The organism is Simplicispira hankyongi (genome assembly GCF_003570885.1).
Lineage (GTDB): Bacteria > Pseudomonadota > Gammaproteobacteria > Burkholderiales > Burkholderiaceae_C > Simplicispira > Simplicispira hankyongi.
This window is the reverse complement of sequence record NZ_QXJC01000010.1, coordinates 1-56,800: the sequence shown is the minus strand read 5'-3', so window position 1 is coordinate 56,800 and position 56,800 is coordinate 1. Positions and strand designations below refer to the sequence as shown.

Genomic DNA, 56,800 nt, shown 5'->3' with positions numbered 1-56,800 from the left:
GCAGGACATCGGCCCCGCTGCGCTCATCGAACAGCTGGTCCACAGCATCGAAGCCGAGTTTCTGCATTGGAGCGAGTTCGACAAATCCGCCCGCAGCGCCTGCCACAGCGCACGCGGGGTGATCGAGCTGATGCCGGTGGCCGGCGCCACGCACTACAGCTTCAAGTACGTCAATGGCCACCCCGGCAATCCGGCACGCGGCCTGCCAACGGTAATGGCCTTTGGCGTGCTGGCCGAGGTGGACACAGGCTACCCGCTGCTGCTGTCCGAATTGACACTGACCACGGCCCTGCGCACCGCCGCCACCTCCGCCATGGCGGCGCGCGCCCTCGCCCGGCCGAACTGCCGCCGCATGGCGCTTATCGGCAATGGCGCGCAGAGCGACTTCCAGGCGATCGCCTTTCACACCCTGCTCGGCATTGGCGAGGTGAGTGCTTTCGACGTCGATGCGGCCGCCACGGACAAGCTCTTGCGCAACCTCGCGGACCTCCCCGGCCTGCGCGTGCGGCGCGCGGCGTCTGTACGCGATGCCGTGCGCGGCGCCGACATCGTCACCACCGTCACGGCCGACAAGGCCCGCGCCACCATCCTCACGCCCGACATGGTCGAGCCCGGCATGCACCTCAACGCCGTGGGCGGCGACTGCCCCGGCAAGACCGAGCTGCACCCCGACGTGCTGCGTGCGGCCAACATCTTTGTCGAGTACGAGCCGCAGACGCGCATCGAGGGCGACATCCAGCAGCTCGCGCCCGACCATCCGGTGACCGAACTCTGGCGCGTGCTGTCCGGACAGGCGCCCGGCCGCACGTCCGCGCAGGAAGTGACCGTCTTTGATTCCGTCGGCTTTGCGCTGGAAGACTATGCCGCCCTGCGCACCCTGCACCGCCTGGCGCAGGAGCGCGGCATCGGGCGCGACGTGGAGCTGGTCCCAAGCGACGGCGACCCAAAAGACTTGTTCGGGCGCACGCGCGGCGCCGGGGCCAGTACGCGTCTGCGCCGCGTGGCCTGACCGATATGCCGCCGCCCTCCCTGCAGGCACCAGCCGCCGTGGTCATGGTGCGTCCGCGCCATTTCACGCCCAATCCCGAAACGGCCGCCGATAACGCCTTCCAGGCGCACGCGGCCGGCCAGCCACCCGATGAAACCGCGCGCCGCGCTTATGCCGAGGTGAGCGACGCCGCCGCGCGGCTGCAAGACGCCGGCGTGCGGGTGCACCTCTTCGAGGACGATGGCCGGCGCCACACGCCCGACAGCGTCTTCCCGAACAACTGGTTCTCCACCCACGCGGGCGGCCATGTGGCGCTCTACCCCATGTTTGCCCCCAGCCGCCGGCGCGAGCGGCGCAGCGACATCATCGAGCATCTCAAGGCTGAGTACCGCGTGCAGGACGTGATCGACTATTCCGGCCTGGAGCAGGACGGCATGTTTCTGGAAGGCACGGGCGCCATGGTGCTGGACCATGTGGCCCGCATCGCCTACACCGCCCAGTCCAACCGCGCCAATGCGGTGGCGCTGGAGCGTTTTTGCACGCACTTCAACTTCGAGCCCATGGCTTTTGCCACGGCCGACGCCCAGGGCCAGCCGTGCTACCACACCAATGTGATGCTGTGCGTGGGCACGGACTTCGCACTCGGCGGCTTCTACCTGATCGCCGACCCGCAGCGCCGCGCGGCAGTGCGCGAGCGCCTGCGCGAGGGCGGGCGCGAGCTCATCGAACTCGATGCCCGCCAGATCGGCGAATTCGCCGGCAATGCGCTGGAGCTCACCGGCCGGAGCGGCCAGCGCTTGCTGGCCCTGTCCGAGCGCGCCTGCGCCAGCCTGACGCGCGGGCAGAAGGCGGTGATCAAGCGCAGCGCCACCTTGCTGCCGCTGCGCGTGCCCACCCTGGAGCTGGCTGGCGGCTCGGTGCGCTGCATGCTGGCGGGCATCCACCTGGCGCGGCGCCGCGTGGCATTCAGCGAGCCTGCCCGTGCGCCGGCCGCATCTCCGGGCGACAGCGATTGCATCGCGCAGGCAGACAATATTTCTGAGAATAATTCGGCTGCAGCGCTTATTGAGCAATAATTTTTAGCTATTTTTTCAATAGCATTGAAGGTGCTGCATCCAGCGCCGCTGCGTGGGCGTCCCGCAGCACCATGGTGCGCGCCACCTGGGCCAGCCAGACCACGGCAAAACCACAGGCCAGCGCGATCAGCCATTCGCCCAGCCGCGCCTGGTCGTCCAACAGGTAGGCGTTGCAAATGCGCACCGTCGAATCCGCGTAGAGCTGTCCCGCCACGGCCATCATCGGCAGGACGTTGCCGAGAAAAAAACCCTGCACCAGCAGCCCGGCGGGCTGCCACGACAGGCGCAGCGCTGCGCCGGCGAGCAGCAGCAGCACGAACTTGGCGGCCTCGACCGGTGGCGCCACCAACGCCAGGTCGAGCGCGCGCGGCACCATCAGCAGACTCAGGATGCCCCCCGCGGCCAGCAAGCCGCTGATGCCGTACGCGTTCCAGCGCGCCATGGCAGTACGTGCTTGTGGCCCGGCGGCACCGGCCAGCAGCGCGCCCGCCAGCAGCAGCAAGGGCGCCTGCAGCAGCATGTGGCGCAGCATGCTCGCCTCCAGCAGCGCACGCGCCGGGGGCAGTGCCAGCAAGGCGGCCAGCAGCCCCGCCGCCACCATCGGCCAGCCGCCCAAGCGCGGCTGCGGGCGATGGCCGTTCACGCGCCCCCCTTGGCCGCCAGATGGCGTGCGTAGTTGAGCGCCAGTTCTTGCTCGGCCAGATCGAATACGCGCACCAGCCGACCGTGCGCATCGAGTACCAGCAGGGCCGCGTTGTGCTCGTAGCCGCCACGGCCATCAGGCACCACCACCACCTGCAGGCGGCGCAGCAAGGCGGCGGATTCGTGCGCATCGGGCACCCGGGCGAACTGCCACAGCGCCGGGTCAGCGCCCAGGCCGCGCGCGTAGGCCGCCAGGCGATCGGGCGTGTCGTGCGCCCCATCGAAACTGATGGACAGCAGGCGCACGCCATCGCCCGCGCCACTCCCGCCACCCCCGCCCAGCTGCAGCCTGCGCTGCATTTGCTGGAAGACACCGCCCAGACTCAGGCAAAGCGTTTCGCAGCGGGTGTAAATGAAATCGACCACGGTCACGCGGCCCGGTGCATGCAGCCATGCGGCCAGCGGCTGCACCGGGAGACCCGGCCCTTCGATACGCACCTCCGGCACGGGCACCGGCTGCAGCGCCACCTCCAGGCGGCGCGCGCCCTCGGCCGTCCAGACCTGGAAATCGTCGGTCAGCCAACTCGCACCCGCGTAGCCGGCGCAGGCCAGCAGCGCGGCAGCGAGCGCGGTGCGCAGCATCAGGACCCGGCTGCCAGCGCCTTGAGCGCCGCGCCCCCCTCGAACGGCTTGGTGCGGGTACTGGTCTTGCGTTCGTGCTCGAACACCTCGGGCTTGATCGGCTCGGCCTTGTTCGACCAGGCGCCCCGAACGTAGCTGATCACGCCCGCCAGATCGGCATCGCCGAGATGTTGGAACGAGGGCATGGAGCCCTTGTAGGTGGCACCAGCCACCTCGATCTCGCCATCAATGCCGTGCAGCAGGATATTGGCCAGCACGCGCGGTTCGCCCTTGACCCATTCCGAGCCGTCGAGCGGCGGAAACACGCCCGGCAAGCCTTTGCCCGTGGCCTGGTGGCAGGCCGCGCAGTTCGCGGCAAACAGCGCCTTGCCGTCCACGGCCGCGCCCGGCGCTGCCGGCGCCGGCCCCGAGAGGTCGGCAACCGTGCGGTGATCCCCCAGGTTCGTGTCGCCGACCGGATCGGCCGTCAGCAGGTAGACGACGCCGAACAGCACCATCGCGATCACCACGGCGACCACCGTCAGCGGAATCGGGCGCATGCGCTCTTCGGGTTCGGCGTTTTCGCGCTCCTGGGCGAGATGCGTGTCAGATTTTTGAGGTATCGGTTCCATGGCGATGCTCCCAGGTTCAGGACGCCGCGGCGCTTGCCGCCGCAGCGGGTGCCGGTGCCGGCGTGGCGGCAGTTGCCGGTGCCGCGGCACCGCGCGGCTGCGGGGGCAGCACGGGGTAGGTATGGTTCAGCCCCTGGAGGTAGCGCACCAGGTCCAGCGCCTCTGGGCGTGCCACCACGACGCGGCCTTCAGGCACCGTGCCAGGCGGCAGCTTGAGCACCACATCCCCCTCTTCCGCCTTGGGCTTGACGTCGAACAAAAACGGGTACGACGGCATGATGGAGCCTGGCACGTAGGCGCGCGGCTGGTAGATGTGGCCCAGATGCCAGTCCTGGCTGGGCTGGCGCGCGCCAATGTTGAACAGGTCAGGTCCCGTGCGCATGCTGCCCAGCAGGTGCGGCTTGTCGTACACATAGTCGGCGGGCACCGAGGCACGGCCCCAGCCACGCTCAGTGTCGGGGCCGAAGCTGCGGTCACGCGGTTGCTGCGAATGGCAGTACACACAGCCGTTGGAGATGTACACCTCGCGCCCACGCAGCTCGGCACTGGTGTACGGCTTGAGGCCCTCGGGTGCCTGGACGTCGCGCACCTGGATGTAGGGCAGCACGACCAGCGCCGTAGTGGCCACGGCCAGCGCCACCATGGCGCCCGCTGCGAGCTTGACTTCATTCTCCATAAAGGACCTCTTGAGCTTTACCGGGCCAGAACAGGGCGGCGCCGGCACGCTGCGGACCAAAGCGCAGCGCCATGGCAAGGAAGTGGCCGACGAAGATGACATGGCTCGCCACCATCAGCGAACCGCCCACGCTGCGCCACTGCAGATAGGGAATCGTGACCGCCACCGAATCCATGAAGGGTTTCGAAGCATCCAGCATGTCCATGCCCTGCAGCCAGCCACCGATGGACAGGCCGACGAAATAAATGCTGATACCCACCGCCGCCAGCCAGAACTGCAGGGTGATAAGGCGCGGATACGGCCACTCCCAGTTGAGCACGCGCGGCATCATGAAATAGATGGCGCCGAACAGCACCATGGTGACGAAGGCGTAGGCCCCCAGGTGGGCATGCGCCACCGTGAAGTGCGTGAAGTGCGTCACCTGGTTGATGCTGCGCAGCGCCTCGAACGAGCCCTGCAGCGACGACAGCATGTACATGAAGCCGCCAAACATCATGAAGCGCAGCGTGGGCGAATAGCGCGCCAGGTGCATGCGCCCCCACATGGTGCCGGCCATGTTGATGGTGAAGGCCAGCACCGGGATGATCATCATCATGCTCTGCACGATGGACAGCGTGGTCAGCCAGCCGGGCACCGGCCCACCGATCAGGTGGTGGCCGCCCACCTGGCCATAGAAGAACGCCAGTGTCCAGAACCCGAGGATGGACAGGTTGTACGAGCGCACCGGCCGCCCGATGATCTTGGGCAGGAAGTAGTAGATGGCCCCGACGCTCACCGGCGTGAACCACAACCCCAGCACGTTGTGGCCATACCACCAGTTGGTGGTGGCCTGCTGCACGCCGGTGTGCACACCCGGCAGCTTGGCGACGATGAAGAGCAGCGAAATCCAGAGCAGCGCCGCCACGTGGTACCAGACGGTGACGTAGAGCGACTCGACCTTGCGGTTCACCAGCGTGTAGAGGACCGGACCGATGATGCAGATGAAGCCGGCGACGATGAACAGGCCAATCTGCCAGGGAATCTCCAGGTACTCCATGCCGTCTGTCCAGCCCGAGCCGATGGCGCCAATGGCGCTGGCGATGCCGGTGTTGATCAGCGCGCCGCCCAGCAGCACCCAGACCCCGCCCATCAGCGGCGTGCGCAGCAGACGCGGCAGCAGCCAGATGATGGTGCCCAGCGCAGCATTGCTGATCCAGCCGTAGAGCACCGCCGTGAGGTGGATGGTGCGCATGCGCCCGAAGGTCATCCAGGCCTCGTTCACCAGCAGGTCCGGCATGTGCAGCTTGAGCGAGGAGGTCAGCCCTGCCACCGAACCCAGCAGCAGCCACATGCAGGCAAAGGCAATGAACATGAAGACGGGAAATGCGCTTGAGCGGTCGGCCGCGACGCGGTGCTCCAGCTCGTCCGGGTCGGGTGGGTGGCCCGCCTCGCCGGCCTCGGCGGCCGCCTGGCGCAGCGGCTGCTGAGCGTCTCCGGCCAGTGCCGGGTCGTCCGCACGGCCGATTTCACCCGGCGCGAAAATGACCGAGGCAGCGCGCGGGTTCTCTACCAGCAGCCCTCTGCGCATGGACCAAATAAAGGCAAACAAGCCGATCAGCGAAAGCAGAAAGGCGCCTAACAGGCTCATGAGCGCACTGTCCATGGGGGAGTCCTTGTGGAATGGCGCCAGCACCGACGGCGGCTGGCTAGTTGTTTGATTTGCCGCAATGCAAAAATTTACCGCCTGGTTAGGCGGATTCGGGCGGAATTCTAAGATTCATGGCGAATGATTTTTTTGCCGGGCGCAATTCCCATATGAACTGCACGCGTATTCTTGAAAGAATATCGACAAAATCAGGCTCCAGCGCTTATAGATAAAGCGCTTCTAGCTATTTTTCTGATAGCTATTTGCCTGTGCGAATCACGTCGATGTCTGCATCACAGCCATCGCCAGCGGCGATGTACCGCCGCGCCACCCGCTGGACCATGGCCAACAACCAGGGGCGGTGCCAGCCCGTCAATTCGGCTGGGTGGCTGATCAGCCCACAGAGATAGCGCTGCTCAGCGCCGTCCCAGCGCAGCGCCGCACAGGCCCCGGTGCGCCGGCGCGAGACCAGCGTGCCCAGTGGGCAGGGCGCCCTCAGGCAGCACAAGCCACAGCCATTGCAGGGCGCACCGAGCGCCGGCTTGGGCGGTGCGCCCGGCTGCAGCCACAGAACGGTTTGGGGAGAGGCTTTCATGCGTTCGCGCGTTCACGCAAAAGTGCGATGGTAGGACCTGCAACAATGGCCCTTTCGCCCACCGGGTCCGCGCCATGCCTACTGCTCCGCCCTCTCCCGACGACCTGGCCGCTCTGCTGGCCGACCACCGTGTGTGGGGCACGCTCACCGCTGGCGAGCAGGCAGTGCTCGCCACGCAGTGGGAGCAGCAGACAAGCACCGAGGGCGCCATGCTGCTGCCCCAGGGCGGCTTGCATACCCGGCTGGGCATGGTGCTCGCGGGCGCCATCGACCTGCACGATCCCGACCTGGACCACGGCGTACGCCTGCAGCGCGGCGAGCTGTTCGGTTTTGGCGCCACGCCCGCACGCCACCTGGCCACCTGGCAGGCGACGGCCGCGACCGATGGCGCCGTGGCCTGGCTGGCGCCGCAGGTGCTGTTGCAGTTGTGCCAGGCACATGGCGCGCTGGAGTATTACTTCCCCTCGCTGCCCACCGCGGCCGACCTTGCACAGCAGCAGAGTGCGCCCGGCGAGGACGGCGCGCGCCTCAACCGGCTGGCCATGCCGGTCCGTGCCCTGGTGCAACGTGCGCCGGTGTGCCTGCCCATGGACACACCGATCCGCACCGTGGCCGAGCACATGCACGCGCAGCGCGTCTCGTGCGTGCTGCTGATCGAGGACGGCGGTGGCAACAGCGCTGCGCTGCTGGGCCTGGTGACCGACCGCGACCTGCGCAACCGTGTGCTGGCCACCGGTAGGGACAGCGCGCGACCGGTGCGCGAGATCGCCACGCTCGACCCCCATACGCTGCAGGCGCAAAGCCCGGCGTTCGAAGCGCTGCTGACGATGGCGCGCGCCAATATCCACCACCTGCCGGTGCTGGAGGGGGCGCGCATCGTCGGCATGGTCACGGCAACCGACCTGGCCGAGCAGCAAAGCACCTCGGCCGTCGTCCTGGCCGGCGAGATTTACAAGCAGACCTCGGTGGCGGGCCTGGCCAAAGCGACCACGCGCCTCAAGGCCTTGCAGCGCCACCTGGTCGATGCGGGCACCAGCGCCTACAGCACGGGCCACATCGTCACCGCCATCACCGACGCCATCACCGTGCGCCTGATCCAGCTTGCCAAGGAACGCATGGGCCCGGCGCCGGTGGACTATGTGTGGGTGGCGGCAGGCTCGCAGGCGCGCAGCGAGCAAACGGCGCTGTCGGACCAGGACAACTGCCTGGTGCTTGGCGACGACTACGACGAAGTGCTGCACGGCGCCTGGTTCCGCGAGTTTTCGCGCTTCGTCTGCGACGGCCTGGCCGAGTGTGGCTACATCCACTGCCCCGGCGAGATGATGGCCATGACCGACCAATGGCGCCAGCCGCGCGCACGTTGGGCCGAGTACTTTCGCCAATGGGTGGACACACCCGAGCCGATGGCGCTGATGCTGACCTGCGTGTTTTTTGACCTGCGCGCCATCCACGGCCGCGCCGAGCTGCTCGACAGCCTGCGCCACGAGCTGCTGGCGAACACGCGCGGCAACAGCCTGTTCCTGGCGCACATGGTGGGCAACGCGCTCAAGCACCGCCCGCCGCTGGGCTTGTTTGGCACCATTGCGCGCATCCGCGGCGGCGAGCACCCGGGCACCATTGACCTCAAGCACACCGGCATCGTGCCCATCGTCGACCTGGCGCGCCTGTACGCCCTGGCCGGTGGAATGCCGCAAGTGAACACGCACGACCGGCTGGAAGTGGCCGCCCCCTCCGGTGAAGTCAGCGCGCAAAGCGCCCGCGACCTGCGCGAGGCGCTGGAATTCATCTCCAAGCTGCGCATCGCACACCAGGCGCGGCAACTGGCCCAGGGCCAGGCGCCCGACAACTTCCTGGCGCTGGAGGAACTCTCGAACTTCGAGCGCAGCCACCTCAAGCAGGCCTTCCAGGTGGTGCAAACGGTGCAGGACGTGCTGGCCCAACGCTACCAGGCGGGGCGGTTTTAGAACGTGTTTACGATCTCGCAGGAGCCGCGCAGCGAAACCCGTGCCCCGACCTCCATCCCGGAATGCCGGGCGCGGCGCACGCGGGGACCTCGACACAGCACACATTCAGGCCATTTTTGGCCTCCAGCGCTTGATACATAAGCGCTACCAGCTATAAACCTAGTAGCAATCTCAATACTTCAACCGCGCGTAATACGTCTTCTGCGCCGCTTCGCGCGCCTGGCGCAAGGTGTGGATGCCCTGCTCGGCCAGCAGCGGGATCAGGCGCAGCCAGATCTCTGCCGTCACCAACGCGTCGCCCAGCGCCGTGTGCCGGCCCAGCACCGCGACGTTGAAGCGCTCCGCGATGGCTTCGAGGCGGTGCGACTCCTGGTGGGGGTGCACCACGGCCGAGAGCAACAAGGTGTCGAGCACCGGCTGGCGGAAGACGGTGCCCGTGGCCTCCTCCTGCAACTGCAGGAACTTCATATCGAAGGCAGCGTTGTGCGCCACCAGCACGGTGTCGTGCGCGAAGGCGTGGAACACCGGCAGCACCTCACCAATGCCCGGCTGGCCCTCCACCATGTGCTGGCTGATGCCGTGGATCGGAATCGATTCGGCCGAAATACTGCGGCCCGGGTTCACCAATTGGTCGAAGGTCTCCTGGCGCAGCAGCTTGCCGTTGACGATGCGCGCCGCGCCGATCTGGATGATGGCGTCGCCCCCCGAGGGGTTCAGGCCCGTGGTTTCGGTGTCGAACACGGTGTAGGCCAGTTCGGCGAGCGGCCGGTCTTCGAGTTCGCGGCCCTCTTCCATGCTCTGGAACAGGTCGAAATCGTAGAACTCCGGGCGACTGGGCAGGTCGGCCGCCGCCAGACTGCCTGGCGCTGGCTGGCTGCTGGCGAGCGGCAGCAGAAAGCGAAACAGCGCCTGGTGGCGCACCCGCTCGCGCTCGAACCACATCTCGCCGCCATGGCGCTCGACCACGTCGCGCACCGAGAGCGGCGTGCGCTCGGTGCCAAAGCGCATGGCGTCCATCTCCCAGCTCATCACGGTTTCGTTGCTCATGGCCTGGCCGCCCCAGACCAGGTCAAGCTGGGCGTGCGCGCCCGCGCGCGCCAGGCGCAGTTGCAGAAAGCGCACCTCGAACTCGTCCACCAGGCGCGTGCCCAGGTAGGTGAGCGCCTGCAGCAGCGTGTAGCTGTCCACCTTGAGCCAGAGCACCGGGTCGATCGCGTCCAGTGTCACCGGGCAGCCGCAGCGCGCGCCGAGCTGGCGCTGCGCGGCGGCGGCAAAGTCGGCGCCCAGCATGTCTTCGAGCGGCCAGCGGGTCTTGAGGCGCTGGGCGCTGCGCTGCGCAAGGTCGGTGACCCGCTTGCCCATGGACGCCACCTCTTCGCGCACCACGCCCAGAAAGCGCTCGCGCATGGCAGGTTCGATGTCGGGGTAGCCCAGCATGTCCACCGCCGCCTGAATGTTGGCCAGCGACGCACGGCTGCCTTCTGTCAGGCCATGCAGCAACTGGTCGCGCGCGGATTCCTCTGCCACGCTCTCGGTCACGTTGTCGAGCATGAGCACAAAGCCGGTGACCTCGGTGCTTCGGCCCAACACGCCCTGGCTGGCGCGCACCGCCGCCACCTGCACGCGCAGCAACTGCCCGCCCGCCACCGCGGTGACGAACTGCGCTGTCGGCCGGGCATCGCCCTTGGCCACGGCCTGCTGGATGCGCTCGAAAGCATGGGCCAGCACCTGGCGCTCCAGCGCCGCGTAAATCGAGCGGCCAATGCCGAGCAACTCGGCACCACCGGCCAGTTGCGGCCCCTGCGAGAGCGCGCGAAAGGCCTGGCGTGCGCGCTGGTTGTAGAGCAGGATGCGCCCGGCGTGGTTGCACACCACCACGCTCTGGTGGAGTTCGGCCATCAGTGCGGCCAGGCGGTCTTTCTCCTGCTGCACGCGCTCGCTGGCCTGCGTGACCTGCGCGTCCATGTCGGCACGCAGGCGGTCGCGCTGCGCGGCCAGCTCGTTCACCGCCACCGCCAGCGCCTGCATCTCGCGCGTGCCGCGCGGTTTGAGCTGCTGCGGCCGGCGCGCCGCCAGCACGACGCGGGCTTCCTCCAGCAAACGGTGCGGCGCGCCGACATAGCGCTGGTGCAGCACGCGCAACACTGCCGCCACGGCAATCAGCCCCAGCACCCAGCCGACAAACACCAGCGCGATCCGGCCCGCCAGCACCTCGCCCACGGCCTCGCGCTCGGACGCGCCGAGCGTGGACCAGACGATGGCCGACATCAGCACCAGCCACAGCGCCATCACCAGGCCGGCCAGCGCAATGGCGGCGATCAGCCGCGGGTCGCTGCGTTTCACGGTGCGATCTCCGTCAAGCGTTCCGCAGGCCGACGGGTTGGCACACCTTGGCTCATGGCCGTTCCTTGGCGAGCAGCTCGGCCACGCGCGCCACCAGTTCGCGCGTGGCAAAGGGCTTGGTCATGTAGTCGTCCGCGCCCAGGGCCATGCCTTTGACCAGGTCGGTGTCGCGCCCCTTGGCGCTCAGCATGAGGATGCGCGTATGCGCCAATGCCGCATCACTCCGCACGCTGGCACATACCTCGAAGCCCGATTTGATGGGCATCATCACATCGAGAAGCACCAGGTCCGGCGCCTCGCGGGCGATGGCGTCCAGGGCCTGCTGACCGTCGCGCGCGATGCTCACGGCGTAGCCCTCGCGCTGCAGCAGGTATTCAAGCGACACCACGATGTTGGGTTCGTCGTCGGCAATCAGAATCTTCTTTTGGGTCATGGGGCAGTGTCTCCAGAAAACGCGGGGTGCCAGGGCAGCCAGAAGCAGAAGCAGGCGCCGGACGGCGCACCAGGGGCAGGCGGCTCCAGCCACAGGCGGCCGCCAAAGTGCGCCACGATGTGCTGGCTGATCGGCAGACCCAGACCGGTGCCCTGCCCGCCCGGCGTGGGCCCACCCGCTTGATGAAACCGGTCAAAGATGAGGCGTTCGTGGCCCGCCGGCACACCAGGGCCATTGTCTTGCACGCACACGGTCAGACCTTGCCCATCGCCGCGCGCGCGCAGTTGCACGCGCCCACCCTGCGGTGGCACGAACTTGGCGGCGTTGGAAATGAGGTTCAGCAGCACCTGAAGCAAGCGGTCCGGGTCGGCGCGCAGGGGCGGCAAGGCGTCAGGAAGGTCGAGCTGCATCTCTGCGCCCCGATCACTCAGCAGCGCCGCCGTGGTGGCCACGGCTTTTTCGAGCAGGGCGCGCACGTCGATGTCGGCCAAGCGCCAGTCAATGTGCCCGGACTCGATCTTGGCCATGTCGAGCACCTGGTTGACCAGCCGGGTGAGGCGCTCGGTCTCCTGCACGATGATGTCGACAAAGCGCTGGCGCTGCTGCGGCGGCACCTCGGCATCGCCCTGCAGAATCTCTGCCAGCGCGCGTATCGACGTCAGCGGCGTGCGCAGCTCGTGTGTCACCGAGGACATGAAATCGTCCTTCAAGCGGTCCAGGCTCTTGAGCTGTTCGTTCGCACTGCGCAGCTCACTGGTGGCCTTCTCCAGCGAGCGCGACTTGGTTTCCAGCGCACGCGAGTAGCTGCGCAGTTGCGACGCCTCTTCCAGCATGGCCAGCACGTCGCCTTGCGAGAGCGTCTCCTCGTCAGAGACCGAAGCCACCAGCACCCGTGCCGAGGCGCTGCCCACGGCCCCTGCCAGCTGCGCTTCGACAAACTGCACCAGGCGTGCGTCCGGGACCAGGGCCTGGTCCGCGGGCAAGCCGGCCTGCTTGGCATAGCCACGCCACAGCTCACGGGTTTTTTCCGCGCCGAGAAAACGCTCGCAAAGGCGCTTGAGTTCGGCGGCGTCGGCGCGCCCGCGCCAAAACACCGGTGTTTGCGCCGTGCCGCGCCGGAAGACGTCGACAAACAGCAGCGCCTGGCTGGCTTCGCGGCCGGACGGCGCGCGCCAGAGCGACACCACCACATAGGCCGCGCAGTTGGTCAGCAAGCTCCAGAACAGCGAGTGCGTCAGGCTGTCGAGGCCCTGCAGGCCCCACAGCGATTCGGGCCGCAGCCAGGCGATGCCCCACGGCCCGGCCGTGAGGAAACCCGCGTCCAGCCAGCCCGACTTGGCAATCGACGGCAGCATGAGTGTGTAGACCCACACGCCAAAACCCACGATCAACCCGGCCAGGGCGCCCGCGCGCGTGCCGCCGCGCCAGTACATGCCGCCCAGCAGTACCGGGGCAAACTGGGCCACGGCAGCAAAGCTGATGAGGCCAATGCTTGCCAGCGCATACGCGTCCCCCGCCAGTTGGAAGTACACGTAGCCCAGCAGCAGCACGCCCACGATGGCGGCGCGTCGGATCATGAGCAGCGGGCGCGTGAAATCGCTCGGCTGGTGGGCGGCGTCCAGCAGGCGAAGCCGCAGCAGCAGCGGCAGCGCCAGCTCGTTGCTGACCATGGTGGAGACGGCCACGGTTTCGACGATGACCATGCCGGTGGCGGCCGACAGCCCGCCGACGAAGACAAACAGCGCCAGCGCGTTCTGCCCTGCGGCCATGGGCAGCGAGAGCACAAAGTGCTCGGGGTTGTGCACGCCACTGCTGAAATACAGCAAACCGCCCAGGGCAATGGGCAGCACGAAGAGGTTGATCAGCAAGAGGTAGAGCGGAAACAGCCAGCTCGCGCGGCGCACATGGTCTTCGTGCACGTTCTCCACCACCATGACCTGGAATTGCCGTGGCAGCACCAGCGCGGCGCACAGGGCCAGCACCATCAGCCCCATCCAGCGCGCCCAGGAATACGCCCCGCCCTGCTCGGCATGCAACAGCGCCGCCAGATCAGGCCGCGCCCGCGCCTGGGCAAAGATGTCGCCCAGGCCACCAAACAGACCATAGACGACAAACACCCCCACGCACAGAAAGCCCGCCAGCTTGATCAGCGACTCAAAGGCAATGGCCGCCACCATGCCCTCGTGGCGCTCGGTGGTATCGAGGTGGCGCGCACCAAACACGATAGCGAAGCCTGCCAGAGAGAGGGCGACATAAAAGGCACTGTCCTGGCTCCAGTGCAGGTGCGCCGGCGCCACCGCGCTGCCGGACGTGAGCAGCGCATAGCCCGAGGACACGGCTTTGAGCTGCAGCGCAATGTAGGGAACGATGCCCACCACGGCCACCAACGTCACGAGCGTTGCCAGCAACTGGCTTTTGCCGTAGCGGCTGGCAATGAAATCGGCAATCGAGGTGATCCGGTGCGTTTTGGCAATGCGAATCATCTTGCGCAGCATCGTCCAGCCCAGCACCATGGCCAGCGTAGGCCCCAGGTAGATGGGCAGGAACCACATGCCACCCGTTGCGGCGCGCTCGACACTGCCGAAATACGTCCAGGCGGTGCAATACACCGCCATCGACAGCGCGTACACAGAGGGCCGGGCAATGACCGAGCGGCGCACGGCGGCCCGGCGGTCGGCCCAGTAGGCGACGCCGACGAGCAGCAGCAGGTAGGCCAGCGAGGTGCCAATGACAAGCGGCGCTGGCAGCATGGCGGTCAATCCCGCACCTGCGGCTGCGGCAGCTCGGGCTCGGACGCCGCAGGCGTTTCAAGGCCTGGGCGCGACTCCATCCACCAGGCGACGGTGGCGATCATGGCGCCCCAGATCACGAACAGCGCCAGCGGAAACAGCGGTATGCCCAACACGCTCAGGTCGCTGTCCCACAAACCCAGCAGCGGAAAGTTCAGCAGCAGCCAACCTGCGGCAAACAAGGCACCAAGGCGCTGGGAACGCAGCGTGTGGCTCACGGCAATCTCCGTTCAAGGGCGGCAGCGCACGGCAGGCGCACGGCGCCCACCATTGTGGCCCGGCCACTTACCGGTGACTTACTTCCCCGCGCGGCGCTGCGGCTTTGGGCCGCGCTGCATGTGCGCATGGCGCGAGATGGCGAAATCGAGAAAAAACTTGCACCAGATGGTGCTGCCCGCCATGGCCGTCCACGTGTTGTAGTCGAGTTGCCCCAGAGCCACGCCCGCGATCACCACCACCGCCACGCTGCCTGCAACCAGATTGATGGCCATGGCATAGGGGGCATACCTTTCAGCATTGGGGGGTGACTCACCCCCCTTGAGCGCCACCTCCGAAAAATCCCGGCGAAAGGCAATCCGCCAGGCGCGCCGAAACCAGAAGAAGGCAATCGGGAACAAGGCGATATAGAGAATCCAGGTCAAGGCGACACTGACATCAAAAACCATGCGGGACTCCCAGAGTGGACGGGTGCACCGTAAGCGCCTGTTCAAAGCGCTGCCGTCCTGAATATCCATAAAAAAGGCCCTGCCAGCACCGCTGGCGGGGCCTTGGATTGTGGCTGCCGCCGCGCCACCTCGGCGGCAGGGCAGTCACAGGGTGGCCACCGCTTTTAGTGTGCCCCGCCGACCAGTTTGGAGCCGCGCGGAATGCGCACCGCTTCGACCATGGCCTGGATATGCGCTGGCGGAGGCGCCGTCACCTTGTCCACCAGGAAAGCCACCAGGAAGTTCACCGCAGCGCCAACGGCACCGATGGCTTCCGGCGTGATGCCGAAGAAGCTGTTGGCGCCGCCGATCAGGTCCGGGTACTCGGTGCCCTTGATGAAGAAGATACCCTTGTGGGCAAACACATAGAACAGGGTGAAGAACAAGCCCGCCAACATGCCGGCCATGGCTCCTTCCTTGTTCATCTTCTTACTGAAAATTCCCATCATGATCGCAGGGAACAGCGAACTGGCCGCGATACCAAAAGCCAGCGCCACCGTCCCGGCCGCGAAACCTGGCGGGTTCAGACCGAGGTAGCCGGCAACAACGATGGCCACCGCCATCGAAATCTTGCCCGCCAGCAACTCTTTCTTCTCGCTGATGTCTGGATTGAAGACGCTCTTCACCAGGTCGTGCGACACCGCCGAAGAGATTGCCATCAGCAAACCGGCCGCCGTCGACAGCGCCGCAGCCAGACCGCCCGCAGCCACCAAGCCGATCACCCAGTTGGGCAGCAGTGCGATTTCGGGGTTGGCCAGCACGATGATGTCGGGGTTGACCATCAGCTCGTTGCCCTTCCAGCCGGCAGCAGCCGCTTTGTCGAGCACGCCCTTGTCTTTGGTCTTGTCGTTGTAGTACTGGATGCGGCCATCGCCGTTCTTGTCCGTCCACTTGAGCAAGCCGGTCTTTTCCCAGCGGTTCATCCAGTCAGGCTGCGAGTCGGCCTTGATGCTGGCTTCAGGAGCGAACAAATCGCCGCCCGCTTTCACGGCGGTGTTCACCGTGGCGTGCAGGTTCAGCTTGGCCATGGCACCCACCGCCGGCGCCGTGGTGTACAGAATGGCGATGAAGACCAGCGCCCAGCCGGCCGACAGGCGTGCGTCCTTCACCGAAGGCACGGTGAAGAACCGCATGATGACGTGCGGCAGGCCAGCCGTGCCAATCATGAGCGACAGCGTGTACATGAACATATTCAGCGTGCTGCCCGGCACCGAGGTGGTGTACTTGCCAAAGCCCAGGTCGGTCACCACGCTGTCGAGCTTGGCCAGCAGCGTCATATCCGTGCCGCGGTAATCGCCCCCCAGGCCAATCTGCGGCAGGACGTTCCCGGTAAGCGCCAGCGAGATAAAGATCGCCGGCACCGTGAACGCCAGAATCAGTACGATGTACTGTGCCACCTGGGTGTAGGTAATGCCCTTCATGCCGCCAAACACCGCGTAGGCGAACACGATGGCCATGCCCACGTAGATGCCGGTGTCGCTGGAAACGCCAAGGAAACGTGCGAACGCGATGCCGACGCCCGTCATCTGTCCAATGATGTAGGTGAGCGAGGCGATCAGCAGGCAGACCACGGCAATGGTGCTGGCGCCCTTGGAATAAAAGCGGTCACCAATAAACTGCGGCACCGTGAACTTGCCGAACTTGCGCAGGTAGGGCGCCAGCAGCATGGCCAGCAGCACGTAGCCGCCCGTCCAGCCCATGAGAAACAGCGCGCCGCCGTAGCCCATGTTGGAGATCAGGCCGGCCATGGAAATGAACGACGCGGCGCTCATCCAGTCGGCGGCCGTGGCCATGCCGTTGGTAATGGGGTGAACGCTGCCGCCCGCGGCGTAGAACTCGCTCGTCGAGCCGGCACGCGCCCAGACGGCGATGCCGATGTAAAGCGCGAAGCTCAGACCGACGAAGACGTAGATGGTGGTTTGGAGATCCATGATGGCTCGGCCCTCACTCTTCTTGCACGTTGAAGCGGCGGTCAATGTCACCCATCTTCTTGGCGTAATAAAAAATCAGCGCGATGAAGATGTAGATGGAGCCCTGCTGGGCAAACCAGAACCCGAGCGGATAGCCCCCCAGATGGATGCTGTTCAGCATGTCTGCGAACAAAATGCCGGCACCGAACGACACAAGAAACCAGAGAATCAATATCTTGAACAACAGGCTTAGCGTGGCCTTCCAGTAGGCCTGACTGCTTCTGTCTTCCTTCATGTAGTCCCCCTCTTTGTAAGTTCAGAAACACAGCGGGTAGCCCGCTGCCCAAGCGCACTCGGCAGGTCCGGTCAGACCGGCGCGCAATGCACTCTTGTGGTGCATCCTTACAGAAAACTGATGAATGGCGCCCATCGGCTGAATCGGCGGCCAAGTCAAGGGAAAACACCAATCTCCGGGCGCCTCGCGCAGCCTTGCAGACATCCTGGAGCCACCCGGATGAAGGAACAGCCTAGAACGCGCTCATGATTTAAGGCGGCGCTGAATACGTCTGCGCGATGCCGCGCGCCCTGGATCGGGATGGGCCGTGCGCGAGGGGCTTGTTCAGCGTTGCCCTGTTCAAAGTCTCAGCGCGCCAGCACCGGCGCCAGCGCCACCCCGGTCGGCGTTCCGGCGCGCACCACGTCCTCCGGCGTGCCGGCCGCCACGATGTGGCCGCCGCCGCTGCCACCCTCGGGGCCCAGGTCCAGCACCCAGTCGGCTTCGGCAATCACGTCCAGGTCGTGCTCGATGACGACCACGCTGTGGCCCGCGCCCACCAGGCGGTGCAGCACGCGAATCAGGCGGTCCACATCGGCCATGTGCAGGCCGACGGTGGGCTCGTCCAGCACGTAGAGCGTGTGCGGCGCCTTCTGGCCCCGCCGACCTACCTCGTCGCGCACCTTGGTCAACTCGGTGACGAGCTTGATGCGCTGCGCCTCGCCGCCGCTGAGCGTGGGGCTGGGCTGGCCCAGCGTCAGGTAGCCCAGGCCCACGTCCTTGAGCAATTGCAGCGGGTGGCTGATGGCGGGCATGGCAGCGAAGAAATCGACCGCTTCGTCCACCTCCATCCGCAGCACCTCACCCACGCTCTTGCCGCGCCAGGTGACGGCCAGCGTCTCGGGGTTGAAGCGCGCGCCGTGGCAGGCTTCGCAGGGGACTTTCACGTCGGGCAGAAAGCTCATCTCGATGGTGCGCACGCCCTGCCCTTCGCACACCGCGCAGCGGCCCGCACCGGTGTTGAAACTGAAGCGCCCGGCGGCGTAGCCGCGCGCTTTGGCTTCGAGTGTTTCGGCGTACAGCTTGCGCACCGTGTCCCAGAAGCCGATGTAGGTGGCGGGACAGGAACGCGGGGTTTTGCCAATCGGCGTCTGGTCCACTTCCAGCACGCGGTCGATGGTCTCGAAGCCCGAGAGCCCCGTGCAGCCCACCAGCGCTGGCGCCTTGCCCGCGTCCATGGCATCGCGCCCGGCCTTGGTCGAGCGCTGCTGCACCCAGGCCTGCACGTTGGTCAGCAGCACGTCGCGCGCGAGCGTTGATTTGCCCGAGCCGCTGACGCCGGTGATGGCAACGAGGCGGCCCAGCGGCACGTGGGCGGTGACGTTCTGCAGGTTGTGCAACTGCGCGCCGTGCACCGTCAGCCACGTGAGGGGCGCCTCAGATTTAGAGTATTTTTGGCCTCCAGCGCTTATCCCATTTGCGCTAGAAGCTATCGAAATAGGAGCATTCTCCTGCTCTGGCTTGCGCGGCTCCGCCACCCCTCTGCGCGCCTGCAACGGGTGGCGCATGGCGTGCAACAGGTAGCGGCCGGTCTGCGAGCCTTCGGCAGCGGTAAGGTCCTGCACCGTACCCTCTGCCACCAGCGTGCCGCCGCGCTTGCCCGCGCCGGGGCCGATGTCGATGATGTGGTCGGCCGCGCGGATGGTCTCTTCGTCGTGCTCCACCACCACCAGCGTATTGCCGTGGTTGCTGAGCTGGCGCAGCGCACCCAACAGCATCTGGTTGTCGCGCGCGTGCAGGCCGATGGTGGGCTCGTCGAGCACGTAGCACACCCCCTGCAGGTTGCTGCCGAGCTGCGCCGCCAGGCGAATGCGCTGCGCCTCGCCGCCGCTGAGCGTGGGCGCGCCGCGCTCCAGCGTGAGGTAGCCCAGGCCCACTTGCTCAAGAAAGGACAAGCGCCCGGCAATCTCGGGCAGCAGGTCGCGGGCAATGGCGGCTTCACGCGTGCTGAGCGCGAAGGCCGGAGGGGTTTGGGCAAGGGTATCCACCACCGCGTCCAGCCCCTGCACCCAGGCGTGCATGTCCTTCACCGAGCGCTGTGCCAGATCCGTGATCGCCACGCCAGCAAACTGCACGGCGCGCGCGGTGGGGTTCAGGCGCGTGCCGGCGCAGGTCGGGCAGGCCAGGTCTTGCACATCGTCCATGTCGGGCTCGGCAAAGGTCTGCTCGCGGCCCTTCTGGTCGTCGGCCTGCACGGAATCGTCAAAGACCTTGCGCTGTTCCTTGCTGAGCTTGACGCCCGTGCCCACGCAATCGGGGCACCAGCCGTGCTTGCTGTTGTACGAGAACAGGCGCGGGTCAAGCTCGGGGTACGAAGTGGCGCAGACCGGGCAGGCGCGTTTGGTGGAAATCACCTGCAACTGGCCGATGCCCGCCGTGGGCAGGCCATCGCCCAGCGTTTGCGCGAGGCCGTCCAGACCACTCAGCACATGCACCACACCTTTGCCCAGGTCCAGCGCGCGGGCGAGCTGCTCGCGCAAGAGCGCTTCGTTCTTCGGCGTGACATCCAGGCTCCACACCGGCAGCTCGATGGTGTGCTCCTTGAAGCGGTCCAGCCGCGCGAACGGCGTGACGGGAACGAAGTTGCCATCGACGCGCAGATGCGTGTAGCCACGCGGCCGGGCCCAATCCGCCAGTTCGGTGTACACGCCCTTGCGCGCCACCACCAGCGGCGCCAGCAGGCCGATGTGCTGGCCACGGAACTGGCGCATCAGCTGCGCGGCGATCCGCTCGGGTGTTTGCGGCTCGACCGCCGCGCCATCGTGGATGCAGTGCTGCGTGCCGAGCTTGACGTACAGCAGGCGCAGGAAGTGCCAGACCTCGGTGGTGGTGCCCACCGTGCTCTTGCGCCCGCCGCGCGAGAGCCGCTGCTCAATGGCCACCGTCGGCGGAATGCCATAGACGGCATCGACCTCCGGCCGGCCCGCCGGTTGCACGATGCTGCGCGCGTAGGCGTTGAGCGACTCGAGGTAGCGGCGCTGGCCTTCGTTGAACAGAATGTCGAACGCCAGCGTGGACTTGCCCGAACCGCTGACGCCGGTAATGACGTTGAAGCGCCCGCGCGGGATCTCTACCGACAGGCCTTGCAGGTTGTGCTCGTGCGCGTTGACGATTTCTATGCTGTTTTTGGCCGCCAGCGCACGTTGCGCCTGCGCCAGCCGCTTCGGATTCAGGAGCATGGACATCGCATCCGACACGCCGGCACCCGCCCCCAGCGCATCCACGTACTCGCGCAGCGCCGCGCCCGTATGCGAGCGCGGGTGCTCGCGCACCACGTCCGGCGGGCCCTCTGCCACCAGTTCGCCACCGCCGTCGCCGCCTTCCGGCCCGAGGTCGATGAGCCAATCGCTGGCGCGGATCACGTCCAGGTTGTGTTCGATAACGATGAGCGAATGCCCGCCATCGAGCAGGCGCCCAAACGCGCGCATCAGCTTCGCGATGTCGTCAAAGTGCAGGCCGGTGGTCGGCTCGTCAAACAGAAACAGCGTGCCGCGGCGCGCCAGCGGCTGGCGGCTGCTCGACTGGCTCTTCGCGGCACCGGCGAGAAAGCCCGCCAGCTTGAGCCGCTGCGCCTCACCGCCGCTGAGCGTCGGCACCGGCTGGCCCAGCTTCACGTACTCCAGCCCCACCTCGACAATGGGCGCCAGCGCCCGCAGCACTTCGCGGTCATTGGCAAAGAGGGCCACCGCCTCGCTCACCGTCAGCGCCAGCACGTCCGCCACCGACAGTGAAATCGAATAATTGGGGTCAGACTCCAATTCTTTAACTTGATCAGCATCCGCAGGAAAATTGGAGTCTGACCCCAATTTTTTACGGGTGATGGTGACTTCGAGGATTTCCGGGCGGTAGCGCTTGCCGTCGCAGTCCGGGCAGCGCAGGTACACGTCGCTCAAGAACTGCATCTCCACATGCTCAAAGCCCGAGCCGCCGCAGGTCGGGCAGCGGCCGTCGCCGCTGTTGAAGCTGAATTTGCTGGCCGTGTAGCCGCGTTCGCGCGCCAGTGGGGCGGCGGCGAAGAGTTCGCGGATGGCGTCCCAGGCACCGACGTAGCTCACCGGGTTGGAGCGCGCGGTTTTGCCAATGGGCGATTGGTCGACGAACACCACGTCCGAGAGGTGGTCCGCGCCCAGCAGCCGGTCGTGCGCGCCGGGCGTTTCCGTCGCCTTGCCGAAGTGGCGCAGCAGCGCGGGCGCCAGCACATCTTGAATGAGACTGGATTTGCCCGAGCCGCTGACGCCGGTGACGGTGACCAGCCGTTGCAGCGGGAAATCCACCGTGAGGTTCTTCAGGTTGTGCTCGCGCGCGCCTTCGAGGATGAGGCGCGGCGTGGCCTCAGTGACCTTGCGGGCAAACGGCAGGCCCACGTGCTTGCGCCCGCCCAGGTACTGGCCGGTAAGCGTGTCGGCGCGGCGCAGTTCGTCGGGCGTGCCGTCGAAGACGATGCGCCCGCCGCGCTCGCCCGGCCCGGGGCCGAAGTCAAGCACGCGGTCGGCCGCCAGCATGACGGCCGGGTCGTGCTCCACCACCACCAGCGTGTTGCCGGCATCGCGCAAGCGCAGCATGGCCTCGGTGATGCGGTGCATGTCGCGCGGGTGCAGGCCGATGCTGGGCTCGTCGAGCACGAACAGCGTGTTGACCAGCGAGGTACCCAGCGCCGTGGTCAGGTTGATGCGCTGCACCTCGCCGCCCGAAAGCGTGCGGCTTTGCCGGTCGAGCGTGAGGTAGCCGATGCCGACTTCGTCCAGGTATTTGAGGCGCGTGCCGATTTCCTCGTGCAGGAGCTTGAGCGCCTGGGCGTCGCCGCTTTCGCGTACGGCGCTGGCGGCGGGTACCACCAGCTCATTCGCCTCAATATTTGAGCCAAATTGGCCTCTAGCGCTTGTTCCACCTGCGCTAGAAGCTATCAAATCTGTAGTATCTTTCGACAGCCGCTCAAAGAAACTGCGCACCCGGCTCAGCGGCAGCAGCATCAAATCGTGCAGGCACAGCCCCGGCAGCGCTTCGAGCTGCGCGCGGCTCCAGGCCACGCCTTGCGGCATGAAACGCTTGGACCTGAAGCCCCCACGCTCGGCACTGTCGTGTCCTTGCTGCCCTCCAAGGGGGCTGTCGCCGCTTGGGGCGGCCCGGCACGGCGACGGCGGCAGCACCGCGTCGGCATCTGCCTTGCTGCCGATGCGCCAGAGCAGGCTCTCGGTTTTGAGCCGTGCGCCGGCGCAGGTCGGGCACGGCGTGTAGCTGCGGTACTTGGACAGCAGCACACGGATGTGCATCTTGTAGGCCTTGCTCTCCAGGTACTCGAAGAAGCGGGCAATGCCGTACCACTGCTGGTTCCACTTGCCGTTCCAGTTGGGCGAGCCGCCAATCACCCACTGCTGCTGCTCGGGCGTCAGGCGGTTCCAGGCGGTATCGCGCGGAATGCCGGCGGCCTCGGCGTGGCGCATGAGGTCGTCCTGCGCCTCCTTCCAGGCGGGGGTTTGCAGCGTCTTGATGGCGCCGGCACGCAGCGTTTTCTTGGGGTCGGGAATCACCAGCCCATAGTCCACGCCGATCACCCGGCCAAAGCCGCGGCAGGTCTCGCAGGCGCCCGCGGGCGAATTGAACGAGAACATCGACGGCAGCGGTTCGCTGTAGCGCAGGTTGCTGTCCGGGCAATGCAGCCCGGTGGAGAACTGCCAGATCTCGGCCTCGGCGTTCTCCACCAGCCGGTAGACCGCCATGCGGCCGCTGCGCTTGAGCGCCACCTCGATGGCCTCAATGGCACGAGATTTCTCAACGCTGGCCATGCGAAAGCGGTCTGCAACCACATCCAGCAGTTTGACGCCCGCGACTTCGCGCTCGGCCTGAATCTTGGTGAAACCACTGGCCGACAGCCACTCGGTCACCTGCTCGGCGCTGGTGTTGGCGGGCAGCTCGACGGGAAAGGTCACCACCAACCGGTCCTCGGGACCGCTGCGCGCCAGCAGTTCGGCATAGATGGTTTCAGGCGAATCGTGCCGCACGGGCTGCGCCGTTTCGCGGTCAAACAACTGGCCAGCGCGGGCGAACAACAGTTTCAGGTGGTCGTTCAACTCGGTCATCGTGCCCACGGTCGAGCGCGAGCTGCGCACCGGGTTGGTCTGGTCGATGGCGATTGCGGGGGGCACGCCCTCCACCTTGTCCACCGCGGGCTTGTCCATCCGGTCGAGAAACTGGCGCGCGTAGGCGCTGAAGGTTTCCACGTAGCGCCGTTGTCCTTCGGCGTAGAGCGTGTCGAACACCAGGCTGGATTTGCCCGAGCCGCTGGGGCCAGTGACCACGGTGAGCTCGCCAGTTTTCAGCACCACGTCAAGGTTTTTGAGATTGTGCTGGCGGGCACCAAAAATGCGAATGCTGCCGGTGTCGTCGTGGGTCATGGAAGGAAGCGTGGAGCGTGGGCGAAACATTCTAGGGATGGGCTTCGACCGATGTTGGTGCAGGGTCTTGGCCGCTGCGGAGGTGTGCGCGAACCGCCGGCCATGCCCCGCGCAAGCACCCGCCGCCCTGCGGCCGGATGCCCTGGGATTTCCCTCTCGCTTCGCTGCGGCAGCATGGCAAACTCGTTCCCTGCAAAAAAGCCAATGGAGAACCGACCGATGAGCTTGTATCTGCCACTTCTGCGCCCTGCCATCGCCCTGGGACTTGCGCTTGCAACGTGCTTTCCTGCTGCCGCGCAGATCCTTGTCGGGCAGACCGCGGGGTTCTCAGGCCCGGTCGCCGCTGGCGTCAAGGAGACCACCGATGGCGCCAAGCTGTACATCGATATGGTCAACCAGAAAGGCGGCATCAATGGCCAGCAGGTCAAGCTCATCTCGCTGGACGACAAGTTCGTTCCCGACCTGGCACGCGACAACGCCAAAAAACTGATCGAAGACGACAAGGTGGTGGCCTTGTTCCTCACACGGGGCACCCCCCACACGCAGGCCATGCTGCCCGAAATACAGAAGTACAACGTGCCACTGATCGCGCCGTCCACCGGCGCCATGGTGCTGCACGACCCGGTGATTCCCCAGATTTTCAACGTGCGGGCCACCTACCAGCGCGAGGCGGAAAAGGCCATTACCTATCTGGCCTCCATAGGTGTCACGCGCATCGCCGTCGTGCATGCCGATGACTCCTTCGGGAAGGATGCCCTCGCCGGAGCGGAAAAGGGATTTGCTGCCGCCAAGCTTCAGCCCGCCATCGTCATTCCCGCCAACCGTGCCAAGCCCGACTTCGCCTCGATCGTGCCGGCACTGGTCAAGTCGAATGCCCAATCCGTGCTCTGGATCGCATCCGGGAAAGCGGTGACGGACGGCGTGGTCGGTTTGCGAAAAACCGGCTCTTCGGCCCAGGTGGTGACGCTGTCCAACAATGCCTCCAGCGGATTCATCGAAGACTTGGGCAGCAACGGCCGGGGCGTGGTGGTGACACAGGTGTTCCCGTACGAACACTCCATCGCCTTCCCGCTGGTGAAAGAGGCGCAGGAATTGGCCAAGGCGGCCCACCTGCCTGAGATCAGTCCCGCGATGCTCGAAGGCTTTGCGGGTGCCAAGGTGCTGGTGGAAGCCCTGCGCCGTGCCGGCCCCAACCCGACGCGCGAAAAGATCCTGCAGGCGCTGGACGGCCTGCGCTATGACATCGGGGGCCTTGAAGTGCGCTATTCGCCCACCGACCACACCGGGCTGGACTTCGCCGACCTTTCCATCATTGCGGCGGACGGGAAGTTCCGGCGCTGAAGCCGACCGGCCACCACACCGACCCGACAAAACCATGGCCTCGCAACGCCATGGGCCCTGCAAGCAAGCAGACGCGGCGTACAGTCCCTGATTCGCGAGCCTAGCTGGGCGCAGAGTGTGCCGACCCAGCCCAACCACGGGAGCCCTTCATGAGCCGCTTGAAAAGTTTCGCAACAGCCCTTCTGGTCGCCACGTGTCTGCAGAGCCTGGCGCATGCGCAATTGCTGGTCGGTCAGACGGTGGGCGTCACCGGCTCGGCCGCGGCCACGGTCAAGGAATCCATGCGCGGCGCGCAGCTCTACATTGACGCAGTGAACGCTCGCGGCGGGGTGAACGGCCAAAAGGTCCAGATCTTGACGCTCGATGACAAATTCGACCCCAAGCTCACGCTGGCCAATGCCCACACCCTGATCGAGGAAAAAGGCGTGCTGGCCTTGTTCATGACCCGGGGCACCCCGCACACGGTCGGCATCATCCCGCTGCTGGACGAATTCGGCGTGCCACTGGTGGGGCCGTCAACCGGCGCCATGGTGCTGCACCAGCCGTTGAAAAAGAACATCTTCAACGTGCGCGCCCCCTACCAGCGTGAAGTGAAAAAGGCCATCGCCTACCTGAGCACGCTGGGCGTGCAGCGCATTGGCGTGGTGCACGTGGACGACACCTTTGGTGCCGATGCGTTGGCAGGCGCGCTTGAAGGGTTTGATGAGAACAAGCTCAAGGCCCTGTTCGTTGAGAAATTCGACCGCGCGAAGCCCGATTTCAGCGCCCTTGCACCGCGTGTTGCCAAGCAGAACCCGCAGGCCGTGCTGATTTTCGGCACCGGATCTGCCGTGGTGGACGGCATCAAGGCCTTGCGCGCGGCGGGGGTCACCGCGCAAATCATCACGCTCTCCAACAACGCCTCGGGCGGCTTCGTCAAGGCACTGGGCGATCAGTCGCGGGGGGTGGTCGTTTCGCAGGTGTTCCCTTCGGAGCGCGCCGTCACCTACCCACTGGTGCGTGAAGCCACTGGACTTGCGCAAGAGGCCAAGATCACCCTGACGCCGGCCATGGTCGAGGGGTTCACCAATGCCAAGGTACTGGTCGAAGGCCTGCGCCGCGCCGGCCCCAACCCCACGCGTGCGCGCCTGCACGAGGCGCTGGAATCGTTCAAGAAGTTCGACCTCGGCGGCCTGACACTGAGCTACAGCCCGGACGACCACTCGGGCCTGGACTTTACCGACCTGTCGATCATCGGGCCTGATGGGTACTTTCGGCGCTGAGCATCCGGACCATCTTTACAAAAAATATTTTTTCCACGGCTTTTGGCGCCACCTGACGCCGCGCTGATGCCAGCCTTACGGTAGCTTGCGCCAAGCTGATGCCCCGCTGACAACTCAAGGGGAAACCCTGAGCTTGAATGTCATCAGACGGAATGCTCTGGCGGCAATGCGCACGATTTTCGTGCCGCTGTTTTGCGCCGCTTTTCAGAGCCAAAAATCCGTAAGAACTTGGTCAGGCGGCCTACTGAGAATCCGCCACCCTCCCGAACATTTCGGCACAGGCGTGGAGCAACTCAAGGAGACCCAATGACCGACCCGGTAATAGACAAGATCCAGCGCAATCCCAAATACGCGCTCCTCAAGCACAAACGCAACCGGCTGGGCGTCACGCTCACCATTCTGATGCTGGTCGTTTACTACGGCTACATCGCGTTGATTGCCTTTGACAAATCCTTTCTCGCGCAGCCCATCGGCGCCGGCGTGACCTCGCTGGGCATTCCCATCGGGCTGGCGGTAATCATCTTCACCATTGCCATCACAGGCATCTATGTGCGCCGCGCCAATGGCGAATTCGACGCACTGACCAAAGACATCCTGAAGGACGCCACGAAATGAACGCCCGCTTCACTTCCCGCGCGGCGCTGCTGGCGCTGCTGGCCCTGTCTGCCGCAGGCGCTGCGCAAGCCGCCGGCCCCGACCTGGGTGACGTCGCCAAGCAGGCGACGAACTGGACGGCGATCTCGATGTTCGCCGGCTTTGTGTTGCTCACGCTGTGGATCACCAAGTGGGCCGCGTCCAGGACCAAATCGGCGTCTGACTTCTATACCGCTGGCGGCGGTATCACGGGCTTCCAGAACGGCCTGGCGATTGCCGGCGACTACATGTCGGCCGCGTCGTTCCTGGGTATTTCCGCCGCCGTCATGGCCTCGGGCTACGACGGCCTGATCTACTCGATCGGCTTCCTGGTGGGCTGGCCCATCATCACCTTCCTGATGGCCGAACGCCTGCGCAACCTGGGCAAGTTCACCTTTGCCGACGTGGCCGGCTACCGCTTCCAGCAAGGCCCCATCCGCGCGTTCGCGGCTTCGGGCACACTGATCGTCGTGGCCTTCTACCTGATCGCGCAGATGGTTGGCGCCGGCCAGCTCATCAAGCTGCTGTTTGGCCTGGAGTACTGGATGGCCGTGGTCATCGTCGGCGTGCTGATGATGGTCTACGTGCTGTTTGGCGGCATGACCGCCACCACCTGGGTGCAGATCATCAAGGCCTGTTTGCTGCTGGCGGGCGTGACCTTCATGGCCTACATGGTGCTGGCCCAATACGGCTTCAGCCCCGAAGCGCTGTTCGCCAAGGGCGTGCAAGTACGCGCCGCCATCGCAGCCAACACCGGCAAAACACCTGAAGAGGCTGCGAAGGCAGGCCTGGCCATCATGGGCCCGGGCGGCTTCATCAAGGACCCGATCTCTGCCATCTCGTTCGGTATGGCACTGATGTTCGGCACGGCCGGCCTGCCGCACATCCTGATGCGCTTCTTCACCGTTCCCGATGCCAAGCAGGCGCGCAAGTCGGTGCTGTGGGCCACCACCTGGATCGGCTACTTCTACGTGCTGATCTTCATCATCGGCTTTGGTGCCATCACCCTGGTGCTGACCAACCCTGAAATGGCAGACGTGGCCAAGGGCGTCATCCACGGCGGCGCCGGCACGGCCAACATGGCGGCGGTGCTGGTGGCCAAGACGGTAGGCGGCAACGTGTTCTACGGCTTCATCTCGGCCGTGGCATTTGCCACCATCCTGGCCGTGGTGGCCGGCCTGACGCTCTCGGGCGCCTCGGCCGTGTCGCACGACCTGTATGCCACGCTGGTCAAGAAGGGCAAGGCCGACAGCGCCTCTGAACTGCGTGTTTCGCGCATCACCACCGTGTGCCTGGGCATCGTGGCCGTGGTGCTGGGCATTGTTTTCGAGAAGCAGAACATTGCCTTCATGGTGTCGCTGGCCTTTGCAGTGGCAGCCTCGGCCAACTTCCCGGTGCTGTTCCTGTCGGTGCTGTGGAAGAACTGCACCACGCGCGGCGCGGTGGTGGGCGGTTTCCTGGGGCTGATCTCGTCGGTCGGTCTGACCATCGTGTCGCCCTCGGTCTGGGAAGCCACACTCGGCCACGCCAAGGGCTCGGCATTGTTCCCCTACACCTCGCCAGCCCTGTTCTCGATGGCCATCGGCTTCATCGGCATCTGGTTGTTCTCGATCACCGACAAGAGCGCCAACGCCGCCCGCGAGCGCGCCGCCTTCCCGGCGCAGCAAGTGCGTTCAGAAACCGGCCTGGGAGCTTCGGGCGCCTCAGGGCACTGAGCTGCACAAGACATCCCGCGGGCACACCACCCGCAGGCGCGGCCCAGAAACCCGCGCCATTTTTACCGGGCCTTGCGCCCGGTTTTTTTATGTCTGGATCAACCGGGCAAACCGCTCACCACCTGGGCCGGCGCCTCCCAGCCAGCGCCAAACCAGGCATCGCCTTCCAACCAGGCGCGCAGCATCGGCAGAGCATCGAGCCCCCAGAAGAGCTTGCCGTCCACGCCAAACGCCGGAACACCAAACACACCCTGGGCCGCCGCCGCATCGGTATTGGCGCGCAGCAGCGCTTTCACGGCTGCACCTTGCGGCTCCATGTCCGGCTTCAACTGTGGCCCCAGCGCCTGCGCCAGCGCATCGAGCCGGGCCGGGTCGAGTGCGTCGTGGCCACCCACCCACACGTGGCGCAGCACCGTGCCCGCCACAAAGCGGTTGATGCTGCCGTCGACCGAGCAGGCCAGCGCCTGGCGCAGCAAAGGCAAGGGGTTGAACGGATGGCGCGCCGGCATCTGCAGCGGGATGCCCAGCGAGTGGCCGAGCCAGCTTACATGCCGGTAGGTCCAGTCGCGCTTCGGGGGAATGCCTGCCGGCCCCGGGTTGCCTTGCTGTTGCAGCAGCGCGCCCAGCAGCACCGGCCGGTACTCGACGCTGTAGCTCAGGCCTTCGAGCGCTTCGGGCAGGCGCTCGAAGGCCAGCCAGGCGTAGGGCGAGATGAAGTCAAGGTAGAAGGTGATGTGTTTCATGGCTGCTCCGCACTTTGCAGGCGGGCTGGCACGGGCGCGCCAGCCCGCTCCAGCAGCCGCACCCAAATGGCGCGGCGGGTGGCGTCGTCGGCCATGGACCAAGCGCGGATTTCGGCGATGCTGCGAAAACACCCCTCGCACAGGCTGCCGTCGGCCGACATGCGGCACACCGACACACAGGGCGACGGCACGACTTCGTCGGAATCATGGTCAAAATAGCCCGCAGCGCTTAGTGCGCTTGCGCGAGCAGCTATTGTTTGAATAGCATTCATGCGCGCTCCGGGGCCTCGGTGACATCGGCCAGTGGCGCGCCCGTCAGGCGCTCAAGGTCGTGCGGCGACAGCGCAAACACGGCATGCGGATGGCCCGCTGCCGCCCACAGGGTGTCAAAACGCAGCAGCTCGCGGTCAATCAAGGTCACACCCGGCTCCGCGTGGGCAATGGGCGCCACGCCGCCAATGGAAAAACCGGTGCGCGCCTTGACGAAGGCGGCATCGGCCCGGCCCAGCGCCCCCACCAGCGCTTCGACCTTGGCCGCGTCCACGCGCCGGTCGCCCGAGGTGATGACCAGCACCGCCGCATCGTCCGCCACGCGCCGGAAAATGATGCTCTTGGCGACCTGGCCTACGGCAATGCCCAGCGCCTCCGCTGCTTGCTGCGCGGTGCGGCAGGCGTCGTCCAGCATGCGCGGCGCATGCGGGTGGCCGGCTGCTTGCAAGGCGCTGGCCACGCGCTGCACGCCACCCGGCAGCGCCTTCGGTTCGTTTCCGCCCATGCGATTCACCCGGCCCGCTTGTTGATCAGCGCCGTGGCCGCGCGGGAGTTGGGCTTGCGGCCCAGAAAGTCGCTGATGAACACGCCCGCATCGATCAATTTGTCCAGATCGATACCTGTCTCAATGCCCATGCCATGCAGCAGGTAGACCACATCTTCCGTGGCCACATTGCCCGTCGCCCCCTTGGCGTAGGGGCAACCGCCCAGACCCGCCACGGAGGACTGGAAGTTCCACACCCCCAGCTCCAGCGCGGCCAGCGTGTTGGCCAGCGCCTGGCCGTAGGTGTCGTGAAAGTGGCCCGAAACCTCGTCGATCGCGTAGTGCGTGAGCGTCGCCTCGATGGCGCGCTGCACCTTGCGCGGCGTGCCCACGCCAATGGTGTCGGCCACGTCCACGCGCTGCACACCAATACCCTTGAGCAGCCCGGCCAGGTAGGCCACACGCTCGGGCGCAATCTCGCCCTCGTAAGGGCAGCCCACGGTGCAGCTCATGGCGCCGCGCACCGCAATACCGGCCGCCAGCGCAGCCTCGACCACGGGTGCAAAGCGCTCAATGCTTTCGGCAATGCTGCAGTTGATGTTCTTCTGGCTGAAGGCCTCGCTGGCCGAGCCGAAGACGACGATTTCGTCGGGCTGGTCCAGCAATGCTGCTTCAAAGCCTTTGAGATTGGGCGTGAGCACCGAGTAGCGCACGCCCGCCTTCCGCTGGATGCCGCTCATCACCACATGGTTGTCGGCCATCTGCGGCACCCATTTGGGCGAGACGTAGCTGGTGACCTCGATTTCTTGCAAGCCCGCCGCTTGCAGGCGATGCACCAACTCGATCTTGACTTCGGCCGGCACGGGCGATTTCTCGTTCTGCAGGCCGTCGCGCGGGCCAACATCGATAAGTTTGACGAGGGAGGAAATAGTCATCACAAAACTCTCAACATAAAAGGTCAGGCGGCTCAATACCCCCGCACAGGGTCCACGATACCGGCAATCGCCTCGCCCCGCTCCAGCGCGACGATCTTGCCCACTATCTGAGCGATGCTCTCATCGCGCAGCGTACGTGCCGAGGTGTGGGGCGTGAGCGTGATCCGCGGGTGGCTCCAGAATGGGTGGCCTGCGGGGAGCGGCTCGGTACGGAACACGTCGAGCGCAGCGCCTGCCAAGTGGCCGCTGTCCAGCAAGGCGATCAGATCGGCATCCACCAGATGCGCGCCACGCGCCACGTTGATGACATAGCCACCGGGCTGAAGACGCGACAGGGTTGCACGGTTCAGGATGTTTTCCGTCTCGGGCGTGAGCGGCAGCAGGTTCACCAGCACGCGGCTGGCGGCCAGGAAATCGCTCATGCCTTCGGCTCCACTAAAGGTGCACACACCGTCGATAGCCTTGGGCGAGCGGCTCCAGCCATGGACCGGGAAATCGAACTGCGCCAGCGCCCGGGCCACCCGCTCGCCCAACACGCCCAGCCCCATCACGCCCACCGGAAACTCCTGGCGCAGTCGCGGCTTGCGAAAGGCCCACTGGCCTGCGTGCATCGCGTCCTCATACTGGTCGAATTCGCGGAAATGGCGGATGACGGCATGGCAGACGTATTCAGCCATCTGCACGGCCATGCCCGCATCGTCCAGGCGCACCACCAAGGCCGTCGGCGGCAAGCGCAACTTGAGCAGCGCATCCACGCCTGCGCCGATATTGAACAAGGCCTTCACCCCGGTCTGCTCGTCAAGAAACCGCTGGGGCGGCGCCCAGACCACGGCGTAGTCGGCAGCCGGTGCGCCGGGTTGCCAGACGCCGACGGCGGCTCCCGGCAGTGCCACCTGCAGGCCTTCCAACCAGGGCTCGGCCTTGGTACCGGTGCAGCAGAAGGTGATGTTCATGGCGGCAGACCGTACCGCAACGCCCTTCCCCCGGCTGTCATGCAGCCGTCAGCCTGAGCAGCTCGGCGCCCTCGGCCACCTGGTCGCCCGGCGCATAGAGCAGCTCGGCCACCACGCCGTCGGCAGGCGCGGCAATGGTGTGCTCCATTTTCATGGCTTCCATCACGGCCAGGGCCTGGCCCCTGCTCACTTTGTCGCCGGCCTGCACGGCAAACGACACCACCTTGCCCGGCATGGGGGCCGTGAGGCGCCCGCCTTCGTCCTGGGCTTCGCCGGCATGGGCGAGCAGGTCGATGGCCACGATCTGCGTCGCGCCTTGCGGGGTGAAAACGTGGTCCGTTTCGCCCAGTGCGTACACGGTGGCCAGGGTGCGCTGACCCGCGTACTGCAGGTCGATACCGCGCCCGGCGGGCGCGAACACCAGCCGGCCAGCGACGGCCTCAGCGCCCTCGCCCACGGTCAGGCGCAGCGCGCCATCGTGCAGATAGGCCAGGCTGGCCTTGGCGTGTGCGCCGCCAAAATCGAACTCGAAGCGGCGCTCCACCAAGCCATGCGAGCGCCAGCCGTCGCGGCGGCTGAACGGGTCTGCGCCCTCGCTGGCGCGTTCGCGCAGCAGGGTTTGCGCCACGGCGGCAGCGGCGGCCAGGGGCAGGCCCACGCGCTCCTGCTTGAACAGCACCGTCTCCTCGCGCGGGATCAGGGCGGTGTCCAGGTTGGCTTGGGCAAACGAGTCGGTGCTGGCCACCCGGCGCAGGAACTGCACGTTGGTGGCCAGGCCGACAATGTGGGTCTGCGCCAGCGCTTCGTCGAGCCGCGCCAGCGCCTGCGCGCGCGTATCGCCATGCACGATGAGCTTGGCCACCATGGAGTCGTAGAAGGGGCTGATGGCATCGCCCTGCCGCACGCCGGAATCAACCCGTACCGCGCCTCTTTCAAACGTTACGCACTGGGGCAGGCCGTACACATGGAGCGCGCCCGTGGCGGGCAGGAAGTTGTTGTCGGGGTTCTCGGCGCAGATGCGCGCCTCGATGGCGTGGCCGGTGATCTTGAGCTCGTCCTGCATGCACGGCAGCGCCTCTCCCGAGGCCACGCGCAGTTGCCACTCCACCAGATCCTGGCCGGTGATGGCTTCAGTCACCGGGTGCTCCACCTGCAGGCGCGTGTTCATCTCCATGAAGAAGAACTTCATCTGCTCGGGGTGCGCGTAGCCGCCGGGCTGCTCGACGATGAATTCCACCGTGCCCGCGCCCACGTAGTTCACTGCGCGCGCTGCCGCCACCGCGGCCTCGCCCATGCGTGCGCGCAGCTCGGGCGTCATGCCGGGCGCGGGGGCTTCCTCCAGCACCTTCTGGTGGCGCCGCTGCACCGAGCAATCGCGCTCGAACAGGTACACGTAGTTGCCCAGCGTGTCGCCAAACACCTGGATTTCGATGTGGCGCGGGCGCTGCACGTATTTTTCGATCAGCACCGCGTCGTCGCCAAAGCTGTTGATGGCTTCGCGCTTGCACGATGCCAGCGCGGCGGCAAAGTCCTCGGACTTGTCCACGGCGCGCATGCCTTTGCCGCCGCCGCCCGCACTGGCCTTGATGAGCACGGGGTAGCCAATGCGGTCGGCCTCGCGCTGCAGCAAGGCTGGGTCCTGGTCGGCGCCGTGGTAGCCGGGCACCAGCGGCACACCGGCCTTTTCCATCAACTGCTTGGATTCGGCCTTGAGGCCCATGGCCTTGATGGCGGACGCCGGCGGGCCGATAAAGACCAGGCCGGCCATGGTGCAGGCCTGGGCGAACTCTTCGTTCTCGGAGAGGAAACCGTACCCGGGGTGAATGGCCTGCGCGCCCGTGGCCTGGGCTGCCTCGATGATGCGCTCCCAGCGCAGGTAGCTGTCCTTGGGCGCGCTGCCGCCGATGTGCACCGCTTCGTCGCAGACCGCCACATGCTTGGCATTGGCATCGGCATCCGAATAGACGGCGACGGTTTTCACGCCCATGCGCTTGGCGGTTGCCGCCACCCGGCAGGCGATTTCACCGCGATTTGCAATCAGTATTTTTTTAAACATGGTCGTTCTCCGCGGTGCAATCGCCTGCGCACGCTGCGCGTGCCACGCAATTTGGCTTCGCCGCTGCGCCGCTTTGCGGCTGGTCACCGCGATTTGCAATCAGAATTTTCTTAAACATTCGGGTTCTCCACGACCGGCTGCGAGCCGCCAAAAAAGGATGAAAGGCGCCGTAAGACGGCGCGCAGGAACTTGAACAGCACCATCAGCAACAGCACCGACAGCACCACCATGACCACCAACGCGAAGCCGAAGGCCACCGGGTGCTGGGTAGAGAGCCAGACCACGCCGACGACCAACCCGTCTTCAAACAACGAAACAAGACCATTTGAAAAAGGCTCCGGCGACGTATTGACGGCGGCGCGTGTGGTCATCTTGGCAGCCATGGACGTGGCAGCGAGCGATCCTCCCAGCAGGCCGGCGATGACACCCATCGTGGTGTTGTCGGCGCCGAACACTCCAGCGGCCAAAAGCGCGCCGCCGGGCACGCGGATGACGGTGTGGATGGCATCCCAGGTGCTATCAATCCATGGCACCTTGTCGGCAAAAAATTCGACCAGCATCAGGCTGCCGGCCACCACCAGCACCAGCGGGTTTTGCAGCACATGCAGGCCGGCGGGCAGCGCGAGCAGTCCGGTCGATCCCATCAGACCGACAAGGAATACCACGGCGTACAGACGAAAACCGCTGGCCCAGCCCAGCGCCGCCGCCAGCGCGATCAGGCGGGGCATGTCGAGCTTCTGCGTGACCTGCGCCATGCCGCCCGCCACCTCGCGCGCGGTTCCAGCATCGACGTGCAGGCCCACGGTGTGCAGCCACTGAACAATGTGCAGCCAGAGGTCGTCCATGTTGTGGTCTTCGGAGTCAGTGCGCGAGCCAGGCCGGCTTGCGCTTTTGCAGGAAGGATTGCACGCCTTCCTTTCCCTCGCTGCTCGCACGGATGTCGGCGATACCCTCCACCGTCGCCGCAATGAGCTGCGCATTGATTTCACGTTCGGCGACATCCAGCACCAGGCGTTTGCAGGCGCGCACGGCGTTCGGGCTGGCGCTGGTGAGCGCCTTGAGCCATTCGCCGACCTTGGCGTCAAGCTGATCGGCAGCCACCACCTCGTGCACAAAACCGATGCGCAGCGCCTCCGCTGCGCCAAAGCGTTCTGCGGTCAGAAAGTAGCGGTGCGCGGCGCGCGCGCCCATGGCGCGGATCACGTAAGGGCTGATGGTGGCGGGAATCAGGCCGAGCTTGACTTCGCTCAGGCAAAAGCCTGCGCTGTCCACGCAGACGGCCATGTCGCACGCCGCCACCAGGCCCATGCCACCGGCATACACATCGCCCTGCACGCGGGCGACGGTCGGCTTGGGGCACTCGTAGATGACACGCAGCATTTCGGCCAGCTTGGCGGCGTCGGCCAGGTTTTCTTCGCGCGTGTAGTCGGCCATGCGCCGCATCCAGTTCAGATTGGCGCCGGCGCAAAACGCCAGGCCCTCGGCGGCCAGCACCACGGCGCGCACCTCGGCGCGGTGGCCCACCTCGGTGAAGGCAGCGGTGATGTCGGCAATCACTTCGTCGCTGAAGGCGTTGCGCACCTCGGGCTGGGTGAGCGTGATGCGGGCAACAGCGCCCTCATAGGTGGTCTGCAGGTGGCTCATGGTGCGGTGGCTTCGGTTTGCAGGAAATAAACCAGATCAAGTTCTGGGCAAGGCTGGCCCAACGCGGTCAGCGCCGCGGTGATCTGGCCGCGGTGGTGCGTGCCGTGGTTGAACACGTGCGCCAGCGTGGCGGCAAAGGGCAACGATACGGGCGTGCCACGCATGGTGGTGTAGTCCAGCGTGCCGGCAAAGCGTTGCTCGGGCCAACTGGCAATCAGCGGCGCCCAGCAGGTGGCGCCCGCCTGCAGGCGCTCCGCCAGCGCCACGCGGCCGGGCTCGACCTCGGCGTCCAGCGCCACCTTGGGCGAGATACCTTCGGCAAAGCGGCGGAACCACAGCAGATGCTCACCCACCAGCAGGTGGTTGAGCGTGCCGTGGATGCTTTTGAAGAACAGGCCCACGTCGCGCCGGTAGGCGCCATCCGAAACAGCCGCCACCGACTCCAATAGACGCGCCGTGGCCCACACGTTATAGCGTGCGAGCGTCTGAAAGTGGGCGAGAGGATGCATGGCGACGCGTCGGCTCACATGCGGAACAAACCGAACTTCGTGTCTTCAATCGGCGCGTTGCGCGCAGCCGCCAGCCCCAGCGCCAGCACGCGGCGCGTGTCGGCTGGGTCGATCACGCCGTCGTCCCACAGGCGCGCCGTGGCGTAGTAGGGGTGGCCCTGGTCTTCGTACTGGCGGCGGATGGGGGCTTTGAAGGCTTCTTCTTCCTCGATGCTCCACTGGCCGCCCTTTAACTCAATGCCGTCGCGCTTGACCGTTGCCAGCACGCCAGCGGCCTGGTCGCCGCCCATGACGCTGATGCGCGCGTTGGGCCACATCCACAAAAAGCGCGGCGAGAAGGCGCGGCCGCACATGCCGTAGTTGCCGGCGCCAAAGCTGCCGCCAATGATGATGGTGAATTTGGGCACGCTGGCCGTCGCCACGGCCGTGACCATCTTGGCGCCGTTGCGGGCGATGCCTTCGTTCTCGTACTTGCGGCCCACCATGAAACCGGTGATGTTCTGCAGGAACACCAGCGGCACCTTGCGCTGGCAGCACAGCTCGATGAAGTGCGTGGCCTTGAGGGCGGACTCGGAAAACAAAATGCCGTTGTTGGCGATGATGCCGACCTGCATGCCCTCGATGCGCGCGAAACCCGTGACCACCGTGGTGCCGTAGCGCGCCTTGAATTCATCGAACTCGCTGCCGTCGACGATGCGGGCGATGATTTCGCGCACATCAAAGGGCTTGCGGGTGTCCACCGGAATCACGCCGTAGAGCTCTTTTGCTTCAAAAAGAGGAGCTACTGGCGCAGTGTCAGAAAGCGCTGGAGCCTTGTTTTTATTCAAATTCTTGACCGCCATGCGCGCCAGCTTGAGCGCGTGCAGGTCGTTCTGCGCCAGGTGGTCGGCCACGCCCGACAGGCGCGTGTGCACGTCGCCACCGCCCAGGTCTTCGGCCGTGACGACCTCGCCCGTGGCCGCCTTCACCAGCGGCGGGCCGCCCAGGAAGATGGTTCCCTGGTTCTTGACGATGATGGATTCATCGCTCATGGCCGGCACGTAGGCGCCGCCCGCCGTGCAAGACCCCATGACCACGGCGATCTGCGCGATGCCCTGCGCGCTCATGGTCGCCTGGTTGAAGAAGATGCGCCCGAAGTGGTCGCGGTCGGGGAAGACGTCGTCCTGGTTGGGCAGGTTGGCGCCGCCGGAATCCACAAGGTAAATACAGGGCAGATGGTTCTGCTGCGCGATCTCCTGCGCGCGCAGGTGCTTCTTGACGGTCAGCGGGTAGTAGGTCCCGCCCTTCACCGTGGCGTCGTTGCAGACCACCATGCAATCGACGCCGCTGACACGCCCGATGCCGGCAATCAGGCCGGCGCCGGGGGCTGCGTTGCCGTACATGTTGAGCGCGGCGAGTGGTGCGACCTCAAGAAACGGCGTACCGGGGTCCAGCAACATCTGCACACGGTCGCGCGGCAGCAGTTTGCCGCGCGCCAGGTGCTTGGCGCGGGCTGCCTCGCCGCCGCCTTCAAAAACCGTGGCGATCTGCGCGGCCAGGTCGTCCACCAGCGCACGCATGGCAGTGGCGTTGGTCTGGAAGTCGGCCGAGCGGGCGTTGAGTTGGGTAGTGAGTTTGGGCATGGGAATCCGGTGTAGGGGGGTGGCAGCGCTGCAGGTCAGGCGGTTTTTTGCTCGGTCAGGCCCAGCGCCTCGATGGTGGCTTCACGCATGCGGAATTTCTGGATCTTGCCGGTCACCGTCATGGGAAATTCATTCACGAAGCGGATGTAGCGCGGCACCTTGTAGTGCGCGATCTGGCCTTTGCAAAAGGCGCGGATGTCGTCCTCGGTCGGCGCGGTGCCGGGCTTGGCGATGATCCAGGCGCACAGCTCTTCGCCATAGCGCAGGTCGGGCACACCGATGACCTGCACGTCCTGAATCTGGGGCATGCGGTACAGAAACTCTTCGATCTCGCGCGGGTACACGTTCTCGCCACCGCGGATCACCATGTCCTTGATGCGGCCGACGATGTTGACGTAGCCCTCGGCATCCATGGTGGCGAGGTCGCCGGTGTGCATCCAACCGTCGGCATCAATGGCTTCGCGCGTTTTTTCCTCGTCGCCCCAGTAGCCATGCATGACGGAATAGCCTCGCGTGCAGAACTCGCCGCGCTCGCCCACGGGCACCACCGCGCCGGTCTCGGGGTCGATGATTTTGATTTCCAGATGCGGCTGCACCCGGCCCACGGTGGAGACGCGCTTCTCCAGCGGCGTGTCGGTGCTGCTCTGGCAGCTCACCGGACTGGTTTCGGTCATGCCGTAGGCAATGGTGATTTCGGACAGGTGCATGTCCCGCACCACGCGCTTCATCACCTCGGTCGGGCAGGGCGAGCCAGCCATGATGCCGGTGCGCAGCGTCGAGAGGTCAAACTCGGCAAAACGCGGGTGGTCCAGCTCGGCAATGAACATGGTGGGCACACCGTGCAGACCGGTGCATTTTTCGTCCTGCACCGCCTGCAGGACTGAGAGCGGCTCGAAGCCGTCGTTCGGGTAGACGATGGCAGCGCCGTGCGTAAAGCACGCGAGGTTCCCCAGCACCATGCCAAAGCAGTGGTACAGCGGCACGGGAATGCACAGCCGGTCGGCAGGGGTCAGCCGCATGCATTCGCCGATGAACAGGCCGTTGTTCAGGATGTTGCGGTGCGTCAGCGTCGCGCCCTTCGGAAACCCTGTGGTGCCGCTGGTGAACTGGATGTTGATCGGGTCGGTGGCCTTGAGCTTGCGCGCCACCTGGGCAATGCGCGGGTCCTCTGCATCGCCGCGCGCCAAAAAGTCAGAAAAGCGCAGCAAGCCGGGTTCATTGGCGCCCGAAGCAGGCTCCTTGCCGGGGGCGTCGATCCACACCACGGTCGAGAGATGCGGCAGGCGCTGGGCCACCAGCTCGCCCGGCTGGCCGTGCGCCCACTCGGGCGCCAGCTCGCGCAGCATGCCCAGGTAGTCGCTGGTCTTGAAGCGCGCCATGGTCACCAGCAGGCGGCAGCCCACCTTGTTGAGCGCGTATTCCACCTCGGCCGTGCGGTAAGCCGGGTTGATGTTGACCAGCACCAGTCCGACTTCGGCGGTAGCGAGCTGCATCAGCACCCATTCGGCGTTGTTGTGCGACCAGATGCCCACCCGGTCGCCCGGCACCAGGCCCTGGCGCAGCAGCGCGCTGGCGAGCTGGCGCGCCTCGCGCTGCAGCTCGGCATAGGTGTAGCGCCGCCCCTGGTGGCAGCTGACCAACGCCTCGTTGCCCGGCTGGCGCTGCACCATGGTGTTGAAGAAAGCGCCAATGGTCTGCTCGATCAGCGGCGGCTCGGTGGCGCCGGTGGCTTGGCTTTGGATCAGCGGGGAAGCGTTTTGGGGCTGCATCTGCGGTGTCTCCTTGTGCTGCGGGTCTGCGCTGCGCGGCCCACGAACCGTACAGGATAAAAGCGACAGCGCCACCTTGCTTGCCACAATGGTTGCAAATCGTGCCACGCACGCGGCACACTTGGGCAATGAGCACGCCAACCTCCACCGCCACCAACCCGGCACCCGCCAGCGCGCGCGCAGAAACCCCGGCGGCCTTCGTCCGCGCCATCGCGCACGCCTATGCGCTGCGCGGCCTCGACCCGGCGCAGGCCCTGGCCCAGGCGCAGATTGCGCCGGCCCTGCTGGCGCGCCCGGACGGCCGGATCACCGCCCTGCAGATGGAACGTCTGTCCGAGGCCGCCATGCGCGAACTGGACGACGAGGCCCTGGGCTGGTTCATCCGCCCCCTGCCCTGGGGCAGCTACGGCATGCTGGCACGCGCCTCCATCACCGCGCCGCACCTGGGCCTGGCGATGGCGCGCTGGTGCCGCCACCATGGCCTGCTGACGCAGGATGTGCGGCTGGAGTGGGCGGTGCAAGGCGACGTGGCCCACCTCACCCTGCATGAGGCACGCGACCTGGGCGTGCTGCGCGAGTTCTGCCATGTCTCGCTGCTGCGCAATGCCCTGGGCGTGGCCTGCTGGCTGGTGGATTCGCGCATTCCGCTGCTCAACGCTGCGTTCGCCTTCGACGCTCCGCCCCATGCCGACACCTACGCCGTGCTGTTCAGCGCCCCGGCGCGCTTTTCTGCTGCCCCGACCCACATCAGCTTCGACGCCCGCTACCTCGCCCTGCCCCTGCGCCGCGACGAGGCCGCGCTGCAGACCATGCTGGAGCGCGCCCTGCCCTTGACGGTGCTGCAGTACCGCCGCGACCGGCTGCTGCTGGCGCGCGTGCGCCAGATGCTGCGCAGCGACCCGCAAGCAGCCCACAACGCGGACGACCTGGCGGCCCGGCTGAACCTGTCCGCCCGCACCCTGCACCGGCAGTTGAAGGACGAGGGCACGTCACTGCAAACCCTCAAAGACACGGTACGCCGCGAGATCGCCACCGACCTGCTGCAGCGCAGCCAGCGCCCGATCAAGCAGGTGGCGCTGGCTGCGGGGTTTCAGAACGAGAAGAGTTTTATCCGCGCGTTCAAGGGGTGGACGGGGATGGCGCCGGGCGAGTGGCGTGGGCAGTAGCCTGGGCGCAAAAATGCGCGCCAGGCACCCAGCCGGGGTCAGCCCACCGGTCCACACAGGTGCGGCAGCAACGCCATATCGGCAAAAATAGCGCTTGCCCCCGCTGCCCGCAACGCCGCTGCGCTGCCGTGGCCGGCGCCTCCGGGCGCGTAGCCCCACACCGTGGCGCCAGCCGCCACGCCGGCGGTGACTCCGGTGACGGTGTCTTCCACCACCAGGCAGCGCGCCGGTGGCACGCCCAAGGCAGCAGCGGCGGCCAGGTACACGTCGGGCGCGGGCTTGGTGGCGGGCATTTCGTGGCCGCTGAACACATGGCCGCCGAACAGCTCGGCCAGCCCCACCTGGCGCAGCTGCATTTCCACCTTGAAACGGTCGGCGCCCGAGGCGCAGGCGATGCGCCCGTCCGTCAAGCGGTGCAGCGCGCGCACCGCCTCCACCGCGCCGGCAATGGGCTGCAGGTGGCGCTCGATCTCGGCATTGCGGCGCGCGTAGAACGCGGCCATCCAGGCGTCGGTCAGCGGCTGGCCGGTGTGCGCCTCGATGCGCGCGGCTTCGCTGCGCACCGTTTTGCCGATGAAGGTGTCCATGCACGCTTCGGGCGAAATCGCCCAGCCGGCTTCGTTCAGCATGGTGCAGAGCACGCCGTTGGTGAGGGGCTCGCTGTCGACGAGAACGCCGTCGCAGTCGAACAGGATTGCTTCAAAATTCATAGCTTGTTGCGCAATGGGGATAAGCGCTGGAGGCGATTTTCATCTAAATTTTTGAAAGGGCGCGCCACACTCCTGCGGCTTGGCGATGGCAGGGGCGCCCAATAGTCCGGCAGTGGGGTCGGAGCACGAGTTTCGCTGCACGAAATCGTGGTCCGACCCCACTGCCTGCGTCGCTACGCCAGCCCAGGCACCAGCCGGCAGGCGTGCCAGGCGGCCACCCATTCTTCGTTGGTGCGCTCGACCTGCACGGGGATGCGGCTGGCGGCGCTGGAGATGCGATCGGCGTTCCGGGCGTTGGCCTCAGCGTCGAGCGCCAGGCCCAGGTAGGCCAGCCCCGCACACACGCGCTCGCGGATGGCGGCGTTGTGCTCGCCGATGCCGGCGGTGAAAACCAGCATGTCGAGGCCGCCCAGCACGGCCACCAGGGCGCCGATCTCGCGCACGATGCGGCGCACGTACAGCGCCAGCGCGGCGGCTATGCGCGCGTTGCCGGCCTCTTGCGCCAGCAGCTCGCGCGGGTCGGACGACACACCGGAAAGTCCCAGCAAGCCGGAGCCGTGGTACAGCAGATGGCCCACTGCGTCCAGCGAGAGCTTTTCCATCTCCATCAGGTAGAGCACCGCGCCGGGGTCGAGTGCGCCACAGCGCGTGCCCATCATCAGGCCGTCGAGGGCCGAGAAGCCCATGGTGGTGGCGACGCTTTTGAGGCCCTGCATGGCGCAGAGGCTGGCGCCGCTGCCCAGGTGCGCCACGATGGTGCGGCCACGCGCCGCGTCGCCACAGCGCTCGGGCAGCGCGATCGACAGGTATTCGTACGACAGGCCGTGAAAGCCATAGCGGCGCAGGCCGCGCTCCCAGGCGTCCCAGGACAGCGGCAGCATCTTTTCCACGTCGGGCAGGGTGTGGTGAAACGCCGTGTCAAAGCAGGCCACCTGCGGCAAGTCGGGCACCGTTTCCAGCAGTGCCGCGATGGCTTCGAGCGCAAAGGGCTGGTGCAGCGGCGCGAGCGGGATATAGCGCTTCAGGTCGGCCAGCACCTGTGCGTCCACGCGCACCGGGTCGAAGTACTTGGCGCCGCCATGCACCACGCGGTGCGCCACGGCGGCCATGCGGTGCCCGCCCTGCGCCATGCGCGCCAGCACCCTGGCGTGGATGTGTTCCAGCGCGGCGTGGTAGGGCTGCGCGGCATCGAGCGCCACCGGGCCGGGCGCGGCACCGGTTTCGCCAAACGTCGGCGTGGCACCGGTGATGCCATCCACCTTGCCGTTCCACAAGGGCGTGCGCGGCAGTGGTCGAATGCCGGCGTCAAACAGGGCGAACTTGATGCTCGACGAGCCGCAATTCAGGACCAGCACCAGATCGCTCACAGGGGCGCCTCCTGGTAGTGGTGCGCCAGCAGCACCGCCACGGCGCACGAGGCCAGCCGCGTGTCGCGCGCGTCGGCCCGGCTGGTGAGCACGATGGGCACACGCGCGCCGAGCACGATGCCGGCCGAGGCTGCGCCGCCCAGAAATTCGAGCTGCTTGGCCAGCATATTGCCGCTTTCCAGGTCCGGCACCACCAGGATGTCGGCGCGGCCCGCCACTTCGGAGACGATGCCTTTGGTGCGCGCCGCGGCAATGGAGACGGCATTGTCGAAGGCCAGCGGCCCGTCGAGCAGGGCGCCGGTGATCTGGCCGCGGTCGGCCATCTTGCACAGGGCAGCGGCGTCCAGTGTGGCGGGCATGGCGGCGTTCACCGTTTCCACGGCGGCCAGAATCGCCACGCGCGGCTGGGCCACGCCGATGGCGTGCGCCAGGTCGATGGCGTTGCGCACGATGTCGGCCTTGTCGGCCAGCGTGGGCGCAATGTTGATGGCTGCGTCGGTGATGATGAAGGGGCGCGGGTAGGCCGGCGTCTGCATCAGATAGCAGTGGCTCACGCGGCGCTTGGTGCGCAGCCCGCCTTGGCTTGCCACCACGGCGCCCATCAGCTCGTCGGTGTGCAGGCTGCCTTTCATCAGCGCCTGCACGCGGCCCTGCAGCACCAGCTCCACCGCGCGGGCGGCTGCAGCGTGGCTGTGCGGCGTGTCTTCAATGGCGATGCCGGAAATGTCCAGGCCGCTCTCTTGCGCCGCCGCCTCGATGCGCGCGCGCGGGCCCACCAGCACCGGCTCGATCAGCCCTGCGGCACGGGCGTCGAGCACACCGCCCAGGCTGAGCGCATCGCACGGGTGCACGACCGCGACACAGAGTCTGCCCAGTGAACGCACATGCTCAAGCAGCCGCCGCATGCCGTCGTTGCCCACGCTGATGTGCACTTCGGGCAGCGTGGTACGCAGGCGTTCAATGCGTTCGGTGGGGGCCAGCACCTCGGCCTCGCCGTCAAGCACCGTGGTGCCGTCCTGGTTCACACAGGTACAGGCCAGTGTCAGGTGCTTTTTGGCTTCGTCGCGGGCGCTCACGGTCACGCTGACACGCAGCCGGTCGCCGATGCGCACGGGCGCGAGAAACTTGAGCGTTTGCCCGAGATAAATGGTGCCCGGCCCTGGCAGGCGCGTGCCCAGAACGGCCGATACCAGCGCGCCGCTCAGCATGCCCTGCGCAATGACCCCATGAAAGCGCGTGGAGGCGGCAAAGTCCGCATCCAGGTGCTGCGGGTTGGCGTCGCCGGAGAGCACAGCAAACAGTTCGATGTCCTCTTTGCTGAGCGTTCGCTCGATGCTGGCGCTGTCGCCCACGGCGATTTCGTCAAAGGTGCGGTTGCGCACGGTGGCCAGCGCCTGTGGCGGCGCACCGGGCGGCGCTAGGGATGGCGTGAGGGGCGATCCGGTATCGGGCATGACGCTCCAGAGAGATGAGAAGGCAGGGCGGCAGGAAGCCAGCCCCGTGGGGTGCAAGCCTAGCGCAACCGGTTGGGGCGATTCTTGCTGCGACGCTCATACATGGCATTATTGCTCCTGAATAAATAGCAATAAAAGCATATGAATAAAGCGCTAGGGAGCCTCTGCACGAATTGCGTGGCAAGTGGGCGCTGCGGATCGGGATGAGCTGCAAGGCGCAAACCGCAGCGATAGCCGTAGCTATCGCGAGGATTTGCAACGCTGCAGATCGCCCGAGGCCGCAGATGCACACGGCGCGACGATTCGTGCAGAGGCTCCCTAGAAAGCATTTTCATTCATTTTCTCGCCCGCTCATGCTGCGCCCCATCGACGTAAAACCAGTGCCCGCCTTCGCGCACAAAGCGGCTGGTCTCGTGCAAGCGCACCGCCTGGCCCGCAACGCGGTAGCGGGCGACGAATTCCACCTCGGCATGGTCGGCATCGATCAGGCAGTGGCGCCGCACCTCCAGCCCCAGCCAGCGCGCACCGGGCTCGAAGTCGAGTTCTGCGGGCCGGGTGCTGGCGTGCCAGGTGGCCCGCAGCCACGCCGCATCTTCGCGCACAAAGGCGCTATAGCGCGAGCGCATGAGGCTCTCGGCGTCGGGCGCTGGCGCATCGCCACCAAGCCAGCGCCCACAGCACTGGCCAAACGCCAGAGGGCGCGCACGGGCGCGCGGGTCAAGGCGGCCGCAGGGGCAAGGCGAAGCGGAGTCACGGGCAAGCAAGGTCATGGAAAGGGGCAGGTGGAGCAAGGCAGGCGCCCACGTAGACTTGGCGCCTTCAATGGTAGGAGTCTCGCATGTGGAATCTGTCTGTCCCCTGGTGGGAGTTTGTCGTGCGCGGCGTCGTGGTGTACATCTTCCTGCTCATTTTCCTGCGCGCCACCGGCAAGCGGCAAACGGGGCAGTACGCCCCGTTTGACCTGGTGCTGCTCCTGATCCTGTCGAACGCGGTGCAGAACTCGATGAATGCGGGCGACAACTCGCTCATCGGCGGGTTGATTTCGGCCAGCACGCTGCTCTTCTGCCATGTGGTGCTGTCGCACCTGACCTTCCGCTTTCGCCGGCTCGAACGCCTGATCGACGGCCACGCCCGCGTGCTGGTGCAGGATGGCAAAGTGGACGAAGCGCTGATGGAGCGCGAGCGCATTTCCCCCGCCGACCTGGCCGCCGCCCTGCGTGCCGGGGGCTGCCTGCACGCCCACGAGGTGGCGCGTGCCACCATCGAAGTCAACGGGCAGATCACCGTGGTGCTGCGGCCCACGCAGCGCTCGTTGGACGCGACGTAGCCACGCTGCCGGCACAGCGCCCACCGGTCAGGGCCCGGTCAGCACTGCTACAGCGTTTCCAGAAACGCCGCCACCGCCGCATTCACGGGCTCGGGGTGCGTGAGGTTGCTGGCGTGCCCGCCGCCGGGCACCACCACCATGCGCGCATGGGGCAAGGCGTCCGCCATGGCCTGCGCGCGCGCCAGGTCGATCGCATGGTCCACCGAGCCGTGCACCACCAATGCCGGCACGGTGATGGCACCGAGCCGCTCGCTGATGTCGTCGCGGCTGCCCAGGGTGGTAAAGCACTGGATCAGGTTGGGCGCGGTCAACTGGCGCCACTTGGCTTGCCACACCGGCGCATCCGCCCAGCCCTCGCCCAGGATGGTGTGGGCCACCACCGCTGCGATCTCGCCCGACAGGCCGCCCTCCAGCCAAGCCTTCATCAAGGCCTCGTGGCCCACCATTTTCCGGGGGTCTTCCTGCAAGGCCTGGGTGTCGATGAGCACCAGCGCGCGCACCAGCTCGGGGTGCGTCAGCGCGCAGCGCAGCGAGAGGTAGCCGCCCTGCGACATGCCGGCCAGCACGGCGCGCTGCACGCCCAGGTGCGCCAGCAGCGCCGCCAGATCGTCGGCCGAGTCGTAGTAGGTGAACGGGTCGCAGCGCGCCGGATCGGCCGTCTGCCCGTGGCCGCGCTCGTCCCAGCTGATGCAGCGCCACTGGCCGCGCAGGGCCTGCACCTGCGGCGCAAACATGCTGCTGTCCATGAACAGGCCGTGCGAAAAGACGATGACCGGGCCGTCGCCGCCGGTGTCTTCGTAGTACAGCTTCTGGCCATTGGCGTGCGCGAAGGGCATGCGGTGCTCCTGTGAAAAATGGGAGCACCATCGTGGAACAAGGCCGCCGCCTGCGCAACGGGCGCAACCCGCGCGAGGGCGCGTGCGAGTCACCCAGGTGTCAAGCAGCACGTGGCGCCACCGCCTCTGGCCAAGCCGGCAAGTTTCTTCAGATTTTTAGGTATTTTGGCCGCTAGCGCTTGATGGATAAGCGCTAGCAGCTATCAATACAAGAGCATCTCAGGCCAGTGCGCGCTGGATGATGATCTTCTGCACGTCGCTGGTGCCTTCGTAGATTTGGCACACGCGCACGTCGCGGTAGATGCGCTCCACCGGGAAGTCGTTCAGCACGCCGTAGCCACCCAGCGTCTGGATGGCGGCGCTGCAGACGCGCTCGGCCATTTCGCTGGCGAACAGCTTGGCCATGGCGGCTTCCTTCAGGCACGGCCGGCCAGCGTCGCGCAGGCTGGCGGCATGCCAGATGAGCTGGCGCGCGGCCTCGATCTGCGTGGCGCAGTCGGCCAGGCGAAAGCCAACGGCCTGGTGGTTGAAGATGGCGGTGCCGAAGCTCTCGCGCTCTTTGGCGTACTTCAAGGCAACTTCAAACGCACTGCGCGCCATGCCCAGGCTTTGCGCGGCGATGCCGATGCGCCCGCCTTCGAGCCCGCCGAGCGCAATCTTGTAGCCCTCGCCCTCCTGGCCGATGAGGTTTTGGGCCGGAATGCGGCAGTTCTCGAAACTGATTTGCGCCGTGTCGCTGCTGTGCTGGCCGAGCTTGTCTTCGAGCCGCGCCACCACGTAGCCGGGCGCGCTGGTGGGCGCCAGGAAGGCGCTCATGCCCTTCTTGCCGGCGCCCTTGTCGGTAACGGCCACCACGATGGCGACGTCGCCGTTCTTGCCGCTGGTGATGAACTGCTTGACGCCGTTGATGACGTATTCATCCCCCTGCCTGACCGCCGTGGTGCGCAGGCCCGAGGCGTCGGAGCCGACATGCGGCTCGGTGAGGCAGAAGGCGCCCAGCATCTCGCCGCGCGCCAGCGGCGTGAGCCAGTCGCGCTGCTGCTGGGCGTTGCCGTAGCGCAGCAGGATGGCGTTGACCGGGCAGTTGGTGACCGAGATGACGGTGCTGGTGCCGCCATCGCCCGCGGCGATTTCTTCGAGCACCAGCGCCAGCGACAGGTAGTCGAGCCCCGCGCCGCCGAGTGCCTCGGGCACGCAAATGCCGTAGGCGCCGAGCGCCGCCAGGCCCTGGTGGGCGTCTTTGGGGAAGTGGTGCTCGCGGTCCCAGCGGGCGGCGTGGGGCCAGAGTTCGCTTTGGGCAAAGTCGCGCACCGCGTCGCGGATCATTTCCTGGTCTTGGGTCAGCAGCATGGGCTTGTCTCTAAGTGTTGGGGGTGAGAGTGTTTTACCAATGCACGGCGCGGCGGCCGTCGTGGTGCAGCAACTGGCCTTTGTCGGCAGGCGCCAGGTTCGCCAGCGTGGCGAGCATGCCGCGCACGCTCTCCTCGGGCGTGAGCGGCGCACCCGCGCCGCCCATATCGGTCTGCACCCAGCCGGGGTCGATGGTGACGAGGGTGGCGGCCGGGTAGTCGTGCTGGGCCGCCGCCACCGCCATGTTGAGCGCGGCCTTGCTGGTGCGGTACAGCCAGGCGTTGCTGGCGGGCACGCTGCCGATCTGCGACATGCCCGACGACATGAAGGCGAACACGCCGCCTGCGGCCTCCACCAGCGGCGCCACCTGCGGGATGGCCTGCATGGCGCCGAGCACATTGGTGTGCATGACGGCGTCGAAATCCTGCTGCGTGGGCGGCGTGGTGGCGTCGGGGCGCCGCATGACGCCGGCGACGTAGAACGCCAGATCGAGCCGCTCGCCGTCGAGCTGCCAGGCCAGCCCACTGGCGCTGGCCGGATCGGCCACGTCCACCGTCAGCACCTCGGCGCCCAGGGCTTGGAGCGCGGCGCGGGCGTCGGCGGTGCGCACCGTGGCGATGACGCGGCCACCGGCGGCCAGCAGTTGGCGCACCAGCTCCAGCCCCAGGCCACGCGAGGCGCCGATGACCAATGCCGTGCCAAACATTTTTTTAGTCAAATCGGCCTCCAGCGCTTATTCCTATTGCCCAAGCAGCTACGAAAACAGGAGTTTTTGAGTATCAGACCAGCTCGACCGCCATGGCCGTCGCCTCGCCGCCGCCAATGCACAGCGTGGCCAGGCCCTTGGTCTTGCCGTGCGCCTTGAGCGCGTACAGCAGCGTGACCAGAATGCGCGCGCCGCTGGCGCCGATCGGGTGGCCGAGCGCACAGGCGCCGCCGTTCACGTTGACCTTGTCGTGCGGCAGATCCAATTCTTTCATCAGCGCCATGGGCACGACGGCAAAGGCTTCGTTGATTTCCCACAGATCGACGTCGCCGGCCGTCCAGCCCGCCTTGGCCAGCGCCTTTTGCGTGGCGCCCAGCGGGGCCGTGGCAAACCACTCGGGCTCCTGCGCATGCGTGGCGTGGCTGACGATGCGCGCCAGCGGCTTGCAGCCGAGTTGGTCGGCGGTGGACTGGCGCATCAGCACCAGGGCGGCGGCGCCGTCGTTGATCGACGAGCTGGAGGCGGCGGTGATGGTGCCGTCCTTCTTGAAAGCAGGCTTGAGCGTGGGGATTTTGTCGAGTTTGACCTTGCCTGGGCCTTCGTCCACGGACACCACGGTTTCGCCGGAGCGGGTTTTGACGGTCACCGGCGTAATCTCGGCGGCAAACGCGCCCGAGGCGGTGGCGGCCTTGGCGCGCTCGACGCTGGTGGTGGCAAAAGCATCCTGCTGCTGGCGCGTGAAGCTGTACTTGGCGGCGCAGTCTTCGCCAAAGGTGCCCATGGAGCGGCCAGGCTCGTAGGCGTCTTCCAGGCCGTCGAGCATCATGTGGTCAAAGATGCGGTCGTGTCCCAGGCGGTAGCCGCCGCGCGCCTTTTGCAGCAGGTAGGGGGCGTTGGTCATGCTCTCCATGCCGCCCGCCACCATGACGTCGTGCGTGCCGGCCAGCAGCATGTCGTGCGCAAACATCGCCGCCTTCATGCCCGAGCCGCACATCTTGCTGAGCGTCACGGCGCCGGCCTCCTTGGGCAAGCCGCCCTTGAAGGCCGCCTGGCGCGCGGGCGCCTGGCCCTGACCCGCCATCAGGCAGTTGCCAAACAGCACTTCGCCCACGGCAGACGGTGCAATGCCGGCGCGCGCAACCGCCGCCGCAATGGCAGCGCCGCCCAGGTCGTGCGCGGCGAGGCTGGAAAAATCGCCCTGGAAAGCGCCCATGGGGGTGCGTGCGGCGCCGACGATCACGATGGGGTCTTGGATGGATGAACGCATGGGAAACCTCCTTTGAATGGAAACGGGGGTGGGCAGATTCAGTCGGCGTAGGCCTGGCCAAAGCGCCGTTTGGTGTCGTACGGGAACACGTCGTAGACATGGCCGGCCAGAATGCGCTCCTTGTGCGACTGCCAGAACTCGACGCCGAGCAGGTCGGCGTGGTGGCGCATGAAGACTTCGCGCACGGCGTCGTTGCCAAGCAGGAAGGGGCCAAAGGTTTCAGGGAACACGTCGTGCGGGCGCACCGTGTACCAGACCTCGCCGCTCATTTCTTCTTCTTCGTTGCGCGGCTTGGGCACGCGGCGGAAGTTGCAGTCGGTGATGTATTCGATCTCGTCGTAGTCGTAGAACACCACCTTGCCGTTGCGCGTGACGCCAAAGTTCTTCCACAGCATGTCGCCGGGGAAGATGTTGGCCGCCACCAGGTCTTTGATGGCGTTGCCGTAGTCGATGACGCTGCGCTCCATCTGCTGCTGGGCGCGCTCGTCCTGCATGCCGGTGTCGAACGCCTCCTGCAGGTACATGTTGAGCGGAATCATGCGCCGCTCGATGTAGAGGTGCTTGATGATGACTTCCTGCTTGCCGTCGCCGTCACGGTCGCTGATCTCCAGTTGGCTGGGGGCAAATTTTTGGATTTCGGCGATCAGCTCGTCCTCAAAGCGATCGCGCGGAAACGCCACCAGGCTGTATTCGAGCGTATCGGCCATGCGGCCCACGCGGTCGTGCTGTTTCACCAGCAGGTACTTGCCTTGAATCTGCTCGCGCGTGGTGTCTTTTTGCGGCGGGTAGTAGTCCTTGATGAGCTTGAAAACGAAGGGGAACGAGGGCAGGTCGAACACCAGCATCACCATGCCCTTGATGCCGGGCGCAATGCGCAGCTTGTCGGTGGAATGCTTGAGGTGATAAAGAAAGTCGCGGTAAAACAGCGTCTTGCCCTGCTTGGCCAGCCCAAGCGCGTTGTAGAGCTCGGCGCGGGGCTTTCTGGGCATGAGGCTGCGCAGAAACTGCACGTAGGCGCTCGGGATCTCCATGTCCACCATGAAGTAGGCCCGCGCGAACGAAAAAAGCATCTGCAGGTCGTCTTCGCCAAACAGCGCGGCGTCGATATAGAGCTTGCCTTGTTCGTTGTGCAGAATGGGCAGCGCAAACGGCACTTCGTTGTAGCCGTTGATGATCTTGCCCACCAGGTAGGCGCCCTTGTTGCGGTAAAACAGGCTGGAGAGCACCTGAATCTGAAAGTTGGCGCGCAGCTTGACCTTGTGCAGGCGCAATTCAAGGGCGTGCACCACATGGCTCACGTCGGTGGTTACGTCGGCAAATTCGCGCTGCAGACCGTAGCTCTCCAAAATCGTTACCAGCGTCTGGCGCAGGCTGTCTTTCGTTGGGTAGTAGGCGTAATAGGTGGGGCGACCCTCGAATTCGTCGTTTTCGAGGTACTCCGTGCTCATCGCCGGGCGCACAAAGATGAAGTTGTTGTGAAAGTGCGTGCGGTGCAGGATCTTGGTGGTGACCGAGTTGAAAAAGGTCTCGGCCAACTCGGGCTGGTGGTGCTCCACCAAGAGCCCGATGTAGTGCAGCTTGACTTCATGCCACAGCTCCATCGGCTGTTTGCCAGCAGCAAATTCCTTCTCCAGGCGGCGTACGCATTCCTTCACCCGCAAATCGTAGAACTCGATGCGCTCGCGCTGGGCGCGTTGCTGGTCGTGCCAGTCCGCCGTCTCGAAACGGTGCTTGGCACGGGCCGACTCGGTGCGAAACAGCCGGTAGTGGCGGTCAAAGCCATCGCGCATCGCCTTCGCGATGTTGTAGGCAATCGGGGATTCAAGGCGCTGTGGGAACATGGGACAAGCAGCAAGAGGTGGCATCGGGCGCAATTCTGCGCGGAGGCGCAGGGCGCCTTGCCAAACGCGTCAAGCCTCAGGCGCCATCGCACCCGGCGCCGGCACCTCGCGCCGGTCGGCAATCACACCCGCCACTGCAGCCCGGTAAAGCTCGTCGAGGCCGGAATTGCCGCTCACCGTGATGTGCAGGTCATGAATCAGGCCATCCTTGAGTCCATAGCACCAGCCGTTGAGGGTGAGCTGCTGGCCGCGGGCCCAGGCATCCTGGATCACCGTGGTTTGTGCCACGTTGAGCACCTGCTCGATGACGTTGAGCTCGCAGAGCGCGTCATGCCGCCACTGCGGCGCCATGCCGGCCAGCAGATCGCGGTGGCGGTCGCGCACATCCTTGACGTGGCGAATCCAGTTGTCAGAAAGCCCGATGCGGAGGTCTTCGAGCGCGGCACCCACACCGCCGCAGCCGTAATGGCCAACCACCATCAGATGCTCGACATGCAACTGATCGACAGCAAACTGGATGGTCGAGAGGCAGTTGAGGTCGGTGGGCACCACCACATTGGCGATGTTGCGATGCACAAAGACTTCGCCTGGTTCCAGGCCAGTGATCTGGTTGGCCGGTACGCGGCTGTCGGAGCAGCCTATCCACATGTAGCGCGGCTTCTGCTGCGCCATGAGGTGCGTGAAAAATCCGGGGCGCTCACGCTCCATTTGGGCCGCCCAGGCGCGGTTGTGAACAAAGAGTTCCTGAATCGTGTCGGTGGTCATAGGGTGCCTTGGCGGACGAAGGTTGGATCAGCAGGTCTCTGCGAACAGCTCCCGGCCAATCAGCATACGGCGGATTTCGCTGGTGCCAGCGCCAATCTCATACAGCTTGGCGTCGCGCCACAGGCGGCCCAGCGGGTACTCGTTGATGTAGCCGTTGCCGCCAAAAATCTGAATCCCCTCGCCTGCCATCCAGGTGGCTTTCTCGGCGCACCACAGAATGACACTGGCGCAGTCCTTGCGCACCTGGCGCACGTGTTCGGTGCCCAGCATGTCCAGATTTTTCGCCACGGTGTAGGCAAACGAGCGGCCCGCCTGCAACACGGTGTACATGTCGGCCACCTTGCCCTGGATGAGCTGGAACTCGCCAATGCTCTGGCCAAACTGCTTGCGGTCGTGGGTGTAGGGAATCACGTTGTCCATGACGGACTGCATGATGCCCAGCGGCCCGCCGGTGAGCACCGCACGCTCGTAGTCGAGCCCGCTCATCAGCACCTTGGCGCCCATGTTGACGCCGCCGAGCACATGGTCGGCCGGCACTTCGACGTTCTGGAACACCAGTTCCCCCGTATGGCTGCCGCGCATGCCGAGCTTGTCGAGCTTTTGTGCAATCGAAAAGCCTTTCATGCCCTTCTCGATCAGGAAAGCGGTGACGCCGCGTGCGCCAAGCTCGGGTTCGGTCTTGGCATAGACCACCAGCGTGTCGGCGTCGGGGCCGTTGGTGATCCACATCTTGTTGCCGTTGAGCAGGTAGTAGCCGCCCTTGTCCTCGGCCTTGAGCTTCATGCTGATCACGTCGGAACCTGCGCCGGGCTCGCTCATGGCCAGGGCACCGACATGCTCGCCACTGATCAGCTTGGGCAGGTACTTGGCCTTTTGCGCGGCGCTGCCATTGCGGTTGATCTGGTTGACGCACAGGTTGCTGTGCGCGCCGTAGGACAGCCCCACGGAAGCGCTGGCGCGCGAGATTTCTTCCATCGCCACCATATGGGCCAGATAGCCCATGCCAGCGCCGCCAAGCTCTTCCGGCACGGTAATGCCGAGGACACCCAGATCGCCCATCTTGCGCCACAGATCCATGGGGAACTGGTCGCTGTGGTCGATTTCGGTGGCGCGCGGCGCAATCTCGGCCTGGGCAAAGTCACGGACCGCATCGCGCAGCGAATCGACTTCGTCGCCGAGCTGAAAGTTGAGGCCGGGCAGGTTGGCGGGAAGGCTCATGGCTATCTCCTGTCTGAAATGAATGTCTGAAATGAATGTCTGAAATGAAAGCGGGGGGAAGTGGCAGATTCAGCCCGAGACGCCTGCGCGCCCCTGGACGCACATCAGCGTGCAGCCCATGGTGGCGACAAGTTTTTCCTCTGCCCCAGAGATTGCGAAGGCGCGGCCCTCGCACACGGTAATGGTTCGCCCAGGCTTGAGGACCCGCCCTTCGACGCGAAAGCGGTCACCGCGCGCTGGGGCCAACAGATTGGTCTTGAACTCGATGGTCAGGACCGACGCATCTGCAGGCATCAGGCTGAAGGCCGCATAGCCGCAGGCCGAATCGAGTGCCGTCGAGAGCATGCCAGCGTGCACGAAACCATGCTGCTGCGTCAAGGCGGCGGCCCAATCGAAGACGATATCGACGGCACCCGGCGTGACCTGCTGCAGGCGCGCTCCCAAGGTCTGCATGGCGCCTTGAAGGGCAAAGCTCTGGTGCACCCGCTCGGAGAAACAGGGATCCTTGGGCTGGAGAACAGGGTGTGGCATCAAATTTTTTGATTGACGTTACGTAACGTCAATTATCCACGGATTTTGCCTGCACCTTCTTGAGCAGGTTACGCGCTTCCTTCTCGTGCGCTCGGACCTCGTCGAGGTTGGCCTGAAGATCGGTCATTTGGGCTTCCAGTTGCTGGCGATGCTGGGCGAGCACCGCGAGGAATTTCTCGAGCTGCACCCCGGTGTCCCGCGGACTGTCGTAGAGGTCAATGATCTCGCGTGCTTCGGTCAGCGACAGTCCAAGCCGCTTGGCGCGCAAGGTCAGCTTGAGGCGGGTTCGATCCCTGGCACTGTAGATGCGATTGCGGCCCGCAGGCCCGGTGCGCTCGGGCTGCAGCAAGCCCATGTCTTCGTAGAAGCGCATGGCCCGCGTCGTCAGATCAAATTCACGTGCCAGGTCGCTGATGGTGTAAGTGGTTGCCATGGTTCGCAAGCATCGTTCCGGGTCGCGCGCTTGTCAGTACGCGCGTGCACCGGCCCGTAGAATCGTCCGTTTACTGTCATTTACGTTACGTTAACGTCAATGCTACCGCAAGAGGCCCCATGAATCACGCTGAATCGCGCTTGCGCTACCCCCTCGGTGAATCTCTGCCGGCTTCCGGTTGTGCGATCGACGTGGCGCCCGGTATCAAATGGATTCGCATGGGCCTGCCGTTTGCGCTGGACCATATCAACCTGTGGTTGCTGCGCGATACAGTCGATGGGCCACAAGGGCCGATCGAAGGCTGGACAGTGGTGGATTGCTGTGTCGACATCCCTGCCGCACGCGCCCAATGGGAAGCTGTTTTTGAGTCGACGCTTGAAGGCCTGCCCATCGTGCGCGTGATCGCGACGCACATGCATCCCGATCACCTGGGCTTGGCGCACTGGCTCTGCGAGCGCTGGAACACACCGCTCTGGATCAGCGCCACCGACTATTACACGGCGCTGGCAGCGAGCACCGGAACCTTGTTCCCGAGCACCGAGTCTCTGAGCGATTTCTACCGTTCGCACGGTTTGTCTGATGCAGAGTTTCATGCACGCCTGAAAGATCGGGGCAGCTACTACCCGGCGCTGGTCCCGAAACTGCCCATGCATTTTCACCGGCTGATGGACGGCGATCGGATTCGCATCGGTGAACACCACTACGAATGCATTGTCGGCTATGGGCACGCGCCGGAACATATTGCACTGTACTGCGCAGCACGCGGCATCCTGATCAGCGGCGACATGGTGTTGCCGCGCATCTCCACCAACATCAGCGTGTTTGCGGGGGAGCCGGAAGCCGATCCGCTCAAGCTCTTCCTGACCTCACTCAAACGCTTTGACTCTCTTTCAGATTCAACGCTGGTGCTGCCTTCGCACGGCAAGCCATTCGTCGGACTGGCCGAGCGGCTCCAGCAGTTGCACGCACACCACCAAGACCATCTGGCGGTCGCACGCACCGCGTGCACAGAAAAGGCGCGATCCGCAGGCGAGCTACTTCCGAAACTCTTTCGGCGAGAGCTGGATACGCAGCAGCTGTCCTTCGCTCTGGGGGAAGCCTTGGCACACCTGCACCTGCTCTGGCACGAAGGCGTCGTCCATCGTGTTCGCGAGCCGGACGGCGTTTATCGATTCCGCACGACGTAAAGCTGGGCCCGGCCATCACGCAGTGCACTGCAAAGACTCAAGATCTGTCTCGCTCAGCCATCGCCACTGGCCAGGGGCGAGATCTGGAGGAAGCATGTAGCGTCCAATCGAGTGGCGATGCAGGCCTTCGACGCGGTTGCCAACGGCTGCCAGCATGCGCTTGACTTGGTGGTACTTGCCTTCCGTTAAGGTCAGATCGATGCAGAAACTATCGATCAGAACGCAGGCAGCAGCGCGCACGGGCTTGGGGTCATCATCGAGCACCACACCTTCAAGCAAACGCTCAATTTGCTGCTCAGTAACTTCATGCTTGGCAGTGACCCGATAAACCTTGGGGACATGCTTCTTCGGGGAACTCATGCGGTGAATGAATTGCCCATCGTCGCTCAATAGCAGCAATCCCGTAGTGTCCTGGTCCAGTCGCCCAACAGCCTGCACACCCTGGATCACGCCGCGAGCCGGGCGCTGACGCAGACAAGCCGGCAGCAGCGTGTACACGGAAGGGTAGCGCGACGGTTTTTGCGAGCACTCCGTGCTGTCGGGTTTGTGCAAAGCGATGTAGGCCTTTTCACAATATGGCCATTCGACGCCTTGGACGCGAAAGCGCAAGCCTTCTTCAAGCTTGCACTCAACCAAGGGATCGGTACATACCACCCAGGCGTTGCACTCAAGGCCGGCGACCAGTTCCACATACCCCTGCTGAATCAATCCAGCACAAACGCGGCGGGTTCCGAAACCCTGCGAATAGAGAACATCCTGTAGGTTCATTTAGGCATTCCTGGTGGGTGTCATTTTGTCAACGGCTCATCGAGCGTATATCGGCCAAAGGATAAATGCGGAGACCAGGGTATCGCCTACACACAAGGGTCGAACGTACTTTCCGCTTCTGCAAAAGCGAAACCCCCTTGAACCTAGAGGATTCAAGGGGGTTTGGCAGGGCTGTAAGAGCCTGACGATGACCTACTTTCACACGGGAACCCGCA

Annotated in this window: 49 protein-coding genes (1 of these 49 cut by a window edge); 10 read left to right on the top strand and 39 right to left on the bottom strand. The window is 65.7% G+C overall.

Annotated features, from left to right (window positions below; genetic code table 11):
* Together D3F03_RS15500 and ctlX are read left to right on the top strand one after the other, a co-directional pair.
* A protein-coding gene (locus tag D3F03_RS15500) for an ornithine cyclodeaminase (RefSeq protein ID WP_119110344.1) crosses the window boundary here: on the top strand, window positions 1-1,009 show its 3' portion. It extends 41 nt beyond the left edge of the window; only the last 1,009 of its 1,050 coding nucleotides appear in the window; its start codon lies off the left edge, out of view; it ends in the stop codon at window positions 1,007-1,009.
* 5 nt (window positions 1,010-1,014) lie between these two features.
* Window positions 1,015-2,064, top strand: coding sequence for a citrulline utilization hydrolase CtlX (gene ctlX / locus D3F03_RS15495; RefSeq protein WP_119110343.1), 1,050 nt, complete (start codon window positions 1,015-1,017; stop codon window positions 2,062-2,064).
* Window positions 2,065-2,071: 7 nt separating this feature from the next.
* Here ctlX and D3F03_RS15490 read toward each other — a convergent pair whose 3' ends face one another.
* From D3F03_RS15490 to D3F03_RS15465, 6 genes are all read right to left on the bottom strand, one after another.
* Complete coding sequence (locus D3F03_RS15490; protein ID WP_245960655.1) at window positions 2,072-2,707, bottom strand: hypothetical protein; 636 nt, start codon at window positions 2,705-2,707, stop codon at window positions 2,072-2,074.
* The gene (locus D3F03_RS15485; RefSeq protein WP_119110342.1) at window positions 2,704-3,348 is read right to left on the bottom strand and encodes an SCO family protein; all 645 of its coding nucleotides are present in this window, start codon (window positions 3,346-3,348) and stop codon (window positions 2,704-2,706) included. The genes D3F03_RS15490 and D3F03_RS15485 overlap by 4 nt, the downstream gene beginning before the upstream one ends.
* A complete protein-coding gene (locus D3F03_RS15480) occupies window positions 3,348-3,959 on the bottom strand; it encodes a c-type cytochrome (protein WP_119110341.1) in 612 nt (203 codons plus the stop codon). The genes D3F03_RS15485 and D3F03_RS15480 overlap by 1 nt, the downstream gene beginning before the upstream one ends.
* Window positions 3,960-3,975: 16 nt before the next feature.
* Window positions 3,976-4,635, bottom strand: a complete 660-nt coding sequence (locus tag D3F03_RS15475; RefSeq protein ID WP_119110340.1) for a cbb3-type cytochrome c oxidase subunit II — start codon at window positions 4,633-4,635, stop codon at window positions 3,976-3,978.
* A complete protein-coding gene (locus tag D3F03_RS15470; RefSeq protein ID WP_119110339.1) occupies window positions 4,625-6,277 on the bottom strand; it encodes a cbb3-type cytochrome c oxidase subunit I in 1,653 nt (550 codons plus the stop codon). The genes D3F03_RS15475 and D3F03_RS15470 overlap by 11 nt, the downstream gene beginning before the upstream one ends.
* A 241-nt stretch (window positions 6,278-6,518) precedes the next feature.
* Entirely contained in the window at window positions 6,519-6,854 is a 336-nt protein-coding gene (locus tag D3F03_RS15465) for a hypothetical protein (RefSeq protein ID WP_119110338.1), read from the bottom strand.
* Window positions 6,855-6,928: 74 nt separating this feature from the next.
* Between D3F03_RS15465 and D3F03_RS15460 the strand changes: the two genes are divergently transcribed.
* On the top strand, window positions 6,929-8,818 hold the full coding sequence (locus D3F03_RS15460) for a putative nucleotidyltransferase substrate binding domain-containing protein (RefSeq protein ID WP_119110337.1): 1,890 nt from the start codon (window positions 6,929-6,931) through the stop codon (window positions 8,816-8,818).
* Window positions 8,819-8,989: 171 nt separating this feature from the next.
* Here D3F03_RS15460 and D3F03_RS15455 read toward each other — a convergent pair whose 3' ends face one another.
* From D3F03_RS15455 to D3F03_RS15420, 8 genes are all read right to left on the bottom strand, one after another.
* Window positions 8,990-11,161 carry a 3'-5' exonuclease gene (locus D3F03_RS15455; protein ID WP_245960654.1) on the bottom strand — a complete coding sequence of 724 codons (2,172 nt, stop codon included), beginning with the start codon at window positions 11,159-11,161 and terminating at the stop codon, window positions 8,990-8,992.
* A 52-nt stretch (window positions 11,162-11,213) separates the two neighbouring features.
* Window positions 11,214-11,594 (bottom strand): response regulator transcription factor, encoded by a 381-nt coding sequence (locus D3F03_RS15450; protein WP_119110336.1) that lies wholly within the window; start codon window positions 11,592-11,594, stop codon window positions 11,214-11,216.
* Complete coding sequence (locus tag D3F03_RS15445) at window positions 11,591-14,344, bottom strand: sensor histidine kinase (protein WP_119110335.1); 2,754 nt, start codon at window positions 14,342-14,344, stop codon at window positions 11,591-11,593. Before D3F03_RS15445 ends, D3F03_RS15450 begins: the two co-directional genes overlap by 4 nt.
* A gap of 5 nt (window positions 14,345-14,349) precedes the next feature.
* Entirely contained in the window at window positions 14,350-14,601 is a 252-nt protein-coding gene (locus tag D3F03_RS15440) for a hypothetical protein (RefSeq protein WP_199665488.1), read from the bottom strand.
* Window positions 14,602-14,679: 78 nt separating this feature from the next.
* Window positions 14,680-15,048: a hypothetical protein gene (locus D3F03_RS15435; RefSeq protein WP_119110334.1), complete on the bottom strand. Its 369-nt coding sequence runs from the start codon at window positions 15,046-15,048 to the stop codon at window positions 14,680-14,682.
* A gap of 164 nt (window positions 15,049-15,212) precedes the next feature.
* The gene (locus D3F03_RS15430; RefSeq protein ID WP_119110333.1) at window positions 15,213-17,018 is read right to left on the bottom strand and encodes a sodium:solute symporter family protein; all 1,806 of its coding nucleotides are present in this window, start codon (window positions 17,016-17,018) and stop codon (window positions 15,213-15,215) included.
* 13 nt (window positions 17,019-17,031) lie between these two features.
* Window positions 17,032-17,292 carry a DUF4212 domain-containing protein gene (locus tag D3F03_RS15425; protein WP_119110332.1) on the bottom strand — a complete coding sequence of 87 codons (261 nt, stop codon included), beginning with the start codon at window positions 17,290-17,292 and terminating at the stop codon, window positions 17,032-17,034.
* Window positions 17,293-17,639: 347 nt separating this feature from the next.
* On the bottom strand, window positions 17,640-23,723 hold the full coding sequence (locus tag D3F03_RS15420; RefSeq protein WP_119110331.1) for an excinuclease ABC subunit UvrA: 6,084 nt from the start codon (window positions 23,721-23,723) through the stop codon (window positions 17,640-17,642).
* 219 nt (window positions 23,724-23,942) lie between these two features.
* Here D3F03_RS15420 and D3F03_RS15415 point away from each other — a divergent pair, with 219 nt between their 5' ends.
* The 4 genes from D3F03_RS15415 (at window position 23,943) to D3F03_RS15400 (ending at window position 28,674) form a co-directional block, all read left to right on the top strand.
* A complete protein-coding gene (locus D3F03_RS15415) occupies window positions 23,943-25,064 on the top strand; it encodes an ABC transporter substrate-binding protein (RefSeq protein WP_119110330.1) in 1,122 nt (373 codons plus the stop codon).
* 149 nt (window positions 25,065-25,213) lie between these two features.
* Window positions 25,214-26,326, top strand: coding sequence for an ABC transporter substrate-binding protein (locus tag D3F03_RS15410; RefSeq protein WP_119110329.1), 1,113 nt, complete (start codon window positions 25,214-25,216; stop codon window positions 26,324-26,326).
* A 306-nt stretch (window positions 26,327-26,632) separates the two neighbouring features.
* On the top strand, window positions 26,633-26,941 hold the full coding sequence (locus tag D3F03_RS15405; protein WP_119110328.1) for a DUF485 domain-containing protein: 309 nt from the start codon (window positions 26,633-26,635) through the stop codon (window positions 26,939-26,941).
* The gene (locus tag D3F03_RS15400; protein ID WP_119110327.1) at window positions 26,938-28,674 is read left to right on the top strand and encodes a cation acetate symporter; all 1,737 of its coding nucleotides are present in this window, start codon (window positions 26,938-26,940) and stop codon (window positions 28,672-28,674) included. Before D3F03_RS15405 ends, D3F03_RS15400 begins: the two co-directional genes overlap by 4 nt.
* A gap of 98 nt (window positions 28,675-28,772) precedes the next feature.
* Here the strand turns inward: D3F03_RS15400 and D3F03_RS15395 are convergent, their stop codons facing one another.
* The 11 genes from D3F03_RS15395 to D3F03_RS15345 all read right to left on the bottom strand — a co-directional run bounded on the left by D3F03_RS15395 (window position 28,773) and on the right by D3F03_RS15345 (window position 39,659).
* Window positions 28,773-29,417 (bottom strand): 2-hydroxychromene-2-carboxylate isomerase, encoded by a 645-nt coding sequence (locus D3F03_RS15395; RefSeq protein ID WP_119110326.1) that lies wholly within the window; start codon window positions 29,415-29,417, stop codon window positions 28,773-28,775.
* The gene (locus tag D3F03_RS15390; RefSeq protein ID WP_119110325.1) at window positions 29,414-29,689 is read right to left on the bottom strand and encodes a DUF1289 domain-containing protein; all 276 of its coding nucleotides are present in this window, start codon (window positions 29,687-29,689) and stop codon (window positions 29,414-29,416) included. Before D3F03_RS15390 ends, D3F03_RS15395 begins: the two co-directional genes overlap by 4 nt.
* The gene (locus tag D3F03_RS15385) at window positions 29,686-30,192 is read right to left on the bottom strand and encodes a YbaK/EbsC family protein (RefSeq protein ID WP_119110324.1); all 507 of its coding nucleotides are present in this window, start codon (window positions 30,190-30,192) and stop codon (window positions 29,686-29,688) included. Before D3F03_RS15385 ends, D3F03_RS15390 begins: the two co-directional genes overlap by 4 nt.
* Before the next feature lie 5 nt (window positions 30,193-30,197).
* Window positions 30,198-31,106, bottom strand: a complete 909-nt coding sequence (locus D3F03_RS15380) for a hydroxymethylglutaryl-CoA lyase (RefSeq protein ID WP_119110323.1) — start codon at window positions 31,104-31,106, stop codon at window positions 30,198-30,200.
* 32 nt (window positions 31,107-31,138) lie between these two features.
* Window positions 31,139-32,059, bottom strand: coding sequence for a 2-hydroxyacid dehydrogenase (locus tag D3F03_RS15375; RefSeq protein ID WP_119110322.1), 921 nt, complete (start codon window positions 32,057-32,059; stop codon window positions 31,139-31,141).
* A 37-nt stretch (window positions 32,060-32,096) separates the two neighbouring features.
* Window positions 32,097-34,115: an acetyl/propionyl/methylcrotonyl-CoA carboxylase subunit alpha gene (locus D3F03_RS15370; protein WP_119110321.1), complete on the bottom strand. Its 2,019-nt coding sequence runs from the start codon at window positions 34,113-34,115 to the stop codon at window positions 32,097-32,099.
* 110 nt (window positions 34,116-34,225) lie between these two features.
* On the bottom strand, window positions 34,226-34,960 hold the full coding sequence (locus tag D3F03_RS15365; RefSeq protein WP_119110320.1) for a DUF4126 domain-containing protein: 735 nt from the start codon (window positions 34,958-34,960) through the stop codon (window positions 34,226-34,228).
* A gap of 16 nt (window positions 34,961-34,976) precedes the next feature.
* Complete coding sequence (locus tag D3F03_RS15360; RefSeq protein ID WP_119110319.1) at window positions 34,977-35,759, bottom strand: enoyl-CoA hydratase/isomerase family protein; 783 nt, start codon at window positions 35,757-35,759, stop codon at window positions 34,977-34,979.
* Window positions 35,756-36,268 carry a DinB family protein gene (locus tag D3F03_RS15355; RefSeq protein WP_119110318.1) on the bottom strand — a complete coding sequence of 171 codons (513 nt, stop codon included), beginning with the start codon at window positions 36,266-36,268 and terminating at the stop codon, window positions 35,756-35,758. The genes D3F03_RS15360 and D3F03_RS15355 overlap by 4 nt, the downstream gene beginning before the upstream one ends.
* Before the next feature lie 14 nt (window positions 36,269-36,282).
* Window positions 36,283-37,890 carry a carboxyl transferase domain-containing protein gene (locus tag D3F03_RS15350; RefSeq protein WP_119110317.1) on the bottom strand — a complete coding sequence of 536 codons (1,608 nt, stop codon included), beginning with the start codon at window positions 37,888-37,890 and terminating at the stop codon, window positions 36,283-36,285.
* Between the two features lie 35 nt (window positions 37,891-37,925).
* A complete protein-coding gene (locus tag D3F03_RS15345) occupies window positions 37,926-39,659 on the bottom strand; it encodes an AMP-binding protein (RefSeq protein WP_119110402.1) in 1,734 nt (577 codons plus the stop codon).
* A 128-nt stretch (window positions 39,660-39,787) separates the two neighbouring features.
* On the opposite strand from D3F03_RS15345, the gene D3F03_RS15340 reads away from it, so the two are divergent.
* Complete coding sequence (locus D3F03_RS15340; protein WP_119110316.1) at window positions 39,788-40,825, top strand: AraC family transcriptional regulator; 1,038 nt, start codon at window positions 39,788-39,790, stop codon at window positions 40,823-40,825.
* Between the two features lie 38 nt (window positions 40,826-40,863).
* Here the strand turns inward: D3F03_RS15340 and D3F03_RS15335 are convergent, their stop codons facing one another.
* The 4 genes from D3F03_RS15335 to D3F03_RS15320 form a co-directional block, all read right to left on the bottom strand.
* On the bottom strand, window positions 40,864-41,535 hold the full coding sequence (locus tag D3F03_RS15335) for an HAD family hydrolase (RefSeq protein WP_119110315.1): 672 nt from the start codon (window positions 41,533-41,535) through the stop codon (window positions 40,864-40,866).
* A gap of 173 nt (window positions 41,536-41,708) precedes the next feature.
* On the bottom strand, window positions 41,709-42,902 hold the full coding sequence (locus D3F03_RS15330; protein WP_119110314.1) for an acetate/propionate family kinase: 1,194 nt from the start codon (window positions 42,900-42,902) through the stop codon (window positions 41,709-41,711).
* Window positions 42,899-44,356 (bottom strand): bifunctional enoyl-CoA hydratase/phosphate acetyltransferase, encoded by a 1,458-nt coding sequence (locus tag D3F03_RS15325; protein ID WP_119110313.1) that lies wholly within the window; start codon window positions 44,354-44,356, stop codon window positions 42,899-42,901. The genes D3F03_RS15330 and D3F03_RS15325 overlap by 4 nt, the downstream gene beginning before the upstream one ends.
* 335 nt (window positions 44,357-44,691) lie before the next feature.
* Window positions 44,692-45,126, bottom strand: a complete 435-nt coding sequence (locus tag D3F03_RS15320; protein ID WP_199665487.1) for a YchJ family protein — start codon at window positions 45,124-45,126, stop codon at window positions 44,692-44,694.
* Window positions 45,127-45,194: 68 nt separating this feature from the next.
* Between D3F03_RS15320 and D3F03_RS15315 the strand changes: the two genes are divergently transcribed.
* Window positions 45,195-45,683 (top strand): DUF421 domain-containing protein, encoded by a 489-nt coding sequence (locus D3F03_RS15315; RefSeq protein WP_119110312.1) that lies wholly within the window; start codon window positions 45,195-45,197, stop codon window positions 45,681-45,683.
* Between the two features lie 47 nt (window positions 45,684-45,730).
* On the opposite strand, the gene D3F03_RS15310 is transcribed toward D3F03_RS15315, so the two are convergent.
* From D3F03_RS15310 to D3F03_RS15270, 9 genes are all read right to left on the bottom strand, one after another.
* The gene (locus D3F03_RS15310) at window positions 45,731-46,519 is read right to left on the bottom strand and encodes an alpha/beta fold hydrolase (protein ID WP_119110311.1); all 789 of its coding nucleotides are present in this window, start codon (window positions 46,517-46,519) and stop codon (window positions 45,731-45,733) included.
* 219 nt (window positions 46,520-46,738) lie between these two features.
* Window positions 46,739-47,869 (bottom strand): acyl-CoA dehydrogenase family protein, encoded by a 1,131-nt coding sequence (locus D3F03_RS15305; RefSeq protein ID WP_119110310.1) that lies wholly within the window; start codon window positions 47,867-47,869, stop codon window positions 46,739-46,741.
* A gap of 34 nt (window positions 47,870-47,903) precedes the next feature.
* Window positions 47,904-48,575: an SDR family oxidoreductase gene (locus tag D3F03_RS15300; protein WP_119110309.1), complete on the bottom strand. Its 672-nt coding sequence runs from the start codon at window positions 48,573-48,575 to the stop codon at window positions 47,904-47,906.
* Between the two features lie 73 nt (window positions 48,576-48,648).
* Window positions 48,649-49,842, bottom strand: coding sequence for an acetyl-CoA C-acyltransferase (locus tag D3F03_RS15295; RefSeq protein WP_119110308.1), 1,194 nt, complete (start codon window positions 49,840-49,842; stop codon window positions 48,649-48,651).
* A gap of 38 nt (window positions 49,843-49,880) precedes the next feature.
* Complete coding sequence (gene aceK / locus D3F03_RS15290) at window positions 49,881-51,683, bottom strand: bifunctional isocitrate dehydrogenase kinase/phosphatase (RefSeq protein ID WP_119110307.1); 1,803 nt, start codon at window positions 51,681-51,683, stop codon at window positions 49,881-49,883.
* 69 nt (window positions 51,684-51,752) lie between these two features.
* The gene (gene can / locus D3F03_RS15285; RefSeq protein ID WP_119110306.1) at window positions 51,753-52,448 is read right to left on the bottom strand and encodes a carbonate dehydratase; all 696 of its coding nucleotides are present in this window, start codon (window positions 52,446-52,448) and stop codon (window positions 51,753-51,755) included.
* A gap of 27 nt (window positions 52,449-52,475) precedes the next feature.
* Window positions 52,476-53,666, bottom strand: coding sequence for an isovaleryl-CoA dehydrogenase (locus D3F03_RS15280; RefSeq protein WP_119110305.1), 1,191 nt, complete (start codon window positions 53,664-53,666; stop codon window positions 52,476-52,478).
* Window positions 53,667-53,735: 69 nt separating this feature from the next.
* Window positions 53,736-54,197, bottom strand: a complete 462-nt coding sequence (locus D3F03_RS15275) for a PaaI family thioesterase (protein WP_119110304.1) — start codon at window positions 54,195-54,197, stop codon at window positions 53,736-53,738.
* 28 nt (window positions 54,198-54,225) lie between these two features.
* Window positions 54,226-54,630, bottom strand: coding sequence for a MerR family transcriptional regulator (locus D3F03_RS15270; RefSeq protein ID WP_119110303.1), 405 nt, complete (start codon window positions 54,628-54,630; stop codon window positions 54,226-54,228).
* 119 nt (window positions 54,631-54,749) lie between these two features.
* On the opposite strand from D3F03_RS15270, the gene D3F03_RS15265 reads away from it, so the two are divergent.
* Window positions 54,750-55,817, top strand: a complete 1,068-nt coding sequence (locus D3F03_RS15265) for an MBL fold metallo-hydrolase (protein WP_119110302.1) — start codon at window positions 54,750-54,752, stop codon at window positions 55,815-55,817.
* 15 nt (window positions 55,818-55,832) lie between these two features.
* On the opposite strand, the gene D3F03_RS15260 is transcribed toward D3F03_RS15265, so the two are convergent.
* Entirely contained in the window at window positions 55,833-56,585 is a 753-nt protein-coding gene (locus tag D3F03_RS15260; protein ID WP_119110301.1) for a 16S rRNA pseudouridine(516) synthase, read from the bottom strand.
* Window positions 56,586-56,800 lie beyond the last annotated feature (215 nt).

Excerpts from the sequence above, each read along its gene's own strand:
- ctlX (WP_119110343.1), top strand. The coding sequence starts at position 1,015 with ATGCCGCCGCCCTCCCTGCAGGCACCAGCCGCCGTGGTCATGGTGCGT.
- D3F03_RS15485 (WP_119110342.1), bottom strand. The coding sequence starts at position 3,348 with ATGCTGCGCACCGCGCTCGCTGCCGCGCTGCTGGCCTGCGCCGGCTAC.
- D3F03_RS15480 (WP_119110341.1), bottom strand. The coding sequence starts at position 3,959 with ATGGAACCGATACCTCAAAAATCTGACACGCATCTCGCCCAGGAGCGC.
- D3F03_RS15475 (WP_119110340.1), bottom strand. The coding sequence starts at position 4,635 with ATGGAGAATGAAGTCAAGCTCGCAGCGGGCGCCATGGTGGCGCTGGCC.
- D3F03_RS15470 (WP_119110339.1), bottom strand. The coding sequence starts at position 6,277 with ATGGACAGTGCGCTCATGAGCCTGTTAGGCGCCTTTCTGCTTTCGCTG.
- D3F03_RS15465 (WP_119110338.1), bottom strand. The coding sequence starts at position 6,854 with ATGAAAGCCTCTCCCCAAACCGTTCTGTGGCTGCAGCCGGGCGCACCG.
- D3F03_RS15460 (WP_119110337.1), top strand. The coding sequence starts at position 6,929 with ATGCCTACTGCTCCGCCCTCTCCCGACGACCTGGCCGCTCTGCTGGCC.
- D3F03_RS15450 (WP_119110336.1), bottom strand. The coding sequence starts at position 11,594 with ATGACCCAAAAGAAGATTCTGATTGCCGACGACGAACCCAACATCGTG.
- D3F03_RS15445 (WP_119110335.1), bottom strand. The coding sequence starts at position 14,344 with ATGCTGCCAGCGCCGCTTGTCATTGGCACCTCGCTGGCCTACCTGCTG.
- D3F03_RS15435 (WP_119110334.1), bottom strand. The coding sequence starts at position 15,048 with ATGGTTTTTGATGTCAGTGTCGCCTTGACCTGGATTCTCTATATCGCC.
- D3F03_RS15430 (WP_119110333.1), bottom strand. The coding sequence starts at position 17,018 with ATGGATCTCCAAACCACCATCTACGTCTTCGTCGGTCTGAGCTTCGCG.
- D3F03_RS15425 (WP_119110332.1), bottom strand. The coding sequence starts at position 17,292 with ATGAAGGAAGACAGAAGCAGTCAGGCCTACTGGAAGGCCACGCTAAGC.
- D3F03_RS15420 (WP_119110331.1), bottom strand. The coding sequence starts at position 23,723 with ATGACCCACGACGACACCGGCAGCATTCGCATTTTTGGTGCCCGCCAG.
- D3F03_RS15415 (WP_119110330.1), top strand. The coding sequence starts at position 23,943 with ATGAGCTTGTATCTGCCACTTCTGCGCCCTGCCATCGCCCTGGGACTT.
- D3F03_RS15410 (WP_119110329.1), top strand. The coding sequence starts at position 25,214 with ATGAGCCGCTTGAAAAGTTTCGCAACAGCCCTTCTGGTCGCCACGTGT.
- D3F03_RS15405 (WP_119110328.1), top strand. The coding sequence starts at position 26,633 with ATGACCGACCCGGTAATAGACAAGATCCAGCGCAATCCCAAATACGCG.
- D3F03_RS15400 (WP_119110327.1), top strand. The coding sequence starts at position 26,938 with ATGAACGCCCGCTTCACTTCCCGCGCGGCGCTGCTGGCGCTGCTGGCC.
- D3F03_RS15395 (WP_119110326.1), bottom strand. The coding sequence starts at position 29,417 with ATGAAACACATCACCTTCTACCTTGACTTCATCTCGCCCTACGCCTGG.
- D3F03_RS15390 (WP_119110325.1), bottom strand. The coding sequence starts at position 29,689 with ATGAATGCTATTCAAACAATAGCTGCTCGCGCAAGCGCACTAAGCGCT.
- D3F03_RS15385 (WP_119110324.1), bottom strand. The coding sequence starts at position 30,192 with ATGGGCGGAAACGAACCGAAGGCGCTGCCGGGTGGCGTGCAGCGCGTG.
- D3F03_RS15380 (WP_119110323.1), bottom strand. The coding sequence starts at position 31,106 with ATGACTATTTCCTCCCTCGTCAAACTTATCGATGTTGGCCCGCGCGAC.
- D3F03_RS15375 (WP_119110322.1), bottom strand. The coding sequence starts at position 32,059 with ATGAACATCACCTTCTGCTGCACCGGTACCAAGGCCGAGCCCTGGTTG.
- D3F03_RS15370 (WP_119110321.1), bottom strand. The coding sequence starts at position 34,115 with ATGTTTAAAAAAATACTGATTGCAAATCGCGGTGAAATCGCCTGCCGG.
- D3F03_RS15365 (WP_119110320.1), bottom strand. The coding sequence starts at position 34,960 with ATGGACGACCTCTGGCTGCACATTGTTCAGTGGCTGCACACCGTGGGC.
- D3F03_RS15360 (WP_119110319.1), bottom strand. The coding sequence starts at position 35,759 with ATGAGCCACCTGCAGACCACCTATGAGGGCGCTGTTGCCCGCATCACG.
- D3F03_RS15355 (WP_119110318.1), bottom strand. The coding sequence starts at position 36,268 with ATGCATCCTCTCGCCCACTTTCAGACGCTCGCACGCTATAACGTGTGG.
- D3F03_RS15350 (WP_119110317.1), bottom strand. The coding sequence starts at position 37,890 with ATGCCCAAACTCACTACCCAACTCAACGCCCGCTCGGCCGACTTCCAG.
- D3F03_RS15345 (WP_119110402.1), bottom strand. The coding sequence starts at position 39,659 with ATGCAGCCCCAAAACGCTTCCCCGCTGATCCAAAGCCAAGCCACCGGC.
- D3F03_RS15340 (WP_119110316.1), top strand. The coding sequence starts at position 39,788 with ATGAGCACGCCAACCTCCACCGCCACCAACCCGGCACCCGCCAGCGCG.
- D3F03_RS15335 (WP_119110315.1), bottom strand. The coding sequence starts at position 41,535 with ATGAATTTTGAAGCAATCCTGTTCGACTGCGACGGCGTTCTCGTCGAC.
- D3F03_RS15325 (WP_119110313.1), bottom strand. The coding sequence starts at position 44,356 with ATGCCCGATACCGGATCGCCCCTCACGCCATCCCTAGCGCCGCCCGGT.
- D3F03_RS15320 (WP_199665487.1), bottom strand. The coding sequence starts at position 45,126 with ATGACCTTGCTTGCCCGTGACTCCGCTTCGCCTTGCCCCTGCGGCCGC.
- D3F03_RS15315 (WP_119110312.1), top strand. The coding sequence starts at position 45,195 with ATGTGGAATCTGTCTGTCCCCTGGTGGGAGTTTGTCGTGCGCGGCGTC.
- D3F03_RS15310 (WP_119110311.1), bottom strand. The coding sequence starts at position 46,519 with ATGCCCTTCGCGCACGCCAATGGCCAGAAGCTGTACTACGAAGACACC.
- D3F03_RS15305 (WP_119110310.1), bottom strand. The coding sequence starts at position 47,869 with ATGCTGCTGACCCAAGACCAGGAAATGATCCGCGACGCGGTGCGCGAC.
- D3F03_RS15300 (WP_119110309.1), bottom strand. The coding sequence starts at position 48,575 with ATGTTTGGCACGGCATTGGTCATCGGCGCCTCGCGTGGCCTGGGGCTG.
- D3F03_RS15295 (WP_119110308.1), bottom strand. The coding sequence starts at position 49,842 with ATGCGTTCATCCATCCAAGACCCCATCGTGATCGTCGGCGCCGCACGC.
- aceK (WP_119110307.1), bottom strand. The coding sequence starts at position 51,683 with ATGTTCCCACAGCGCCTTGAATCCCCGATTGCCTACAACATCGCGAAG.
- can (WP_119110306.1), bottom strand. The coding sequence starts at position 52,448 with ATGACCACCGACACGATTCAGGAACTCTTTGTTCACAACCGCGCCTGG.
- D3F03_RS15280 (WP_119110305.1), bottom strand. The coding sequence starts at position 53,666 with ATGAGCCTTCCCGCCAACCTGCCCGGCCTCAACTTTCAGCTCGGCGAC.
- D3F03_RS15275 (WP_119110304.1), bottom strand. The coding sequence starts at position 54,197 with ATGCCACACCCTGTTCTCCAGCCCAAGGATCCCTGTTTCTCCGAGCGG.
- D3F03_RS15270 (WP_119110303.1), bottom strand. The coding sequence starts at position 54,630 with ATGGCAACCACTTACACCATCAGCGACCTGGCACGTGAATTTGATCTG.
- D3F03_RS15265 (WP_119110302.1), top strand. The coding sequence starts at position 54,750 with ATGAATCACGCTGAATCGCGCTTGCGCTACCCCCTCGGTGAATCTCTG.
- D3F03_RS15260 (WP_119110301.1), bottom strand. The coding sequence starts at position 56,585 with ATGAACCTACAGGATGTTCTCTATTCGCAGGGTTTCGGAACCCGCCGC.